The 56,752-nt window shown below is 67.8% G+C and carries 49 protein-coding genes, 1 tRNA gene and 1 pseudogene (1 of these 51 cut by a window edge); 28 read left to right on the top strand and 23 right to left on the bottom strand.

Translation table 11 applies throughout. The features are described from left to right. The 6 genes and pseudogenes from P2PM1_RS25620 to P2PM1_RS22735 all read left to right on the top strand — a co-directional run. Window positions 1-123: pseudogene (locus P2PM1_RS25620) on the top strand (IS110 family transposase); the annotation flags it as partial. A gap of 348 nt (window positions 124-471) precedes the next feature. Then, window positions 472-1,218 carry a TetR/AcrR family transcriptional regulator gene (locus P2PM1_RS22715; protein ID WP_244301605.1) on the top strand — a complete coding sequence of 249 codons (747 nt, stop codon included), beginning with the start codon at window positions 472-474 and terminating at the stop codon, window positions 1,216-1,218. Continuing rightward, the gene (locus tag P2PM1_RS22720) at window positions 1,215-2,036 is read left to right on the top strand and encodes an enoyl-CoA hydratase/isomerase family protein (protein WP_186400667.1); all 822 of its coding nucleotides are present in this window, start codon (window positions 1,215-1,217) and stop codon (window positions 2,034-2,036) included. Before P2PM1_RS22715 ends, P2PM1_RS22720 begins: the two co-directional genes overlap by 4 nt. Then, window positions 2,033-3,571, top strand: coding sequence for an AMP-binding protein (locus tag P2PM1_RS22725; protein ID WP_244301606.1), 1,539 nt, complete (start codon window positions 2,033-2,035; stop codon window positions 3,569-3,571). The genes P2PM1_RS22720 and P2PM1_RS22725 overlap by 4 nt, the downstream gene beginning before the upstream one ends. Further along, entirely contained in the window at window positions 3,568-3,951 is a 384-nt protein-coding gene (locus P2PM1_RS22730) for a MaoC/PaaZ C-terminal domain-containing protein (RefSeq protein ID WP_186400668.1), read from the top strand. Before P2PM1_RS22725 ends, P2PM1_RS22730 begins: the two co-directional genes overlap by 4 nt. Beyond that, window positions 3,948-4,316, top strand: coding sequence for a phosphate acetyltransferase (locus P2PM1_RS22735; protein ID WP_186400669.1), 369 nt, complete (start codon window positions 3,948-3,950; stop codon window positions 4,314-4,316). Before P2PM1_RS22730 ends, P2PM1_RS22735 begins: the two co-directional genes overlap by 4 nt. Before the next feature lie 80 nt (window positions 4,317-4,396). Here P2PM1_RS22735 and P2PM1_RS22740 read toward each other — a convergent pair whose 3' ends face one another. The 7 genes from P2PM1_RS22740 to P2PM1_RS22770 form a co-directional block, all read right to left on the bottom strand. Further along, entirely contained in the window at window positions 4,397-4,609 is a 213-nt protein-coding gene (locus tag P2PM1_RS22740) for a cold-shock protein (protein ID WP_067220344.1), read from the bottom strand. A 257-nt stretch (window positions 4,610-4,866) separates the two neighbouring features. Then, window positions 4,867-5,691: an alpha/beta fold hydrolase gene (locus P2PM1_RS22745; protein WP_186400670.1), complete on the bottom strand. Its 825-nt coding sequence runs from the start codon at window positions 5,689-5,691 to the stop codon at window positions 4,867-4,869. Further along, the gene (locus tag P2PM1_RS22750) at window positions 5,688-6,746 is read right to left on the bottom strand and encodes a branched-chain amino acid ABC transporter permease (protein WP_186387096.1); all 1,059 of its coding nucleotides are present in this window, start codon (window positions 6,744-6,746) and stop codon (window positions 5,688-5,690) included. Before P2PM1_RS22750 ends, P2PM1_RS22745 begins: the two co-directional genes overlap by 4 nt. A 7-nt stretch (window positions 6,747-6,753) precedes the next feature. Further along, entirely contained in the window at window positions 6,754-7,737 is a 984-nt protein-coding gene (locus P2PM1_RS22755) for a branched-chain amino acid ABC transporter permease (RefSeq protein ID WP_208984879.1), read from the bottom strand. 41 nt (window positions 7,738-7,778) lie between these two features. Then, window positions 7,779-8,504, bottom strand: coding sequence for an ABC transporter ATP-binding protein (locus P2PM1_RS22760; RefSeq protein ID WP_186400671.1), 726 nt, complete (start codon window positions 8,502-8,504; stop codon window positions 7,779-7,781). Continuing rightward, window positions 8,497-9,303, bottom strand: a complete 807-nt coding sequence (locus tag P2PM1_RS22765; RefSeq protein WP_186400672.1) for an ABC transporter ATP-binding protein — start codon at window positions 9,301-9,303, stop codon at window positions 8,497-8,499. The genes P2PM1_RS22760 and P2PM1_RS22765 overlap by 8 nt, the downstream gene beginning before the upstream one ends. A 155-nt stretch (window positions 9,304-9,458) precedes the next feature. Further along, window positions 9,459-10,655 carry a substrate-binding domain-containing protein gene (locus tag P2PM1_RS22770; RefSeq protein WP_186400673.1) on the bottom strand — a complete coding sequence of 399 codons (1,197 nt, stop codon included), beginning with the start codon at window positions 10,653-10,655 and terminating at the stop codon, window positions 9,459-9,461. Window positions 10,656-10,947: 292 nt separating this feature from the next. On the opposite strand from P2PM1_RS22770, the gene P2PM1_RS22775 reads away from it, so the two are divergent. After that, window positions 10,948-11,286 carry a BA14K family protein gene (locus P2PM1_RS22775; RefSeq protein WP_186387091.1) on the top strand — a complete coding sequence of 113 codons (339 nt, stop codon included), beginning with the start codon at window positions 10,948-10,950 and terminating at the stop codon, window positions 11,284-11,286. A gap of 82 nt (window positions 11,287-11,368) precedes the next feature. Here P2PM1_RS22775 and P2PM1_RS22780 read toward each other — a convergent pair whose 3' ends face one another. From P2PM1_RS22780 to P2PM1_RS22790, 3 genes are read right to left on the bottom strand one after another with little or no spacing between them, the layout of a single operon-like run. Then, complete coding sequence (locus P2PM1_RS22780; RefSeq protein ID WP_186400674.1) at window positions 11,369-12,613, bottom strand: TIGR03862 family flavoprotein; 1,245 nt, start codon at window positions 12,611-12,613, stop codon at window positions 11,369-11,371. 28 nt (window positions 12,614-12,641) lie between these two features. Continuing rightward, window positions 12,642-13,415, bottom strand: coding sequence for an FkbM family methyltransferase (locus tag P2PM1_RS22785; protein WP_186400675.1), 774 nt, complete (start codon window positions 13,413-13,415; stop codon window positions 12,642-12,644). Between the two features lie 59 nt (window positions 13,416-13,474). Beyond that, a complete protein-coding gene (locus P2PM1_RS22790) occupies window positions 13,475-14,287 on the bottom strand; it encodes a glycosyltransferase family 2 protein (RefSeq protein ID WP_186387088.1) in 813 nt (270 codons plus the stop codon). Window positions 14,288-14,735: 448 nt separating this feature from the next. Here P2PM1_RS22790 and P2PM1_RS22795 point away from each other — a divergent pair, with 448 nt between their 5' ends. The 3 genes from P2PM1_RS22795 (at window position 14,736) to P2PM1_RS22805 (ending at window position 18,846) form a co-directional block, all read left to right on the top strand. Further along, complete coding sequence (locus tag P2PM1_RS22795) at window positions 14,736-15,917, top strand: porin (RefSeq protein ID WP_186400676.1); 1,182 nt, start codon at window positions 14,736-14,738, stop codon at window positions 15,915-15,917. 286 nt (window positions 15,918-16,203) lie between these two features. Then, the gene (locus tag P2PM1_RS22800) at window positions 16,204-17,385 is read left to right on the top strand and encodes a porin (protein WP_186397027.1); all 1,182 of its coding nucleotides are present in this window, start codon (window positions 16,204-16,206) and stop codon (window positions 17,383-17,385) included. 294 nt (window positions 17,386-17,679) lie between these two features. Beyond that, a complete protein-coding gene (locus tag P2PM1_RS22805) occupies window positions 17,680-18,846 on the top strand; it encodes an acetyl-CoA acetyltransferase (RefSeq protein WP_186400677.1) in 1,167 nt (388 codons plus the stop codon). A 207-nt stretch (window positions 18,847-19,053) separates the two neighbouring features. Here P2PM1_RS22805 and P2PM1_RS22810 read toward each other — a convergent pair whose 3' ends face one another. Further along, entirely contained in the window at window positions 19,054-19,755 is a 702-nt protein-coding gene (locus tag P2PM1_RS22810) for an HAD-IA family hydrolase (RefSeq protein ID WP_256376490.1), read from the bottom strand. Window positions 19,756-20,284: 529 nt separating this feature from the next. Here P2PM1_RS22810 and cysG point away from each other — a divergent pair. From cysG to P2PM1_RS22855, 9 genes are all read left to right on the top strand, one after another. Continuing rightward, window positions 20,285-21,730 carry a siroheme synthase CysG gene (gene cysG, locus P2PM1_RS22815; RefSeq protein ID WP_186400679.1) on the top strand — a complete coding sequence of 482 codons (1,446 nt, stop codon included), beginning with the start codon at window positions 20,285-20,287 and terminating at the stop codon, window positions 21,728-21,730. A 20-nt stretch (window positions 21,731-21,750) separates the two neighbouring features. Then, a complete protein-coding gene (locus P2PM1_RS22820) occupies window positions 21,751-22,056 on the top strand; it encodes a DUF2849 domain-containing protein (protein WP_186400680.1) in 306 nt (101 codons plus the stop codon). Between the two features lie 78 nt (window positions 22,057-22,134). Further along, window positions 22,135-23,793: a nitrite/sulfite reductase gene (locus P2PM1_RS22825; RefSeq protein ID WP_186400681.1), complete on the top strand. Its 1,659-nt coding sequence runs from the start codon at window positions 22,135-22,137 to the stop codon at window positions 23,791-23,793. Further along, a complete protein-coding gene (locus P2PM1_RS22830; protein ID WP_186387080.1) occupies window positions 23,780-24,535 on the top strand; it encodes a phosphoadenylyl-sulfate reductase in 756 nt (251 codons plus the stop codon). Before P2PM1_RS22825 ends, P2PM1_RS22830 begins: the two co-directional genes overlap by 14 nt. Before the next feature lie 2 nt (window positions 24,536-24,537). Continuing rightward, window positions 24,538-25,062, top strand: a complete 525-nt coding sequence (locus tag P2PM1_RS22835; RefSeq protein ID WP_186400682.1) for a DUF934 domain-containing protein — start codon at window positions 24,538-24,540, stop codon at window positions 25,060-25,062. 99 nt (window positions 25,063-25,161) lie between these two features. Beyond that, complete coding sequence (locus tag P2PM1_RS22840; RefSeq protein WP_186400683.1) at window positions 25,162-25,974, top strand: ferredoxin--NADP reductase; 813 nt, start codon at window positions 25,162-25,164, stop codon at window positions 25,972-25,974. 76 nt (window positions 25,975-26,050) lie between these two features. Beyond that, the gene (locus tag P2PM1_RS22845) at window positions 26,051-26,680 is read left to right on the top strand and encodes an NUDIX domain-containing protein (protein ID WP_186400684.1); all 630 of its coding nucleotides are present in this window, start codon (window positions 26,051-26,053) and stop codon (window positions 26,678-26,680) included. Window positions 26,681-26,801: 121 nt separating this feature from the next. Continuing rightward, window positions 26,802-27,989: a lytic murein transglycosylase gene (locus tag P2PM1_RS22850; protein WP_186400685.1), complete on the top strand. Its 1,188-nt coding sequence runs from the start codon at window positions 26,802-26,804 to the stop codon at window positions 27,987-27,989. 655 nt (window positions 27,990-28,644) lie between these two features. After that, on the top strand, window positions 28,645-30,093 hold the full coding sequence (locus P2PM1_RS22855) for an aldehyde dehydrogenase family protein (protein WP_186400686.1): 1,449 nt from the start codon (window positions 28,645-28,647) through the stop codon (window positions 30,091-30,093). Window positions 30,094-30,108: 15 nt separating this feature from the next. Here the strand turns inward: P2PM1_RS22855 and P2PM1_RS22860 are convergent, their stop codons facing one another. The 3 genes from P2PM1_RS22860 to P2PM1_RS22870 form a co-directional block, all read right to left on the bottom strand. Beyond that, a complete protein-coding gene (locus tag P2PM1_RS22860) occupies window positions 30,109-31,362 on the bottom strand; it encodes a diguanylate cyclase (RefSeq protein ID WP_186387074.1) in 1,254 nt (417 codons plus the stop codon). A gap of 339 nt (window positions 31,363-31,701) precedes the next feature. Beyond that, window positions 31,702-32,337 (bottom strand): CoA transferase subunit B, encoded by a 636-nt coding sequence (locus P2PM1_RS22865; RefSeq protein WP_186387073.1) that lies wholly within the window; start codon window positions 32,335-32,337, stop codon window positions 31,702-31,704. 17 nt (window positions 32,338-32,354) lie between these two features. Then, window positions 32,355-33,050: a CoA transferase subunit A gene (locus P2PM1_RS22870; protein WP_186387072.1), complete on the bottom strand. Its 696-nt coding sequence runs from the start codon at window positions 33,048-33,050 to the stop codon at window positions 32,355-32,357. Window positions 33,051-33,351: 301 nt separating this feature from the next. Here P2PM1_RS22870 and P2PM1_RS22875 point away from each other — a divergent pair, with 301 nt between their 5' ends. Further along, complete coding sequence (locus P2PM1_RS22875) at window positions 33,352-35,151, top strand: AsmA-like C-terminal region-containing protein (RefSeq protein WP_186400687.1); 1,800 nt, start codon at window positions 33,352-33,354, stop codon at window positions 35,149-35,151. A 39-nt stretch (window positions 35,152-35,190) separates the two neighbouring features. Here P2PM1_RS22875 and P2PM1_RS22880 read toward each other — a convergent pair whose 3' ends face one another. From P2PM1_RS22880 to P2PM1_RS22900, 5 genes are all read right to left on the bottom strand, one after another. Continuing rightward, window positions 35,191-36,012 carry an ABC transporter permease gene (locus tag P2PM1_RS22880; protein ID WP_186387070.1) on the bottom strand — a complete coding sequence of 274 codons (822 nt, stop codon included), beginning with the start codon at window positions 36,010-36,012 and terminating at the stop codon, window positions 35,191-35,193. A 49-nt stretch (window positions 36,013-36,061) separates the two neighbouring features. Then, complete coding sequence (locus tag P2PM1_RS22885) at window positions 36,062-36,988, bottom strand: ABC transporter permease subunit (protein WP_186397014.1); 927 nt, start codon at window positions 36,986-36,988, stop codon at window positions 36,062-36,064. Window positions 36,989-37,034: 46 nt separating this feature from the next. Next, a complete protein-coding gene (locus tag P2PM1_RS22890; protein WP_186397013.1) occupies window positions 37,035-38,183 on the bottom strand; it encodes an ABC transporter ATP-binding protein in 1,149 nt (382 codons plus the stop codon). Between the two features lie 67 nt (window positions 38,184-38,250). After that, entirely contained in the window at window positions 38,251-39,342 is a 1,092-nt protein-coding gene (locus tag P2PM1_RS22895; protein WP_186400688.1) for a polyamine ABC transporter substrate-binding protein, read from the bottom strand. Window positions 39,343-39,565: 223 nt separating this feature from the next. Beyond that, a complete protein-coding gene (locus tag P2PM1_RS22900; RefSeq protein ID WP_186400689.1) occupies window positions 39,566-40,957 on the bottom strand; it encodes a glutamine synthetase family protein in 1,392 nt (463 codons plus the stop codon). Between the two features lie 109 nt (window positions 40,958-41,066). Between P2PM1_RS22900 and P2PM1_RS22905 the strand changes: the two genes are divergently transcribed. The 4 genes from P2PM1_RS22905 to P2PM1_RS22920 all read left to right on the top strand — a co-directional run bounded on the left by P2PM1_RS22905 (window position 41,067) and on the right by P2PM1_RS22920 (window position 46,100). Beyond that, entirely contained in the window at window positions 41,067-41,780 is a 714-nt protein-coding gene (locus P2PM1_RS22905; RefSeq protein WP_186387065.1) for a GntR family transcriptional regulator, read from the top strand. A 110-nt stretch (window positions 41,781-41,890) separates the two neighbouring features. Then, window positions 41,891-43,288 carry a glutamine synthetase family protein gene (locus P2PM1_RS22910; protein ID WP_186387064.1) on the top strand — a complete coding sequence of 466 codons (1,398 nt, stop codon included), beginning with the start codon at window positions 41,891-41,893 and terminating at the stop codon, window positions 43,286-43,288. A 67-nt stretch (window positions 43,289-43,355) separates the two neighbouring features. Continuing rightward, window positions 43,356-44,753: an aspartate aminotransferase family protein gene (locus P2PM1_RS22915; RefSeq protein WP_186400690.1), complete on the top strand. Its 1,398-nt coding sequence runs from the start codon at window positions 43,356-43,358 to the stop codon at window positions 44,751-44,753. Between the two features lie 54 nt (window positions 44,754-44,807). Next, window positions 44,808-46,100 (top strand): FAD-binding oxidoreductase, encoded by a 1,293-nt coding sequence (locus P2PM1_RS22920; protein WP_186400691.1) that lies wholly within the window; start codon window positions 44,808-44,810, stop codon window positions 46,098-46,100. A gap of 18 nt (window positions 46,101-46,118) precedes the next feature. Here the strand turns inward: P2PM1_RS22920 and P2PM1_RS22925 are convergent, their stop codons facing one another. From P2PM1_RS22925 to P2PM1_RS22940, 4 genes are all read right to left on the bottom strand, one after another. Next, on the bottom strand, window positions 46,119-47,834 hold the full coding sequence (locus P2PM1_RS22925) for an iron ABC transporter permease (RefSeq protein ID WP_186400692.1): 1,716 nt from the start codon (window positions 47,832-47,834) through the stop codon (window positions 46,119-46,121). Between the two features lie 100 nt (window positions 47,835-47,934). Next, complete coding sequence (locus P2PM1_RS22930; RefSeq protein ID WP_186387060.1) at window positions 47,935-48,987, bottom strand: Fe(3+) ABC transporter substrate-binding protein; 1,053 nt, start codon at window positions 48,985-48,987, stop codon at window positions 47,935-47,937. 214 nt (window positions 48,988-49,201) lie between these two features. Further along, entirely contained in the window at window positions 49,202-50,164 is a 963-nt protein-coding gene (locus P2PM1_RS22935; protein WP_186400693.1) for a threonine dehydratase, read from the bottom strand. A 118-nt stretch (window positions 50,165-50,282) separates the two neighbouring features. Further along, the gene (locus P2PM1_RS22940) at window positions 50,283-54,569 is read right to left on the bottom strand and encodes an ATP-binding protein (protein WP_208985393.1); all 4,287 of its coding nucleotides are present in this window, start codon (window positions 54,567-54,569) and stop codon (window positions 50,283-50,285) included. Window positions 54,570-54,983: 414 nt separating this feature from the next. On the opposite strand from P2PM1_RS22940, the gene P2PM1_RS22945 reads away from it, so the two are divergent. The 4 genes from P2PM1_RS22945 to P2PM1_RS22960 form a co-directional block, all read left to right on the top strand. Next, complete coding sequence (locus P2PM1_RS22945; protein ID WP_244293004.1) at window positions 54,984-55,370, top strand: phasin; 387 nt, start codon at window positions 54,984-54,986, stop codon at window positions 55,368-55,370. Between the two features lie 204 nt (window positions 55,371-55,574). After that, complete coding sequence (locus P2PM1_RS22950; RefSeq protein ID WP_186387058.1) at window positions 55,575-56,096, top strand: phasin; 522 nt, start codon at window positions 55,575-55,577, stop codon at window positions 56,094-56,096. Between the two features lie 179 nt (window positions 56,097-56,275). Further along, window positions 56,276-56,352 (top strand) — tRNA-His (locus P2PM1_RS22955). Between the two features lie 226 nt (window positions 56,353-56,578). Further along, a protein-coding gene (locus P2PM1_RS22960; protein ID WP_186387057.1) for a hypothetical protein crosses the window boundary here: on the top strand, window positions 56,579-56,752 show its 5' portion. 234 nt of this gene lie beyond the right edge of the window; only the first 174 of its 408 coding nucleotides appear in the window; it begins with the start codon at window positions 56,579-56,581; the stop codon falls past the right edge of the window.

Raw genomic sequence — 56,752 nt, forward strand, 5'->3', positions numbered from 1 at the left:
CTGTTCTATCAACGGCTTGTCCAGAACGGAAAGAAGCCAATCGTCGCCATCGCCGCTCTCATGAGAAAGATCGTCGTCATCCTCAATGCAAGGCTCAGAGATCAGATCCAACAACAGAGTTGATGACCTTCCGAGGGTGGGGCGACGGCGATCCCTCCCTCTCGGCCGTCACCCCGGCCGCGCGCAAGCGCAGAGCCGGGAACCAGAGGCAGCCTCAGCAAGGGCGGGGCGGAAGGCGCTTGCTGCAGCATCGGCAAGTGCAATGCCGCGCCAACCTCTCCCGGCGTCTTCCCGGACGAGGCCGGAGGCCGAAGATCCGGGACCGGCGAGCCACGGCGGTCGCCCCCTTGCCGGAGCGCCTCCGCCAGCGCTCTCGGCTGTGCGATCCCGCGCCTCCCCCTGCTTTGCGCTTGAAACTCCCGCGCAAAACATGAATAGTGATTCATAATTCATATTAAGGGTGGAAATGTCGTGAACGAGGTGAGGACGGGCAGAGGCGCGGGGCGGGCGAGGGACCGCGCACGCGCAACGGGCCGGCGCGTCGTCGAGACTGACGCGGCGACGGCCGATCCGGCAAGGGAAATCGTCGGCGATACCGAGGGCGAGGCCGCATCCGGCATGCCGAAGACCGCGCGCGGCGCGGCGACCCGGCGGGCGATCCTCGAGGCCGCCGAACGGGTGATCGGCCGCCAGGGCTTCAACGAGGCCTCCATCGGCTCCATCACCCGCGAGGCCGGCGTCGCGCAGGGAACCTTCTACATCTACTTCGCGAGCAAGGACGAGGTCTTCTCCGAGCTGGTCGCCGAAATGGGCCGCATGCTGCGCCATGCGATCAGCGAGGCGACCTCGGGCTATACCGACCGCCTGCAGGCCGAGCGCGAGGGCCTGCGCGCCTTCCTCGCCTTCGTCTCGGCCCATCCCGAGCTCTACCGCATCGTCCAGGAGGCGCAATTCGTCGATCGCGAGGCCTATCTCGCCTACTTCCGCACCTTCGCCGAAGGCTATCGCGAAGGGCTGGCGCGGGCGGCAAGCAGCGGCGCGATCCGCCCCGGCGACGCCGAGATCCGCGCCTGGACGCTGATGGGCATCGCCCGCTCGCTTGGCGAGTTCCAGGTGGTGTTCGGCGGCACGGCGCCGGTCGACACCATGGTCGAGGTCGCTCACGACCTCATCGAGAACGGCCTCAAGGTCGGCGGCAGCAAAGGGGCGGGCGAATGAGCGCCGCCGCCTGCGATCTCGGGCATCTCGACCTCGTCCATCTCGACTGGCGGGAGGGCGCCGCCTGGTTGACCCTCGACCGCCCCGGTCGCGGCAATGCCCTGGTGCCGGAGCTGCTCGCCGCCTTGCGCGCCCGGATCGCCGAGGCGCGGCAGGCCGGCGCCGGTGCGCTGGTGCTGACCGGCCGCGGCCGCGCCTTTTCCGCCGGCGGCGATGTCGCCCGCTTCGCCGCGCTTGCCGACGACCGCGACGCCCTCGTCGACTGGTCGCGCGAGATCGTCGGCGCGCTCAATGCGGCGATCCTTGACCTTCTCGCCTTTCCCATGCCGGTGATCGCCGCGCTCAACGGTCCCGTCACCGGCGGCTCGGCCGGGCTGATGCTCGCCGCCGACATGGTGGTGATGAGCGAGGAGGCGTTTCTCCAGCCCTATTATGCGCAGATGGGCTTTGCCCCCGACGGCGGCTGGACGGCGCTGCTGCCCTCGCGCATCGGCACCGCGCGGGCCTTGGAGGTGCAGTATCTCAACCAGCGCCTGACCGCCGCCGACTGCCTGCGCCTCGGTCTGGCGAGCGAGATCTGCCCGCGCGCCGAGCTGGAGGCGCGCGTCGCCGCGCTGACCGCCTCCCTTGCCGGGATGGACCCCGGCACCCTCGCCGTGACCCGCGCCAATGTCTGGAGCGAGGAGCGCCGCGCCGCCGTCGCGAAGGCGCTGCAGCGCGAGCTTGACGGCTTTCTGGCGCTGATCGCCCGGCCGCAAACCCGCGAGCGGATGCAGGCCTTTCTCGCCCCGCTGGCGGCCGGGGAGGGGCGGCGATGATGTCCTGGGTCACCGACATGGCGGCCAAGCGCGCCGAGCTGACGCCGGATCGCATCGCCTTCACCGACCACGAGACCGGCGCGCAACTGACCTTCGCCGAGGTTGAGGCGAAGGCGAGCCGCACCGCCCGCGCCCTGCTGGCACGCGGCATCGCGAGCGGCGAGCGTGTCGCCGTGCTGTGCCACAACCATCCGGACTTCTTCGTCCTGCTCTTTGCCGCCCAGAAGACCGACATCGTGCTGCTGCCGCTCAACTGGCGCCAGCCGCCGGCCGAGCTCGCCCCGGTCGTCGCCGCCTCCGGCGCGCGGCTGCTGCTGCATGACGGCGCAACGGCATCGACCGCACGCGCGCTCGCCGGCACCCTCGCGTTGGATCTTGTCGGCTTCGCCGATGCGCCCGCAGAGGGCGAGGCTCCCCATCTCGACACGCTCGCCGGCGACCTCTCGTCCGCCCCGCTCAGTGACACGCGGGTCGAGGCCGGCCGGCCCTGGTATCTGCTCGCCACCTCCGGCACCACCGGCACGCCGAAACTGGTGATCCAGACGGCGGAAATGGCCTGGGCCAATGCAGTCAACTACACCCAGGCGACGGGAATTTCCGGCAAGGACCGCACGGTCAACTTCCTGCCGCTGTTCCACACCGCCGGCATCAACCTGATGACCCTGCCGCTGTTCCTTGCCGGCGGCGAGAGCATCGTCCTTCGCAAGTTCGATGCCCCTGCGGTGCTGCACCTGATCGGCGCCGGCCGGCTCACCGCCTTCTTCGGCGTGCCGGCGATCTACCAGGCGATCGCGCTGGAGCCGGGCTTTTCGGCAACGGATTTCTCCGCCCTGCGCTCGCTCGGCTGCGGCGGCGCGCCGATGCCCGCGCCCCTGCTGCAGACCTATCTGTCGCGCGGCGTCACCGTGTGCAACGGCATGGGCATGACCGAGACCGGCCCGACCGTGTTCCTCGCCGACCCGCAGGATGCGGCGCGCAAGATCGGCTCGGTCGGCAAGGCGCAGATCCTTGCCGAGGTGCGCCTTGTCGCGGTGACGGGCGAGGTGGTCGAGGGCGAAGGCGAGGGCGAGTTGCAGATCCGCGGCCCCGGCGTCACGCCCGGCTATTTCGGCAATCCGCAGGCGAGCGAAGCCGCCTTCGCGCCGGGCGGCTGGCTGATGTCGGGTGATGTCGCCCGCCGCGATGCCGACGGCTGCTACTACATCGTCGACCGCATCAAGGACATGTACATCTCCGGCGGCGAGAACGTCTATCCGGCCGAGGTCGAGCGGGTGCTCATCGCACATGAGGACGTGCTCGACGCGGTGGTGATCGGCGTTGCGGACGAGAAATGGGGCGAGGTCGGCGCCGCCTGGCTGATCGCCCGCCCCGGTGCGGCCATCGATGTCGCGGCGCTGACCCGTTGGTGCCGCGAGCGGCTCGCCGGCTACAAGGTGCCGCGTGCCTTCCATATCGTCGACGACCTGCCGCGCACCGCCGCCGGCAAGGTGCAGAAACACATTCTCAAATCCAGGCACGGGGAGAGCGGCCGGTGACGACGGCAACGGACGAATGGACGGCGCGCTGGGTGCCGACACAGGCGGATTTCGACGCCTTTGCGGAACTGTCGGGCGATGACAATCCGATCCATGTCGATGCGGAGTTTTCGGCGCGCACCCGTTTCGGGCGCACCGTCTCGCACGGCATGCTGCTCTATTCGCGCCTCTGGGCCCTGCTGCGCCAGCGCTATCCGGGCCGCCGCCACGCGATGCAGGCGCTGATGTTCCCCAATCCCGCCTATGCGGAGGAGGAACTGGAGCTTGCCTTCTCGCAAGGCGATGCAGACGACGCCGGGCTGCTGGCGATCACCATTTCGCGGGTCGCCGACGGCGCGCCCGTGCTTGTCGGGCAGTGCCGGCTGGAGGCGGGACGATGAAGCTGGACGTGGGACAGAGCGCCGAGGTGAGCCGCCGCTTCCCGGCCTCGGATGCGGCGGTCTTCGCCGGGCTCGCTGGGCTGGACCACCTGCCCGAGGCGGTGCCGCAGCCGCTGATCGGCGGGCTGTTCTCCTATCTCCTCGGCGTCCGGCTGCCGGGCTTCGGCACCAACTACCTGAAGCAGGAAATGTCCTTCCTGTCCGAGGCGCGCTTCGGCGAGACGTTGACGGCGCGGGTGACGATCACCCGCCTGCGCCCGGAAAAGCACCTCGTCGACCTTGAGACCGTGTGTCTGGGCGAGGACGGCCGGCGCATCTGCGAAGGCCGGGCGCTGGTCTATGTCGAGGATGTCGCCGCAGCCTGAACGGTTTCCGCAACGAAAAACGCCGCCGGCGGGGCCGGCGGCGTCGGAAATTCGGTTCCTTGCGGAACGGCCCGATCTGCTCAGGCGAGCTCGAGCTGGGCGGCCTGCAGGCCACGACCGCGACGGTCTTCCTCGGTCACGAAGGTCAGCGTGGTGCCCTCGGCCGGAACGGCGAGGCCCGAACGCTCGAAAGCCGTGATGTGGACGAACACGTCCTTGCCGCCCTCGGCCGGGGTCACGAAGCCGAAGCCACGATCATGGTTGAAGAACTTCAGGGTGCCGGTCTGGCGCATGGGAAAACTCCTGTCCCGTGTCGATAGTTAAGCGCAAGTAAGCGCGCTTGCTTGCGCGAGCGTGGCATTCAGAAACGGGAAAGGCAGTTCTGTTCGACAGAACCGGTCACGGGGACCAGGAAGCGCCGCATACCGAAACTTTCTTAACCGGGTTCGAATTTTCAAGCCCGCTGGGGCCGGTCCGAAAACCGACGCGGCGAATTGTATGCGAAAACCCTGAGACCGGCAAGCGCCGCCGCAGCCTCCGCCCTGCGGTGTCATGGTCTCGGGAGCCCGCCCGGCGCGCTGCCCGCCCGCACGAGGCCGGCCAGCATCTCATTGAAGGCGCTCGCTTCCTCCAGATGCGGCGAGTGGCCCGACCGCGCGAAGACCTCGATGCGGGCCTCGGCGAGGCGGGCCGCCTGCCACGCGGCCGCGGCCGGGCTGTAGAGCTGGCTGAGGCCGCCGCGCGCCAGCACCACGGGCACCGTGATACGCGGGATCAGCGCTCGGAAATCCTGCAAGGTGAGCGAGCGCCACATCGCCGCGAGCAGCTTCGGGCTTGCCCCGCGCATCTCCCGTTCGGCGAAGTCCACCAGCTCCTTGCGCGCGCTGGCGGCAAAGCTCCGCCGTGCGGTGGCCGGCGCCAGCAGCGGCCACTGGCTCTCGATCGCCTTCAGGAACACCGCGTTGCGCGGCCCGTCGAGGCCGTTCAGCGTGCCGAGCCGCCAATCCGGGTCGTTGAGGACGCGCGGCGCCATGTCCTCGACCACCAGCGCGGCGATCCGGTCGCTGCCGTGGCGCGCGATCAGCGACCAGGCGACAAGCGCGCCCATCGACCAGCCGACCAGCACCGCGGCGGCGATCTCCTCCTCCCGCATCAGCTCGGCGAGCGCGTCGGCGCCGGCCTCGATGCTGGGCGTCACCGCGTCGCCGGTCATCCCGTGGCCCGGCAGGTCCGGGGCGATCACCTCGGTAAGGTCCGCCAGCGCGTCCATCTGCGGGGCGAAGAAGCCGCCATGGCAGGACCAGCCGTGCAGCAGGATCAGGACGGGCGTTCCGGGCCGGCGGTGGCCGGCCCGGCGCAGATGCAGCCTGCTCATCCACGGTTCCTCAGCCGGCCGACGATGCCGTCCGGGAAGAAATAGACCGACAGGATGAACAGCGTGCCGAGCCACAGCAGCCAGCGTTCCGGCGCCACCAGGTCGGGCAGCAGCGGCAGGCCGCGCGTCGCTGTCTCGGCACTTGCCATCAGGCTCTGCAGATAGGTCTGGGCGAGGATGAAGAGGCTGGCGCCGATCACCGCCCCGTACATCGTCCCCATGCCGCCGATCACCACCATCAGGAGGATGTCGATCATGATCTCCATGGACAGCGTCGTCGCCGGTCCCGTGTAGCGGATCCAGATGGCGAGCAGCGCGCCGGCAAGGCTTGCCATGGCGGCGGACAGCACCGTCGCTGTGGTGCGGTAGCGCACCACCCGGTAGCCGATCGCCTCGGCGCGGAAGGCATTGTCGCGCACCGCCTTCAGCGTCGTGCCGAAGGGCGAGTTGACGATGCGCAGCATCACGAGGAACAGCACCAGGGCGCTGAAGAAGATGAGGTAATAGGCAAGCAGACGCCCGTCGATCCGCACGTCGAAGATGCGCAGGTCGGTGAGGCGGAAGGCCGGCGTCAGCTCGCGCGGGATGCGGTAGGTCAGCCCGTCCTCGCCGCCGGTGATCGAGGAGAGCTGCGAGACCAGCACGGCGAAGGCGCTCGCCACCGCCAGCGTCACCATGGCGAAGAAGATCGCCTTCACCCGCAAGGAGAACAGGCCGATGGCGAGCGCCAGCGCGCAGGACAGCGCCGTTCCGGCCAGCACGCCGACAAGGATCGCCAGGAACGAGGCGCCGAGACTGCCGAGCGCCAGCGCCACGCCATAGGCGCCGATGCCGAAGAACATCGTATGGGCGAAGGAGACGATGCCGGTATAGCCGAGCAGCAGGTCGTAGCTCGCCACCAGCACGATGAAGATGCAGATGCGCGCGGCCGTGTCGAGCGGCTTGGTGCCGGGAAACAGGAACGGCGCGAAGGCAAGGCAGAGGCCGATCGCGATCAGCAGCAGCGCAAGCATGCGGCTGTTCGGACGATCGCCGGAAAGCAGGGTGTTGATCATCTTGCGCCTATTTCGCCTTGACCACGGGATAGAGGCCCTGCGGCCGCCACATCAGGATGGCGACCATCAGCGCGATGGTGGAGACCAGCGCCACCTTGGGCGCCAGGAACGCCATGTAATTGGCGAGCAGCCCCACCAGCAGCGCGCCGATGAAGCAGCCCTCGATGGAGCCGAGCCCGCCGATGATCACCACGACGAAGACCAGCACCATGATCTCCGAGCCCATATGCGCGGTGATCGTCTCCTGGTAGAGGCCCCACATGATGCCGCCGAGACCGGCGAGCGCCGAGCCGGCCATGAACACCAGCAGGAACAGCCGGTTGATCCGGTAGCCGAGCGCCTCGACCATCTCGCCGTTCTCCACCCCGGCGCGCACCAGCAGGCCGAGCTTGGTCGCCCGCAGCACGTGGCGCATGGCGAGGAACAGGACGAGGCCGATCGCCACCGCCAGCATGCGGTATTTCTCGATCGCCGCCTCGCCGACGATGAACGAGCCCTGCAGCGAGGGCGGGCGGGCGACATGGATCGCGTCCGGCCCCCAGATCACATGGATCAACTGCTGGGCGACGATCAGCCCGCCCATGGTGACGAGGATCTGCTTCAGGTGGTGGCCGTAGACCGGCTTGACGATCACCCGCTCGAAGGCGAGCCCGAGCGCCCCCGTCACCGCCATTGAGGCGAGGATCGCCAGGAACACGGCGGCAAGGTTGAGCACCACGGCCGGGTTCTGCGTCCAGCCGGACAGCCAGGCGAGCACGGTGAAGCCGACAAAGGCGCCGACCGAGACGAAGGCGCCATGGCCGAAATTGATCACGTCCATCAGGCCGAAGATGACCGTGAGCCCCGAGGCCATGATGAAGATCATCAGCCCCATGGCGAGCCCGGCGACGGTCAGCGTCAGCCAGACGGACGGGTTGCCGATGGCGGCAAGTCCGGCGAGGGCCAGCACCGGCGCCAGCAGCAGCGGCGCCGCCTTGCCGAGCCGTTCCATCGCTGTCGGCCCCACCAGGCGGGGACGGATTGCGGTCTCGCTCACTGGTGTACCTCCAGGCTGAGGCCCATCAGCTTCTCCTGCAGCGACGCGTCGGCGGCAAGCTCCGCCATCGCGCCCGCATGGACGATGCGCCCGTCATCCATCACCGCCACCGTGTCGCCGAGCGCCGAGGCCATGGCGAAATTCTGCTCCACCAGGAGGATGGTGGTGTCGGTGTCCTTCAACTGTTTCAGCGCCGCCGTCATCGCGGCGATGATTGCCGGCGCCAGCCCCTTGCTCGGCTCGTCGATCAGGATCAGCCGGCGCGGCTCGATGATCGCCCGGGCGACGGAGAGCATCTGCTTCTGCCCGCCCGACAGCGTGCCGGCGGCCTTGTCCCAGAACGTGCCGATCGGCGGGAACAGCTCTTTGATCCAGGCGAGGCGCTTCGCGTCGAACGGGCCGGCGGTGGCGGCAAGGCGCATGTTCTCCGCCACCGTCAGGTCGGCGAAGATGCCCATGTTCTCCGGCACATAGGCGATGCCCGCGCGGGCGATGTCCGGCGTTGCCAGCGCCTGGATCGGCCGCCCGTCGAAGGTGATCGTGCCGCGGCTTGCCCTCCACAGGCCCATGATGGTGCGCAGCGTCGTCGACTTGCCGGCGCCGTTGCGCCCCAGCAGCATGGTCACCCCGCCGCGCGGCACGGCAAAGCTCACCTCATGCAGGATGTGATAGGGGCCGATATGGGTGTGGACGCCCTCCAGCGTCAGCAGCGCGTCAGCCATGAGCTGTCTCCGTTGCGGCAGCGGTGTCCGGTGTCGCGGTGTCTGGCGCCTTGCCGAGATAGGCTTCCTGGACGATGGCCGAGCGCATCACCTCGCCCGGCTCGCCGTCGGCGACCAGCGCGCCGTTGTGCAGCACGACGATGCGGTCGGCCAGCGTGCGGATCACGTCCATCTTGTGCTCGACCAGGAGGATCGTGCGGTCCTTGTCGGCCTTCAGCTCGCGGATCAGGTCGAGGATCACCGGCACCTCGTCGACGCTCATGCCGGCGGTCGGTTCGTCGAACATCATCACCTGCGCGCCGAGCGCGATCATCAGGGCGACTTCCAGCTTGCGCTGGTCGCCATGCGGCAGGGCGGAGACGGTGACGTTGCGCTTGTCGGCGAGCCGCACCTCGGCGAGCACATGCTCGGCCCGCTCGATCAGCTCCACATGCGAGGCGGCGCGCGAGAACAGGTCGAACCCGCGATGGGCGCGCGACTGCACCACCAGGCGGACATTCTCGCGCACGCTCAGGCTCGGAAACAGGTTGGTGAGCTGGAACGCCCGGCCGATGCCGCGGTCGCAGCGGTCGGCGACGCCAAGGCGGGTGATGTCCTCGCCGTTGAGGCGGACCGTGCCGGCGCTGGCCTTGAGCTGGCCCGAGACGAGGTTGAAATAGGTGGTCTTGCCGGCGCCGTTCGGGCCGACGATGGCGGTCAGCGTGCCGCGGTCGAAGGCGCAACTGACGGCGTCGACGGCGACATGACCGCCGAAGCGGATCGTCAGGTCCTCGGTTTCGAGAACGGGCGGTTCGCGCATGGGGCTCGGCTCCGGGAAAGGGGGCTCCGGGTCAGGAGAAGTTCGGGCGGCCCGGCCGCGGCGAGGGACCGGGCCGCCTCGCGTGGCGGACTTTGAAACACGCTTTGGGAGTGCCGCCGAGACGACGCGTCTTCCAATGTCGCCACACGACAGCGTCAGCGCGTGTTGCGGATCGGGATGTTCATGTCCTCGATCTTCAATTCGCGCACCAGTTCCGGAATGCCCCACTCGACATCCGGGTCGACCCGGATCTTGAAGTGGTACATGGACTGCAGCGCCTGGTGATCCTCCGCGCGGAAGACCATCGTGCCCTTCGGCGTTTCGAAGGACATGCCCTCCATCGCCGCGATCAGCTCTTCCGTGTCGGTCGAGCCGGCCTTGCGGATGCCCTCGACCACGGCGATGGCGGCCGACATGCCGCCGGCAGTGAAGAAGTCCGGCGGCGAGCCGTGGCGCTTCTCGTGCTCGGAGACCAGCCAGTCGTTCGCCGGGTTCTTCGGGATGTCGTGGTAGTAATAGGTGGCGCCTTCCATCCCCGGCAGCGCCTTGTAGGCCTGCATCGCGGCGAGGATGTTGCCGCCGGTGGCGATCTCGATGCCGAAGCGCTCCGGCTCCATCGCCTTGATCTTGCCGATCGGGTTGTTGGCGCCGGCCCAGATCACGAACAGGAACTTGCGACCCTCGATATCCTTCATCGCGTCGAAGATGCGCTGGGCGCTGGCGGTGAAGTCCTGGGTGTCGGTCGGGGCGTATTCCTCGAAGGCGAGGGTGGCGCCGGTGTCGGCCAGCGCCTCGCGGAAGGCGGCGACGCCGTCGCGGCCGAAGGCGTAGTCCTGCGCCAGCGTGGCGATGGTGACGCCTTCCTTGCCGAGCGCGACCGCATTGGCGATGGCGTCCTGCGAGGAGTTGCGGCCCGTGCGGAAGATGTAGCGGTTCCAGTTCTCGCCGGTGATGGAATCGGCCACCGCCGGCTCGACCAGGAGCAGCTTGCCGTATTCCTCGGCGACCGGCAGCATCGCCAGCGCGACGCCCGAGGACACCGGCCCGACGGCCAGATGCACGTCGTCGTCGCCATAGGCCTCGGCCAGCGCCGCGCGGCCGATGTCCGGCTTGAGCTGGGTGTCCTTCTCGATGACGACGATCTTGCGGCCGTCGATCTCCATCGTGCCGTCGGTGGCGTATTCCAGCCCCATCATGAAGCCGATATGGGACTGCTTGCCATAGGCCTCCAGCGCGCCGGTCTTGCCATAGACATGGGCGATGCGGATGTCCTCGGCCTGCGCCCCGGCGCCCAAGGGCGCGGCGGCAAGCGCTGCGGCAAGCAGCGCGGCCGCGGTGGCATGTCTGATCATGGTGTCCTCCCTGTGGCGCAAGGCGCGGGCCGCTCCTCCGGCCCGTCGCTCCATGGCGCCGCATCTATATGACGCATGATTCATGTTTCATGTCAATCGGCGCCCGCGCCGGACGCGGTTTCGCCGCTCCCGTCCGTCTTTGGAGCTGCCGCAGCGGTTCTGCGGGGATGCGCAATCTCGTGATCGCGGTCACAGTCGTTTGTGGAAAAGCCGCCTATCTTCAGTTCATGGACGCAGGGAAAAGCGCCCCGACAAAGATCAGAGATCAGCATCTAGCAGAGGGAATGAAGTCATGTTCAAGAAGTTCGCAGTCACAAGTCTTGCAGTCGCCCTGACCGCCGGTGCGGTCCTGGCATCCGGCACCACCGACGCCGAGGCCAAGAAGGGCTGGCATCATCAGAACGGCTGGGCCGCCGCCGGCGGGTTCGTCGCCGGTGCCGTGATCGGCTCCGCCCTGTCGCAGCCGCGCTACTACGAGCCCGCTCCGTACTACGCGCCGGCTCCGGTCTACTACCGTCCCGCTCCGTGGAGCCCGGAATGGTACCGCTACTGCTCCTCGAAGTACCGCTCGTTCAATCCGGACACCGGCTACTTCCGCACCCGTTCGGGCAACTACCGGTTCTGCAACTGACCGCAAGACCCGGTTCCGCTTGAGAGACAAAGGCCGGCCCTCGCCGGCCTTTGTCTCGTTCGGGCGCTGGTAAGGCGCGCCCTTAGCGACCAGTGAGCGCCGCCGCGATGCCGTCGGCAGCCTTGACGCCGCTGGCGAAGGAGGCCTGCAGCAGGTAGCCGCCGGTCGGCGCTTCCCAGTCGATCATCTCGCCGGCGACATGCACGCCCGGCAGCTTGCTGAGGCCGAAATCCGCGCCGATCTCGCCCCAGGCGATGCCGCCGGCCGAGGAGATCGCCCGCTCCAGGCCGGAAAAGCCCGTTGCCGTCAGCGCCAGCCCCTTGATGCGGCGGGCAAGCTCCGGCGGCTCGCTGCTGCGCGGTCCCGCTTCCGACAGCAGCGCGATGGCGGCGGGCGACAGGCCGGCCGCCTTGCGCAGGTGATTGGACAGCGACTGCTTGCCGCGCGGCCGTGCCAGCCGCTCTGCGAGCTCCGCCTCGTCGAGATCCGGGCGCAGGTCGAGCAGCAGCTCCGCCGTCCCGCTCGCCGCGAAGGCCGCGCGCAGTTCTGCCGAGAGCGCATAGACCGCGCCGCCCTCCAGCCCGCGCGTGGTGATCACCGCCTCGCCGGCAACGCGCCGGCCGCCGGCGCTCACCGCGATCCGCTTCAGCGGTGTGCCGGCAAAGCGCTGCTTCAGCAGCTCCGACCAGTTGATGAGAACGCCGGCATTGGCCGGCGTCAGCGGCGTGACCTTGACGCCGTGCCGTTCGAGCATCGGCACCCAGCCGCCGTCGCTGCCGAGCCGCGGCCAGCTTCCCCCGCCGAGCGCCAGCAGCACCGCGTCCGCCTCGATCTCCCGCGCCCCGTCCGGCGTCTCGAAACACACGCGCCAGCGCGCCGGCGCCGCCGCGCTCCGCTCCAGTCCGCTCAAGCTCCAGCGGGTGTGGAGCCGCACGCCGCGCGTCGCAAGCCGGCCCAGCAGCGCCCGCACCAGCGGCGAGGCCTTCATCGCGGTCGGAAACACCCGCCCGCTGGAGCCGATGAAGGTCTCGATGCCGAGCTCCGCGCACCAGGCCCTCAAGGCCGCAGGGTCGAAGGCGGCAATCGCCGGCGCCAGATGCGCCTCCGCCTCGCGGTAGCGGGCAAGGAATGCCGGCATCGCCTCGCCATGGGTGAGGTTGAGCCCGCCGCGCCCGGCCATCAGCAGCTTGCGCGCCGGCGAGGGCATGCGCTCGGTGAGGGTCACGGCAAGGCCCGCTGCCGACAGCCTGTCGGCGGCGATCAGCCCGGCCGGCCCGGCGCCGACCACGACCACCTGCGGGACCGCCCGCGTGCCGTTCTCGCTCATCCTTGCATGTCCCGTTGTGCCCGCGCGCTCAGCGCAGCGGCGCCCGGCCCCTGGAGAACAGGAAGCCGCGCTTGGCCTCGAACAGCCACAGGCCGAGCTTTGCCAGCAAGGCGACGTCGCCGGCCGGCAGCAGCGACTTGCGCCCGACGCGGGTGAGATTGAAGCCGCGGAAGGTCTTGAACACCCGCCGGGTCATGCCGAAGGTCTTGTGGAAGCGCGGATGCCCGCCGGCGGCAAAGCGAGGATGAAAGGAGATGTAGCAGTCGACCCGCTCGCGCTGCAGCAGCGGCGCCAGCATCGGCGCCACGTCGTATTCCGCGCCCTCGATGTCCATCTTGATGAACAGCTTGTCGCTCGGGTCGATCATCGCCGCGATCTCCTCGACGCTGATGCAGTCGACGTCGAAGGTGACGCTGGCGTCCTTGTGCACGAAGGAGGACATCGAATCGCCCGGCGCGGTCTTGGCGGCCATTTTGCGGCTGCCGCTTTGCGTCCACACCGCCTTGCGGATCACCGTGACCTTGTCCTTGAAGGCCGGGTTGAGCGCGAGATTGGCCTCCAGCTCGTCGGCCGCCGCCGGATCCGGTTCGAAGGCGATGACCTTGCGCCCGCGCTGTGCCTCGTAGAGCACGGTCGGGCCGACCCAGGCGCCGAAGTCGAGGCAGACCGTCTCCGCGTCGATACAGGCATCGAGAATGTCATAGGTCGGCTTTTCCCAGGTGCCGTTCTCCGCCTGCCGCCAGAAGCCGGGGCGCGCGTCGTTCACCTCGAAGGATATGTCGCGGATGGTCACTGTCTGCATGGACTGTCGGCTTTCGTGGGTCGGGCCTGGATCGGGCGTGTTGCGGCAAACGGGCCGGCTCAGCGCCGGTCGGGTGTCGCCGCCGCCTCGCAGAGCTCGCGCTCATAGGCCTTGGAGACGCGCAGGAACCTCGTATAGGCGAAATTCACGGAGATCACGATCCCCCACCAGCCATAGAGCGCATAGCGCCGGATCACATAGGCCTTGAGAAAGGCGAGGGGAAACTCGGTGACCAGCCGCCAGCGGGCGAAGCGCCGCCCGCGCGCCGCCATGTCCCCCACCTGCGCCGTGGAATAGCGGTTCATCTTCTCCACCTGGAAGGCGATGGAGCGGATAGAGCGGTGTTCCATCGGCTGGCGCAGGCGCGCCGGCCGCGCTCCCTTCGGCGGGCGCACCGTGTCGTGGACGGTCGAATCGGAAAAGCGGCCCACGCGCCGGTCGTAGAGGCGGATCTGGATATAGCCATAGGCCCAGGGGGCGGGGGCGGTCTCATGGGCGAAGACGTCGCGGATCGCCACCTCCCAGAACGGCGAGCGGGCGAGGGCGCCGGAGCGGGCCAGCCCCGCGATTTCCGCGGCCAGCGCCGGGGTCGCCGCCTCGTCGGCGTCGAGGTTGAAGATCCAGTCGTTGCGGCACTGGTCCTCGCCGAAGCGCTTCTGCGGCCCGTAGCCCGGCCAGGCATTCTCCACGACGCGCGCGCCATGTGCGCGCGCGATCTCCTGCGTGCCGTCGGTGGAGCCGCTGTCGATGACGACGACCTCGTCGGCGAACCCCGCCACGCTGTCGATGGCGCGGCCGATTCGGTCGGCCTCGTCATGGGCGATGATGAAGACCGATACGGCGATGGCCGCTTCGCCGGCTGTCGTCTGCATCTTCTGGCTCCTGTCTATATGGACAAGTGTGTCGGTCAGGTGGGCCCGGCGGCCGGATGACGGGAATCGCCCGTCCGCGCCGCCCGCGAATCCCGGTGACGGGACGGCCCCCGAACGGTGCGCGGGGGCCCCGTCGGGCTTTCTTTACGGTGCGCGGCAGGCCGCTTCAAGCGGCGCGCGCGCCGCAGGGCGGCGGTGGGGGCAAAACCGGCCTTCGGGACGGAAATCGCGGAAATCGCAGGAAACCTTGGGCATTTGCTAACAGAGGTTTAACGGGGTGTCACCGCAAAGACACAGTGTGTCCTCGCTGTGCCGAATAGGGGTATTTGCCGGTTGCGGGCGGCCGCCGGCCTCGCTTAGAACAAGGTCGAGCTCGCGGGGAAGCTTGCTCAACTCTCATCTCCCGTTGGCCGCATGGTCACATAGGGAATAACGACGAGGTCAGGAAATGAACATCAAGAGCATCCTGCTCGGCGCTTCCGCTGCCGCCATGGCGGCCACGGGCGCTCAGGCCGCCGATCTCCCGGTGGCTCCGGAGCCGGTCGACTACGTTCGCGTTTGCGACGCTTTCGGCCGTGGCTTCTTCTACATCCCGGGCACCGAGACCTGCCTGAAGATCGGCGGCGGTGTCCGCGTCGAGTTCCGCGTCAACGACGTGCTCGACAAGGGCGGCAGCAACTGGGATGCCCGGACCGACGAGTCCGTCCGTATCCGTGCTCGTGGCTACATGAACTTCGACAGCCGCACCAACACCGAGTACGGCCTGCTGCGCACCTACGTCGCCGCTTGGTCGACCGCCGACAACGCCGGCGCCTCGGACTTCTACCTGGATGAAGCCTTCATCCAGCTCGGTGGCTTCGTTGCTGGTCGTACGTCTTCGTACTTCGACTTCTACACCGGCAGCAACTACGGCGCGATCCTCGACCAGGGCTTCTCGGACAACGGCGAGACCAACCTGTTCGCGTACACCGCCCAGTTCGGCAACGGTCTGTCGGCCTCGCTCTCGGTCGAAGCTCCGAACAAGCGCGGCATCATCACCGGCCCGGTCCTCGCCGACTACTACGGCGGCATCAAGGTTCCGGACTTCGTCGCCAACGTCCGCGTCGACCAGGGTTGGGGTTCCGCTCAGCTCATGGGTGCCCTGCACCATGCTTACGGCATCAACGTGCCGGGCGTGACCTCGGGCAAGGGCAAGATCGGCTGGGCCATCGGCGCCGGCGCCACGATCAACCTGCCGATGATCGCTCCGGGCGACAACTTCAACATCCAGGCCTCCTACTCGCAGGGCGCCATCGGTTATGTCAGCTCGGCCTGGAAGGGCGCGTTCGCTGACGCCGGTTACAACGCTGCTGGCGCTCTGAAGATGTCGTCGGCTTGGGGCATCGGTGCGGGCTTCACGCACTTCTGGACCCCGGCTGTCTCGACCGCTCTGACCGTGTCGTACAACAGCCTCGACCAGGCTGCTGGTGGCACCAACATCCGCGACCTCAACGTTCAGGGTAACCTGGTGTGGCGTCCGGTGTCCGGCCTCAGCACCGGTATCGAGCTCGAGTACCGCAACCGGAACCGCAAGGGCCTGGCCAACGACGACGCTCTGGTTGGCATCTTCCGCGTCCAGCGCACGTTCTAATCTGATCCTTTAGGATCGGATTGAGGGCCCGGCGGGAAACCGCCGGGCCTTTTTCTTTGGATCGTGACCTCGATCCCTGGCTGGCGACCACAGGTTGTCGACGCTTCGCGCGCTTCGCGTGTGTCACTGGAAAGACACACTCGGATCGAAGCGTGCAAGGCGAGATGATTTGCCGGTTGCGGGTCTGCGATGGCCTCGCTTACAAAAATATGAGCTAGGGGGGAATGTTTGTTCACCCGGTCCGTTGGTGGCAAAGCCGCGCACGGATAAAGGACGAGGTCAGGAAATGAACATCAGGAGCATTCTGCTCGGCGCTTCCGCCGCCGCGATGGCGGCCACGGGCGCCCAGGCCGCCGATCTTCCGGTGGCTCCGGAGCCGGTCGATTATGTTCGTGTTTGCGATGCCTTCGGTTCCGGTTTCTTCTATATCCCCGGCACCGAGACCTGCCTGAAGATCGGCGGCGGTGTCCGCGTCGAGTTCCGCGTCAACGACGTGCTCAACAAGGGCGGCAGCAACTGGGATGCCCGGACCGACGAATCCGTCCGGATCCGTGCTCGTGGCTATCTGAACTTCGACAGCCGCACCAACACCGAATACGGCCTGCTGCGCACCTATGTCGCCGCCTGGTCGACCGCGGACAACGCTGGCGGCTCCGACTTCTACCTGGATGAAGCCTTCATCCAGCTCGGCGGCTTCGTTGCCGGTCGTACGGCGTCGTATTTCGACTTCTACACCGGCGACAACTGGGGTGCGATCCTCGACCAGGGCTTCTCCGATTACGGCGAGACCAACCTGTTCGCGTACACCGCCCAGTTCGGCAACGGCCTGTCGGCCTCGCTCTCGGTCGAGGCTCCGAACAAGCGCGGCGTCATCACCGGGCCGGGCATTCTCGACTACTACGGCGGCGTGAAGGTTCCGGACTTCGTCGCCAATGTCCGCATCGACCAGGGCTGGGGCTCCGCTCAGCTCATGGGCGCCCTGCACCATGCCTATGGCATCAACGTGCCGGGCCTGACCTCGGGCAAGGGCAAGCTCGGCTGGGCCATCGGCGCCGGCGCCACGTTCAACCTGCCGATGATCGCTCCGGGAGACAGCGTGTCGATCCAGGCGTCCTACGCCCAGGGCGCGATCGGCTATGTCAGCTCGGCTTGGGCGGACACCTTCTCCGATGCGGCCTACACGGCGGCCGGCGGCCTGCGCCTGTCGACGGCCTGGGGCATCGGCGGTGGCTTCACCCACTTCTGGACCCCGGCTGTGTCGACCTCCATCACCGCGTCGTACAACAGCCTCGACCAGGCTGCCGGCCTTCCGAATATCCGCGACGTCAACGTGCAGGGCAACCTGGTGTGGCGTCCGGTCTCCGGCCTCAGCACCGGTGTCGAGCTCGAGTACCGCAACCGCAACGTCAAGGGTGCGCCGAACGACGATGTCCTGGTTGGCGTCTTCCGCGTCCAGCGCACGTTCTGATCTGATCCTTTAGGATCGGATTGAGGGCCTGGCGGGAAACCGCCGGGCCTTTTCGTTTGCAGAGCGTCCTTCGATGGATCGGCCAGGTTCGAAAGAATGTTCCTATCATACTGAAGTTATTCACTTAAATCATCGTGATTGACGTTCCCGTAAACAAGGCGCTTGCAAGGCCGCCTGCGAAATGGAATCTTCGCCGGCATTGGAGGAACGGTCCCGCCGAACCGGCGCGGGCGGCCGCGCGGGCGGCACCCGATCCACGTCCGGTCGACTATGGGCGTTATCGCGGAGGTAGTCATGACTGCAGCAATCGTCGGCTGGGCGCATACCCCCTTTGGCCGGCATTCCGACGAGACGGTGGAAAGCCTGATCGTCCGCGTCGCGCGCGATGCCATCGCCGATGCCGGCTTCGAGCCGGCGGATATCGACGAGATCGTTCTCGGCCATTTCAACGCCGGCTTCTCGGCGCAGGACTTCACCGCCTCGCTGGTGCTGCAGGCCGATCCGGCTCTGCGCTTCAAACGCGCGACCCGCGTCGAGAATGCCTGCGCCACCGGTTCGGCGGCGGTGCATCAGGGCGTGCGCGCCATCGCCGCGCGCGAGGCGCGGGTGGTGCTGGTCGTCGGCGTCGAGCAGATGACGACGACGCCGGGGCCGGAGATCGGCCGCAACCTGCTCAAGGCCTCCTATCTGCCTGAGGACGGCGACACGCCGGCCGGCTTTGCCGGTGTCTTCGGCAAGATCGCGCAGGCCTATTTCCAGAAATACGGCGACCGCTCCGACGCGCTCGCCGCCATCGCCGCCAAGAATCACAAGAACGGCGTCGGCAACCCTTACGCCCAGATGCGCAAGGACCTCGGCTTCGACTTCTGCCGCGCCGAGAGCGAGAAGAACCCCTTCGTCGCCGGCCCGCTCAAGCGCACCGACTGCTCGCTCGTCTCCGACGGCGCGGCGGCCCTCGTGCTGACCGACATCGAGACGGCGCTCGGCCGCAAGAAGGCGGTCGCCTTCCGCGGCCTTGCCCATGCGCAGGATTTCCTGCCGATGTCGAAGCGCGACATCCTCGCCTTCGAGGGCTGCGGCGAGGCCTGGCGCCGGGCGCTCGCGGTCGCCGGCCTCACCCTTGACGACCTCTCCTTCGTCGAGACCCATGACTGCTTCACCATCGCCGAACTGATCGAATACGAGGCGATGGGCCTGACCGCGCCGGGCGAGGGGCATCGCGCCATCCTCGAGGGCTGGACCCAGATGGACGGCCGCCTGCCGGTCAACCCGTCGGGCGGGCTCAAGGCCAAGGGCCACCCGATCGGCGCCACCGGCGTCTCCATGCATGTGCTGACGGCGATGCAGCTCACCGGCACCGCCGGCGACATCCAGGTCAAGAGCGCCGAACTCGGCGGCATCTTCAACATGGGCGGGGCGGCGGTCGCCAATTACGTGTCGCTGCTGCAGCCGCTGCGCTGAGGCCGCCGGGACCTGGCAGGCCGCGACCAGACCATATGCCCAGACCATATGCAAAGAGGGCGCGGGGGTGACCCGCGCCTTTGTTTCGGCCCGCCGCCCTGGGAGACGCCGCCAGATGACGGCCGACTCACGCTGTCAGATGACGGCCGACTCACGCCGTCAGATGATGGCCGACTCACGCCGTCGGATGACGGCCGACTCACGCCGTCAGAAGACGGCCGACTCCATGTAGCGGGCAAGGTCCAGCATGTCGAAGGCGACGATGTCCCAATTGTCGGTCGGGGCGAGGTCGCTGCGCTGGTCGGCGCCGAATTCCTTCGGCCGGGCGAAGAAGGCGGTCTTGAGGCCGGCGGCGCGGGCGGCCGCGAGATCGCCATTGTGGGCCGAGGCATACATCACCTCGCCGGGGCCGAGGCCCAGCGTCGCGGCGGCCTTGTGAAACAGGCTGCCATCCGCGATCCGGCCCTCCAGCAGGTCCGCCCCGAACACCAGGTCCCAGGGCAGCGCGGCGTGTTTGGCGAGCCAGGTCATGGTCGCCGTCGGCGCCTCGGTACAGGACACGATGACATATTCGCGCCGCAGCGCGCGCAGGCCCGGCACGCTGTCCGGCCAGGCGGGAAAGCGCTGCCAGCAGGCGAGCAGGGCCTCCCTGTCCTTGCCGCCGACCTGCCCGTGAAGCTTCGCCTCCTCCAGCACATCGGAGAGGCTTTCGGCAAGCACCGTCACGGCCGTGCTGCCGCCGGCCACCGCCGGCAGGCGTGCCCGATAGGTCTGGTACCAGGCGCTGGCCAGCGCCTCCGGCGAAAGATCTTGGCCGGCTTTTGCCAGAGCGCGCTCGAATCCGCTGGAGAGACCTCTGTGCCAATCGACAACCGTGCCCAATACATCAAAAAAAATAGCTTTTACCACGGGTTTACACTCGGTACTGATCTCACTGAAACGCGTGCGGTATGTCCAGTATTGGTTGCTTGCAACGAGGAATCAACCAAGAGTCTGCTTTCGCGCGCGACAGTAACATCCTTGATCGTGATTTGTGAAAGAAACCTCAGTTATGGATAAGATGTAAAGTTAAGAAAGGCGGCTTGATAATTCGGACGATATCCGAACAAAATCGTGCGACATTTTGAAATGAATGTGATGCGGTTGTAAAGAGCCAACACGGCACGCGGAAGGCTGCAACCCGGCACCACACACCGCGCCCCGTCGCAGGCTGCCGGGCGCGCGCCTTGCGTTTCGTGGGGCATGCCGCGCCGCAAAACCGTCGAAACGCCGATCTGTAGCATGATTTTTCCCTGCCGCTTCCCTCCATTGAAATCCCATGCCCGGCGGAACCGCGCCTGACGCTTTATCTCTAGGGGGTGTTTCAGGCTGCCCAGAGATCACGCGGAGATCACGCAGAGATCGCGCCGGGCAGATCGCGTCAGGGAGATCGCGTCGGATGTCTCGCCAAGCAAAGGCTACGGATCGCAAGCTTGCCGTGTTCCCGGCCTTTCACAAGGTCGAGGGGCAGCGCGTCGTCGTGGTGGGTGGCGGCGAGGAGGCTGCCGCCAAGGTCCGGCTGCTCGCCGAGACGCTGGCCGAGATCGTCGTCGTCGCGCCGCGGGCCGAGGAGGTCCTGCTGGACGCGGTCGCCCGCGCCGGCGGCGCCATCGTCGCGGATCCCTTCGCTCCGGCGCATCTTGCGGGCGCCGTGCTGGTCTTTGCCGCCAGCGGCGAGGAAGCGCAGGACACCGCCGTGGTGCGCGCGGCGAAGCGCCTCGGCATCCCGGCCAACGCGGTCGACCGGCCGGAGATCTGCGACTTCTATGTCGGCGCCCTGGTCAACCGCGCGCCGGTCGCCGTCGCCATCACCTCCACCGGCGTCGGCCCGGTGCTCGCCCGCCATATCCGCGCGCGCATCGAGGCGATGCTGCCGCGCGAGACCGGCGATCTCGCCCGCCTTGCCGAGAGCTTCCGCGACACGGTCGCCCGCGTCATCGCCGGCGGTGTCGAGCGCCGCCGCTTCTGGGCGCGCTTCTTCTCCGGTCCGATTGCCGGCCAACTGCAGGCCGGCCGCCCCGATGCGGCGCGCAGTGAGGCACAGCGCCTGCTCAACACCCGCAGCGGCGAGGGCGGCTTCGTCTGGCTCGTCGGCGCCGGTCCCGGTGCGGAGGATCTTCTCACCCTGCGGGCGCAGCGCCTGCTGCAGGAAGCCGACGTCATCGTCCATGACGCGCTGGTTCCCGAGGCGGTCGTCGCCATGGGCCGGCGCGATGCCGAGCGGATTTCCGTCGGCAAGCGCAAGGGCCACCATTCGGTCTCGCAAGGAGAGATCAACGCGATCCTGGTGCGCGAGGCCTCGCTCGGCCGCCGCGTCGTCCGGCTGAAGGCGGGCGACCCGCTGGTCTTCGGCCGCGCCGGCGAGGAGATTGCCGCCCTGCGTGCCGCCGGTATCGCCCATGACGTGGTGCCGGGCGTCACCGCCGCGCTCGCCGCCGCCGCCAGCACCCGCATCCCGCTCACCCTGCGCGGCGTCGCCTCCGACCTCGTCTTCGCCACCGGCCACGACCGCGACGGCGAGACGCTTCCCGGATGGGGGGCGATGGCGCTGCGGGGCGCCACCGTCGCCGTCTATATGGGCCGCACGGTCGCCGCCCGCGTCGCCGACCGGCTGCTGGGCGCCGGCCTGTCGCCGGCCACCCCGGTCGCGGTGGTGGAGAACGCGGCGCAGCGCGACGAGCGGTTCTTTGCGGGCATCCTCGCCGATCTGCCGCATCTTCAGGACCGCCACGAGATCGCCGGCCCGACCCTGATCATCATCGGCGAGGCCGTCGGCCATGCCGATCTCGCCAACAGCCAGCCCTTGCGCCCGGTCGCGGCCGAACGGGCCGGCGTTGCCGCATAGCCCCCTGAAGGAGCGATTGCATGAAGGCTTTGACAGCCAACCGACTGATCGATGGCGAAGTGGTGTGGCTCGGCCGCTCCGGCACCTGGGTCGAGACCCTGGCCGGCGCCCGGCTGCTGGAAACGCCGGAGGCGGTGGCCGAGGCGGAAGCCGCCGGTGCCGAGGCCGAGGCCGCCCGGCTGGTCGTCGAGCCCTATCTGATCGACCTCATCCGCGAGGAGGGCGAGATCGTGCCCGTCCGCTTCCGCGAGAAGATCCGCGCCAAGGGGCCGACCGTGCGCCGGGATCTCGGCAAGCAGGCTAGGCGCGAGGTGTCGGCGGCCTGAGCGCCGCCGCGATGAACCGAAGACCCAGAACCCGGAGACGCGCGCGGCGCGGGGTCCGTCGTTCCAGGAGTTGTCAGCATGTACCGCTATGACGAGTTCGATGCCCATTTCGTCTCCGCCCGCGTGGACCAGTTCCGCGACCAGGTGCGGCGGCGTCTGGCCGGAGACCTGACGGAAGACCAGTTCAAGCCGCTGAGGCTGATGAACGGCGTCTATCTGCAGCTCCATGCCTACATGCTGCGCGTCGCCATTCCCTATGGCACGCTGAATGCCCGGCAGATGCGGCGCCTCGCCCATATCGCGCGGACCTATGACCGCGGCTACGGCCATTTCACCACGCGGCAGAACATCCAGTTCAACTGGCCGCGGCTGAAGGACGTTCCCGACATCCTGGCGCAGCTCGCCGAGGTCGAGATGCACGCCATCCAGACCTCGGGCAACTGCATCCGCAATGTCACCGCCGACCATTTCTCGGGTGCGGCCGCCGACGAGATCCTCGATCCCCGGCCCTATGCCGAGATCTTGCGCCAGTGGTCCTCGCTGCATCCGGAGTTCTCGTATCTGCCGCGCAAGTTCAAGATCGCGGTCACCGGCGCCCCGCATGACCGGGCGGCGGTGCAGGTGCATGACATCGGCCTGCAGGCGGTGCGCGACGCCGAAGGCAATGTCGGCTTCCGCGTCTTTGTCGGCGGCGGTCTCGGCCGCACGCCGATGGTCGGCCGGCTGGTGCGCGAGTTCCTGCCCGAGGCGGACCTGCTCGCCTATAGCGAGGCGATCCTGCGCGTCTACAACCGCTATGGCCGGCGCGACAACAAGTACAAGGCCCGCATCAAGATCCTCGTCCACGAGACCGGGCTGGAGGAGCTGAAGGCCGATATCGAGGCCGAGTTCGCCGAGATCCGCGACGGCGTCCTGAGGCTGCCGTCCTCGGAGATCGACCGCATCGCCGCCTATTTCGCCCCGCCCGCCTTCGCGGCGGCCGACGGCGACGAGGCGGTGCTGGAGGCGGCGATTGCCGCCGATCCGGCGCTTGCCGCCTTCGCCGCGCGCAATGTCCATCCGCACCGCGCCCCCGGCTATGCCAGCCTCACCATCTCGCTGAAGCCGATCGGCAAGGCGCCGGGCGATGCCACGGCCGAGCAGATGGAGGTGGTCGCCGACCTTGCCGAGCGCTACGGCCATGACGAGATCCGCGTCAGCCACGAGCAGAACCTGGTGCTGCCGCATGTGCGCCGCCGCGACATTCCGGCGATCCATGCCGCGCTCGCCGAGGCGGAGCTTGCCGAGGCCAATGCCGGGCTGGTGACGGATATCATCGCCTGCCCGGGGCTCGACTATTGCGCCCTCGCCACCGCCCGCTCGATCCCGGTTGCGCAGCGCATTTCCGAGCGCTTCGCCGCGCCCGAGCGCCAGCGCGAGATCGGCGATCTGAAGATCAAGATCTCGGGCTGCATCAATGCCTGCGGTCACCACCATGTCGGCCATATCGGCATTCTCGGCGTCGAGAAGAAGGGCGAGGAATACTACCAGATCACCCTTGGCGGCTCGGCCGACGAGAACACCTCGATCGGCGAGATCATCGGTCGCGGCTTCTCCTATGACGAGGTCGTCGATGCGATCGAAAAGGTCGTCGACACCTATGTCGGTCTGCGCGAAACCCCGCAGGAGGACTTCCTCGCTGCCTATCGCCGGGTCGGCGACCAGCCGTTCAAGGAGGCCCTCTATGGCACTGCGTGAGGCCTATGCGGTCCGCGACGACCTGCCGCCTCCGGCCCTTGATGCGGCCTGGCTCGCGGAGCGGTTCGTCTCGGCCTCGGCGGAAGCGGTGATCGCGGCCGCGCGCGGGCGCTTCGGCGACCGGCTGGCGATGGTCTCGTCCTTCGGCGCGGAAGCCGCGGTGCTGCTGCACCTCGTCTCGCGGGTCGATCGGACGATCCCGGTCCTGTTCATCGACACCGGCAAGCTGTTCCCGGACACGCTGCGCTATCGCGACCTCCTGGTCGAGCGGTTCGGCCTGACCGACGTGCGCACCCTTGCCCCCGATCCGGCGGACCTTGAGGCGAACGATCCGGCCGGCATGCTGTGGATGAGCGACACCGACGCCTGCTGCGCCATCCGCAAGGTGCGCCCGCTGGCCCGCGCGCTGAAGGGCTTCGATGCCTGGATTTCCGGGCGCAAGCGCTTCCAGGCGAGCAGCCGCTCGAACATTCCGGTGTTCGAGGTCGACGGCGAGCGCATCAAGGTCAACCCGCTGGCCGACTGGGACCCGTCGGACCTGCGCGCGTATGCTGAGGCGCAGGACCTGCCGGACCACCCGCTGGTGGCCAGGGGCTATCCCTCCATCGGCTGCATGCCCTGCACCAGCCCGGTGGCCGAGGGCGAGGACCCGCGTGCCGGCCGCTGGCGCGGACGCGACAAGACCGAATGCGGCATTCATCTGGCCCTGCCGATGGAGAACGAACAGGGAGCCGGGATCTGACCATGGCGGCAAGACTTTACCGTGCCGGCGGCTTCGTCGCCGACGAGTGGACCCATCTGGACGACGAGGCGGCGCTGCCCGCGGAAGGAGCGGTGATCGTGTCGCTCGCCCGCTTCCTCGCGGCCGCGTCGGATGTGCCGCAGGGCGTCAGGCTTGCGCCTTTGGTCAAGGCAGGCGATGATCCGGCGCAACTCGCCGGCCATCTTTCCGCTCTGGATCTGGTGGTGGTGGACTTCGCCAAGTTCTCCGACGGGCGGGGCTATTCGACCGCGCGCCTGTTGCGCCAGCGCTACGGCTTTGCCGGCGAGATCCGGGCGAGCGGCGATGTGCTGCTCGACCAGATCCCGTTGATGCGGCGGGTCGGGTTCGATGCCTTCGCGATTCTCAACGAGCCGACGCTGCGGGCGCTGGAGGCGGGGCACGATGTCGACGTGCCGCTCTACCTGCAGCCGGCCGAGCGCGCGGGCGAGGTGCCGGCGGGCGCAAGGTCCTGGGCCCGGCGTCCGGCGGATGCGCAGCTTTCCTGATGCCGGCGGCGCGCCGCTTGGCTATGCTCGCGGCGGATCCTTCAGCTATACGCGGTGGTCAGGCACACGCATTGTTCAAGACGGATTGGGGATAGACGGATGAATGTGGTCAATCTTGCCGGCGATCTCGCCGATGCGATACCGGCCGGCGCCACCGCCGAGACGGTGACCGAGGTTCAGCACTACACGGACGATCTGTTCCGCTTCCGGATGACCCGGCCGGCGAGCTTCCGCTTCCGCTCCGGCGAATTCGTCATGATCGGCCTGATGGTCGGCGAGAAGCCGGTGTTCCGCGCCTATTCCATCGCCTCGCCGTCCTGGGACGAGGAGCTGGAATTCTTCTCGATCAAGGTTCCCGACGGCCCGCTGACCCAGCATCTGCAGAAGATCCAGGTCGGCGACAAGGTGTTGATGAAGAAGAAGCCGACCGGCACGCTCGTCAACGACGCGCTGATCCCCGGCAAGCGGCTCTACATGTTCTCCACCGGCACCGGCTTTGCGCCCTTTGCCAGCCTGATCCGCGATCCGGAGACCTACGAGAAGTTCGAGGAGGTGATCGTCACCCACTCGTGCCGCTTCGTCGCCGAGCTCGCCTATTCGCAGCAGACGGTCGCCGCCACCCGCGAGGACCCGCTGATCGGCGAGCTCGCCGCCGGCCAGTTGCGCCTGTTCACCTCGACGACGCGCGAGCCGCACGAGCATGTCGGCCGCATCACCACCCTGATCGAGACCGGCGATCTGTTCCGCGCGCTCGGCGTGCCGCCGCTCGACCCGGCGACCGACCGGGCGATGATCTGCGGCTCGATGGCGATGCTGAAGGACACCAAGGCGCTGCTGGAGGCTGCCGGCCTCACCGAGGGCGCCAACAACCGTCCGGCCGAGTTCGTCATCGAGCGGGCCTTCGTCGGCTGACGACTTTCGCCCCTCTTGCGCCCATCGCTCGCGGCTGACATGAGTGTGGTGCCGTGTTGGGGCATCGGGGGTGTTGATGGATCGGCGGAAATTGCAGGACCCGGCGGGCCGGGGAGAGGAAGAGGCTGTGCGCGTCGTCTCCGAGCGCAGCCTCTATGAAGGCTTCGGCAGCTATCGCGAGATGGTTGTCGACCAGCCGCTGGCGTCCGGCGGCACGGTCGAGATTTCAAGAGAATTCCAGGCCCGGCGCGATGTCGTCGCCGTCCTTCCGTATGATCCGGTGCGCCGGGTCGCGCTGCTCGCCCGCCAGCTTCGCGTGCCGCTGTTCGCCCGCGGCGATCACGACGGCTATCTGGAGGAAGTGCCGGCCGGCTATATCGACGAGGGCGAGATCGCCGTCGAGGCCGCCCGCCGCGAGGCGGCGGAAGAGGTCGGCGTCAAGGTCGGCGAACTGGTGCATGTCGCCGACGTCTTTCCCTCGCCCGGTTCCCTCACCGAGCGCCTCAGCCTCTATCTCGCCCGCTACGGCGCCGGCGATGTCGTCTCCGGCGGCGGCGGCCTTGCCGAGGAGGGCGAGGAGATCGAGGTGCTGGAATGGCCGCTGGCCCGGCTCGGCGAAGCGGTGCAGGAGGGCGGCCTCGCCGACGCCAAGACCCTGATTCTCGTCCAGGCCCTGATGCTGCGCGCCCCCGATCTCTTCTCCTGACGCGCGCTTGTCCCCCGCCAGCCCTCCGCCATTGTGCTGACACGATGTCGCGGCCTGATGGACCGTGATGGCGGATTGGCGGGAGCAGCGCATGCGGCAGGCTGGGGCTGGGCGGTTTTGCATGAGGGAACGGTTTTTTGCGGGGCTTGCGGCCGCGCTGGCGCTGGTCGCCGTTGGCACGGCGCCGGCCGCCGCCTCGCTGGAGGCCTGCCTGCCGCAACTGCGCGCGGCGGCGCTGAAGGCCGGCGTCAGCCAGCGCACCGTCGATGCCGCGCTCGCCAATGTCGCCTATGACGAGAAGGCGGTGCGCTTTTCCACCAGCCAGCCGGAATACCAGACGCCGATCTGGGACTATCTCGCCTTCCTCGTCGACAAGGAGCGCATCGCCGACGGGCGCAAGATGCTCGAGCGCCACGCCCGCGTGCTGGAGCGGGTGGAGAAGACCTATGGCATCGACCGGCATATCGTCGTCGCGGTCTGGGGCGTCGAAAGCGACTACGGCCAGTTCCGCGGCGATTTCCATGTGCCGCATGCGCTCGCCAATGTCGCCTGCACCGGCCGGCGGGCCAACTACTTCCGCTCCGAGCTGATCGAGATCCTGAAGATCGTCGATCGCGGCGACGTCCGTCTTGCCGACCTGCACGGCTCCTGGGCCGGCGCCTTCGGCCAGACCCAGTTCATGCCCTCGACCTATCGCCGCCTTGCCGTCGACTTCGACGGCGACGGCCGCAAGGACCTGGTCAACTCGGTGCCGGACGCGCTCGCCTCCACCGCCAATTACCTGAAGAATGCCGGCTGGGTCACCGGCATGCCCTGGGGTTATGAGGTCAAGCTGCCGGCCGGCTATCGCGGCCCCTCCGGCCGCAAGGCCAAGGTCGCGGTCAGCGAATGGGGCAAGCGCGGCATCCGCCATCTCGACGGCGGCGAGCTTGCCGGCACGGCGCAGGCGGGCCTGCTGCTGCCCGCCGGAGCGGAAGGTCCGGCCTTCCTGGTCTTCAGCAATTTCGATGCGATCTACACCTACAATGTCGCCGAGAGCTATGCGCTGGCGATCTCCCATCTCGCCGACCGGCTGATGGGGGGAGGGCCGTTCCATGTGGCCTGGCCGACCAGCGATCCCGGCCTGTCGCGCAAGGAGCGGCTGGAGCTGCAGAAGCTGCTGCTGCGCGCCGGCTACGACATCGGCGAGGCGGACGGGCGGGTGGGCGCGGCGACCCGCGCCGGCATCAGCCAGGCCGAGGCGCGGCTCGGCCTGCCGGTCACCGGGCGTCCGGGGCAGCGCATCTACCGGGCGCTTGGCGGGCGCTAGCTGTGGCGGCTGCTCTTCACCAGGCTGCTGCCTTTTATTGAGAGATCGTTAGTTGCAGCTTCGAGCCCAGCGGCAAGTTGTTCTGCCGGGCTCGTGGCAGACGCGCTCGGAGCGGGAACAATACCGCTGCAATGTAGCGTTCCATCCGCCGCAGGGGCCGGTACCATATTGGCAATAGGGTTCGTTGAGGACGAATTCCATGTAGTCCCGCACGCTTAATGTGGTCACTGATCCGTCTTGGGTGTCTGTCGAATTGTCGATGTCAGTCAGTGGAACAGAATAAAAAGTTGGTGCGGTTTCATCGGTTTGCTGAGCGGCTGCGCCGAAACTAAATGAGAGAGCTACGAGTGAGGCCAGAAGATAAACAGAAAATCTCATTTTATCCTCCCGAAACAGACATATATGATCAATGCATTGCAACTTATCATATAAGTAAAATTTGGTAAACAACCAAAATAAACAATCTTGAGTTGCGGTGGATGTGCCGTCTCTGTCTGTGTGTTGCCGCCGCGGTGAGACCCTTGCTAGCATAGCCCCTGGCGCCCCCTCCCGCCCGGTGCGGGGCGGCATCGCGACGCAAGCCGGACGATTGTCGGCTCGCGTGTCATCCGCTAGGGTCAGGACCCATTGATATGACAAATCAAAGGGGCACGGCATGGACCTGCGTCACTTCGAGGCGGTGATCGACGGCAGGCTGACGGCGGCGGTCGCCGGCGGGCGCATCGAGATGCTCTGTCCCAGCGACGGCAAGGCCTTCGCGACGATCCCGCGCTGCGATGCCGCCGATGTCGGGCGCGCGGTGGTCGCCCCCCGCCGTGCCTTCGCGGAAGGCGGCTGGGCGGTGCGTCCGGCGGTGGAGCGCGGCCGCATCCTGTCGCGCATCGCCGAGCTGATCCGCGCGCATGAGGACGAACTGGCCGCGCTGGAATCGCGCGACACCGGCAAGCCGCTGCGCCAGGGGCGCGCCGACATCGTCGCGGCCGCCCGCTATTTCGAATTCTATGGCGGGGCCGCCGACAAGATCACCGGCGAGACCCTGCCGGTGCAGACCGGCTTTGCCGCCATGACCTTCCGCGAGCCGCACGGGGTCGTCGGCTCGATCGTGCCGTGGAACTACCCGGCGCAGATCATGGCGCGGGTGGCCGGCGCGGCGCTCGCCATGGGCAACACGGTGGTGATGAAACCGGCGGAGGATGCCTGCCTGTCGGTGCTCAGGATCGCCGAACTGGCGCTGGAGGCCGGCCTGCCGGCCGGTGCCTGGAATGTCGTCACCGGCCATGGCGAGGAGGCGGGCGCGGCGCTGGCCAACCATCCCGGCCTCGATTTCCTGACCTTCACCGGCTCTCCCGAGGTCGGCACGCTGATCCAGATGGCGGCGGCGCGCAACCATATCGGCTGTACGCTGGAGCTTGGCGGCAAGTCGCCGCAGATCCTGTTCGCCGACGCGGATCTCGACGCGGCGCTGCCGGTCATCGTCAACGCGATCATCCAGAATTGCGGCCAGACCTGCTCCGCCGGCAGCCGGCTGCTCGTCGAGGCGAGCCATCTCGACAAGGTCACCGAGCGGCTGAGGCACGGGTTCCGGGCGCTGGTCAGCGGCCCGCACGATCAGGACCTCGACCTCGGCCCGCTGATCAATGCCGGCCAGGCCCGTCGCGTCGCCGGCTTTGCCGAGGAGGCGGAGCGGGCCGGCGTGCCGCTGATCGCGCAAGGCACCATCGCCCCGGCCAGCGCCCCCGGCGGATATTACGTTCCCGCCCGGGTGTTCGGGCCGGTGCCGCTGGAGGCGCGCCTTGCCCGCGAGGAGGTGTTCGGGCCGGTGCTGGCGGTGATCCCGTTCCGGGACGAAGCCGAGGCGGTGAGGATCGCCAATGCCACCGACTACGGGCTGGTCGCCGGCGTGTGGACGCGCGACGGCGCGCGGGCGATGCGGGTGGCGCGGGCGGTGCGCTCGGGTCAGGTCTTCGTCAATGGCTACGGGGCCGGTGGCGGTGTCGAACTGCCGTTCGGCGGGTTCAAGAAATCGGGCCACGGACGGGAAAAGGGCTTCGAGGCCTTACGGGAATTCTCGGCACTGAAAACGATTGTCATCAACCACGGCTGAGCGCGGGTGATCCGGTCAGGAAGCGACCGTGCGGTTGCGGCCGCCATGCTTGGCTTCGTAGAGGCGCATATCGGCCAGCCGCAGGGCCGCGCGCAGGTTGGCTTCCGTTCCGCCCGACAGGCCGACGCTGATCGTCACGGGGCCGAGGGACTGCAACGGGCCGGCTTCTCCGGTCAGCTCCGCCAGCTCTTCGCGGACCTTGTCGATGAAGTCGAGGCAGGCGGGCGCCGCAAGCCCTGGCAGCAGCACGCAGAACTCGTCGCCGCCGAGCCGCGCCGGGAAGGCGCGGGGCGGGCGGTGTTCCTCCACGATCTGGCCGAACAGGCGGATCAGCTCGTCGCCCTGTTCGTGGCCGAAGCGGTCGTTGACGGATTTGAACGTGTCGATGTCGATGGCCGCCACCGCCACTTCCTCGCCGCTGCGGCGGGCGCGATCGAACAGCGCAGTGCCTTCGGAGAACAGATGATGGCGGTTGGACAGGCCGCTCAGCGCATCGCGATGCGCCATGCTCGACAGGGTCTGGATCCGGTCGAGCATGTCGAGATTCTGCGAGATGCGCAGCATGAACTCTTCCGGCGTGCAGGACTTCGACAGGAAGTCGTTGGCGCCCGACTTCAGGAACCGGGCGATCACTTCCGGGCCGGCCTTGCCGGACAGGCCGATCACCGCCAGCTCGTTCATGCTGAAGCGGCCGCGCACCGCGCGCAGCACCTCGAACCCGTCGACCCGCGGCATCACATAGTCGAGCACCACCAGCCGCAGGTTCTCGAACGTGCCGAGCATCTCGATGGCGGCCTCGTGACTTGAGGCGGTGTGGACGCGCAATTGATAGAGCGACAGGCGGCGGGAGATCACTTCGGTGTCGACCCGGCTGTCGTCGACGACCAGCGCGTCGATCTCGCGGTTGGCGCAGACCCGCTGCACCAGCGCCGTCAGATAGGTCAGGCTCGCCGGACTGTCCTTCAGGATGTAGTCGACCACGCCCTTGTTGAGCAGCGTATGGCGCAGGGCCTCGTCGAAGCGGCCGGAAAAGACGATGGTGGGCAGCTTGGCGTTCAGCGTCACGTCGACGATTTCGCCGTCCGGCGCGTCCGGCAGGGTCAGGTCGACCAGCGCCACCAGCGGTCTGAAACCGGGTTGGGCCAGCAGCGCCTCGGCCTCGGCGCGGTTGGTCGCGGAGACGACCTTCAGCCCGTGGATGGAGCTCAGTTGACGACGAATGACGCGTTCGAAGAACGAGGCGTCCTCTACAAGCAGAACTTGTCCCATATCGACTGATCCAAATCACTTCCAGGTGGCGGATCATTGATTGGCGGGGGTAAACGAAGCGTTTACCGAATCGATGTTTGGGCGCGCCTGCCCATGGTGCGTCCAAATGTCAGGTGTCGCGACGCGCGTCGAGGCGGCAGGACCGGAAAACCGGACTTGCTGCGACGAACGCAAATTTTCGCCGATTTGGAGCGATTTTTTGCAAAATTCCGCGCAATTTTCGAGAGCGGCGCGCGATCTTCCGCAGCGTCGATATCCCCGCGCGCCGGCCTGGGTGCCGGAGGGGAAAGGCGAACGGGTCGCCCCGTTCGCCGTCAGGTTGTATGTTTAGCCGGGCCGTCAGGCCGGAACGGTCAGCTTGGCCGTCGTGCTCGCCTTGACCTCGTCCACGGTCACGTCCTTGGCCAGCTCAACCAGAACGAGCCCATCCCCGGTCACGTCGAAGACGCCGAGATTGGTGATGATCCGGTGCACGCAGTGGACGCCGGTCAGCGGCAGGGTGCATTCGGGCAGCAGCTTCGGTTCGCCGGCCTTGGACGTGTGGTCCATGATCACCACGACGCGCTTGACGCCGGCGACCAGGTCCATGGCGCCGCCCATGCCCTTGACCATCTTGCCCGGGATCATCCAGTTGGCGAGGTCGCCCTTCTCGGAAACCTCCATCGCGCCAAGGATCGACAGGTCGATATGGCCGCCGCGGATCATGCCGAAACTGTCGGCGGACGAGAAATAGCTCGTCTGCGGCAGTTCGGTGATGGTCTGCTTGCCGGCGTTGATCAGGTCGGGATCGACCTCGTTCTCGGTCGGGAACGGGCCCATGCCGAGCATGCCGTTTTCCGACTGCAGCGTCACGTGGACGCCCTCGGGGATGTAGTTGGAGACCAGCGTCGGGATGCCGATCCCGAGATTGACGTAGAAACCATCCTCCAGTTCCTGCGCCGCCCGCTGGGCCATTTCGTCGCGAGTCCAGGCCATCTTGTTCTCCCTTGTCCTCAGGCGGCGCGGGTGGTGCGCTTCTCGATCCGCTTCTCGTGCTGGCCGAGAATGATGCGGTCGACGAAGATGCCCGGCGTGTGGATAGCGTCCGGATCGAGATCGCCGATCTCGACGATTTCCTCCACCTCGACCAGGGTGACCTTGCCGGCGGTCGCCATCATCGGATTGAAGTTCCGCGCGGTCTTCCGGTAGATCAGGTTGCCTTCCTTATCCGCCTTCCAGGCCTTCACCAGCGACACGTCGGCGACCAGTCCGGTCTCCAGGATATACGTCTCGCCGTTGAACTCCTTGTGCTCCTTGCCCTCCGCGATCAGCGTGCCGACGCCGGTCTTGGTGTAGAAGCCGGGAATGCCGGCGCCGCCGGCGCGGATGCGCTCGGCGAGAGTCCCTTGCGGGTTGAATTCCAGCGCAAGTTCGCCGTTCAGGTACTGGCGTTCGAACGTGGCGTTCTCGCCCACATAGGAGGAGATCATCTTGCTGATCTGGCGGGTCTGCAGCAGCAGGCCGAGCCCGAAATCGTCGACGCCGGCATTGTTGGAGATCGCCGTGATGTTCTTCGCGCCGCTGTCGCGCAGCGCGGTGATCAGGTTCTCGGGGATGCCGCAGAGGCCGAACCCGCCGGCCATCACGGTCATGCCGTCAAACGTCAGTCCCGCAAGCGCGGCGTCCGCGCTGGGGTATACCTTATTCATGGGCGTCTCCTCGCATCCGCGTCTCCTCGCAACAGGCCATGCGGGACGGCCCGGTAACCGTGGGCCGGCAGCCAACATGAACCGTTCGTCAGGCGACCTGTGATACCGTCCTTGCCCTGTTATCTCAAGCATCATCCATCTTGTCCGGGATTTGTGCCGGTTTCGTCTTGAACCGCTCGCGCCGACCCCCTATCCCGGTTGTCGGGGCGGCGCGATGCAGCGCCGCAGGAAGGCAACGCGGCGCGATGCAGCGCCGCGACAAGGCAACACGGCGCAGTCGGGGCGCCGGTCGGATCTGGTCATGAAGCGCCTGCTGGCGATCCTCACTGCGGCATTTGTCCTCGTCTCGGCGGCCGGCTTGTCCGCCTATCTGCTGATCGCCCGCGAGGTGTCGCGCGAGCGCGTCGAGGCGATGTTGTCCTCGCATTTCGGCGGAACGGTCCATCTGGCCGCCGCGCCGAGGATTTCCCTGCTCCAGGGCCCCTCTCTGGTGATCGAGGACCTGCGCCTGGAAGGCCGGGACGGCCGGTGGACCGTGGAGGCGGATCGGCTGGTGTCAAACATCGAGCCGGCACGCCTGTTCTTCGGCGAAGTCCTTCTGTCGTCTCATCTTTTGGAAGGGGCGCGGCTTCATTTCGATGGCTTCGACCTTGCGCCGGCAAGCCTTTCCGGGCTTGGCGAGGACCTGACGCGGCTGATCGAGGCGCAGGTCGCGATCGCCGGGGGAGAGGTCAGTTGGGGCGACACGCGGCAGCCCCGGCTGGTCGACCTCTCCCTGCGCCTTAATCCCACTGTCGACGGCGGCTCTATCCGCGGGTCGCTGATGGCCGGCGACCAGAAGGTCGAGTTCAGCGCCAGCCTTGGAAACCGCGGGACCCTGACCGGCCGCGCCAGCGGGCCGGTGGCGGTGTCGATCGCCTCGCCCCTTGCCGCGTTCCGGATGAACGGCGCCCTGCGCAATCCGGACGCGGCGCGCCTGGAGGGGACCTTCGAATTCAGCACCAGCGATTTCAGGGGGTTGTCGATCCGTTTCGGCCGGGCACTGGTCGGCGAGGCGAGTTTCGGCGCGTTGCGGATCGGCGGCCAGGGGGCGGTCGATCTGTCGCGCCTCGTGCTCGATACGGCGAGGCTCGAACTCGACGGCAATGTCGGCGAAGGGCGCCTCGGCTTCGAACTCGGCGAGAAGCGGCCGCGCCTTGAGGGAACTCTTGCCTTCGAGAGCTTCGATTTATCCGCCTATCTCGGCGAGCTGCAGGGCATTGCCGGTCTCGCCGTCGCGTCCGGGGACAAGGGGGCCAACAGCCTGCGGCAGCGGCCGCTCGCCGGGTTTCTGCGCGCCGGCGATATCGATCTTCGACTGTCGACGGCGAAATTCGTCACGGCGGGCCTGTCCGGCGGGCCGAGCGCGATCTCGCTGTTGCTGCGCGACGGGGATTTGACGGTCGACCTCAGCGAAACCATGGTTGCCGGCGGTGTGCTCGACGGCGCGGCCCGGCTGAAACCGGTCGGCGGCGGCGGCGAGGATTTCGACTTCTCGGCAAATGTCGTCGTGGAGGCGGTCGATACCCGCCAACTGACTGGCTTTGCAAGGGTTTCCCTGCCTGATACGGGCCGGTTGAGCCTGCGTATCGATCGCTCGGGTCGGGGAGAAACCCTGGCCGCGATCCTCGCCTCCGCCGGGGGCGAGGTCGAGCTGGCACTGGAGAAGGCGAGCTTCCCCGCCGGGGGAGAGGTGCTGGGCCGGCTGCTTTCGGACGGTCAGGCGGCGAGCGGCTCCAGCTCCGGGTCGGGCCCTGGTTCCGGCGCCACGCCGCTGGTGGTCGAGCGGCTGTCGGCGAAGGCCAGGGTCGAGGAGGGAGACCTGCGGCTGGCGGAGGTCGAGGTGCTGACCGGGCAGCAGGTGCTCCAGGCCGGCGGCCGCATGTCCTTGACGGATCTGGCACTTTCGCTGCGCGGCAGGCTGGCGCCGCGCCTGGCCGGCACGCAGCCGGATGCGGCGGCGATTGCCGAGGCTGGCATGCCCGTGCTGGTGCGCGGCACGCTGGCGCAGCCGAGCCTGCTGCCCGATCTCACCGGCGTCGGCACGCCGTCGCAGCGCTGAAGTCGTTGCGCTACTTGCATTTTTAGAGGCCGGCCGCGCTCAGCCCTGGGCTTCGGCCCGGCGCATGTCCTGCTGGCGCTGCATCTCCCGCCGCTTGGTGATCAGCGAGGTGAAGATCACCACCACCGTCACCACGCCGACCAGGATCGTGCAGACCGCGTTGATCTCCGGCGTCACCCCGAGACGCACCTGCGAATAGATCTTCATCGGCAGGGTGGTGGCCTCCGGACCCGTGGTGAAGCTGGCGATGACGAGGTCGTCCAGCGACAGGGTGAAGGCCAGCATCCAGCCGGCGACAACGCCCGGCAGGATGATCGGCAGGGTGATCGAGAAGAAGGTGCGCACCGGCGGGCAGCCGAGATCCTGCGCGGCTTCCTCGAGCGAGGTGTCGAAGCCGGCGAGCCGCGACTGCACGACGACGGCGACGTAGCACATCGCGAAAGTGGTATGGGCGATGATGATCGTCCAGAAGCCGCGAGCCTGGTCGATGGCGACGAAGAGCAGCAGCAAGGAGAGGCCCAGGATCACCTCCGGCATCACCAGCGGCGCATAGACCATGCCGGAGAACAGGCTCCTGCCGGCGAAGCGTCCCGAGCGCACCAGCACCAGCGCGGCGAGGGTCCCCAGCACGGTCGCGATGCTCGCCGAGGCGAAGGCGACCCGCACGGTCACCCAGGCGGCGTCGAGGAGCTGCTGGTTGTTGAACAGCGACACATACCACTGCGTCGAGAATCCGCCCCAGACGGTGACCAGCCGCGAGGCGTTGAAGGAGTAGATCACCAGCAGCACGATCGGCAGGTACAGGAACGAGAATCCCAGCACCAGCGATGTGATGTTGAACCAGCTCGGTCCCTGTCTCATCGTGCTCCCCCGCGCTTTCCGGCCCCGTCCGGTCCTGTCGGTCGGGCGCTCACAGGCCCTTCTCCGCGGCTTTCTGCTGCTGGTTCTGGAAGAGCACGATCGGCACCACCAGGATCAGCAGCAGAATGACGGCAACGGCCGAGGAGACCGGCCAGTCGCGATTGGTGAAGAACTCCGTCCACAGGGTCTTGCCGATCATCAGGGTCTCCGATCCGCCGAGCAGGTCGGGGATGACGAACTCGCCGACAGCCGGAATGAAGACCAGGAAGCAGCCGGCGATGACGCCGGGGATCGCCAGCGGCACGGTGATCGTCCAGAAGCTGCGCCAGGGCGGGCAGCCGAGGTCGGCCGCCGCCTCCAGCAGGCTGGCATCCATCTTCTCCAGGTTGGCATAGAGCGGCAGCACCAGGAAGGGCAGGTACGAGTAGACGATGCCGATATAGACGGCGATGTTGGTGTTGAGGATCGTCATCGGCTGGTCGATCAGCCCGAGCCACATGAGAAACTGGTTGAGCAGGCCCTCGTTCTTCAGGATGCCGATCCAGGCATAGACGCGGATCAGGAAGCTGGTCCAGAACGGCAGGATGACGAGCATCAGCAAGGTGGTGCGCCACTCGGTCGGCGCGCGGGCCATGCCATAGGCGATCGGAAAGCCGACCACCAGGGTGATCAGGGTCGACACCGCGGCGATCGACACGCTCGACAGATAGGACTTCCAGTAGAGGGAGTCGCGGGTCAGCCAGACATAGTTCTCGAAGGACAGGTCCCCGAGCATCTTCACCAACCCGCTCCAGCCGGTGGCCGGGTCGAAGGTCGGCGTATAGGGCGGTATCGCCACGGCGATCTCCGACAGGGAGATCTTGAAGACGATGAAGAAGGGCGCGAGGAAGAAGAACAGCAGCCAGGAATAGGGCAGGGCGATCAGCAGCCATCCGCCGATGCTGCGCCTGGGTTTCGCGCTTACCTGATCTGGCATCGCCTTGCCTCCCCGTTGGTCGCGGACATGCGGCCCGCCTCGCTCGTTACCTGGTCAGGATGACGCCCGCATCCCGGTCCCAGGACAGCCACACCTTGTCGTCCCAGCCGACCGGCCGCTCGACCACGCGCGAGCGGTTGGCGACGGTCGCGCGCACGGTCTGCTCGTTGGCGATATGGGTGTGATAGATCGACACGTCGCCGAGATAGGCGATGTCCCAGACTTCGCCCGTCACCGCGTTGACGCGGCTTTCCGGCTCGTCGAAGGAGATGCGCACCTTTTCCGGGCGGATCGCGAACCACACCGTGTCGCCGACCGCCGCGTCCACCGCCTGGGCGGTGTCGATCTCGCAGCCGAACTCGACCGACTGCAGCCGGCAGGTGTCGCCGTTCCTGGCGGTCACCTTGCATTCCATCAGGTTGATGTCGCCGATGAAATCCGCGACGAACCGCGAGTTTGGAACCTCGTAGATCTCGGCCGGCGAGGCGATCTGGATGATCCGCCCCCGGTCCATCACCGCGATACGGTCGGCCATGGTCATCGCCTCTTCCTGGTCGTGGGTGACGATCAGGAAGGTCATGCCGAGTTCGTATTGCAGGTCGGTCAGCTCGAACTGGGTTTCCTCGCGCAGCTTGCGGTCGAGCGCGCCGAGCGGCTCGTCGAGCAGCAGCACCTTCGGCTTCTTGGCGAGCGAACGGGCAAGCGCGACGCGCTGCCTTTGGCCGCCGGAAAGCTGATGCGGCTTGCGCTTGGCGAAGTCCTGCAGCTTCACCAGCTTCAGCATTTCCGCCACACGCTCGGCGATCTCGTCCTTCGGCATGCCTTCCTGCTTGAGGCCGAAGGCGATGTTCGCCTCCACGCTCATATGCGGAAACAGCGCGTAGGACTGGAACATCATGTTGACCGGGCGCTTGTAGGGCGGAACGCCGGCCAGGTTCTGCCCGTCGAGATAGATCTCGCCCGCGTTCGGCGTCTCGAAACCGGCGAGCATGCGCATCATCGTCGTCTTGCCGCAGCCGGAGCCGCCAAGCAGGGCGAAGAACTCGCGCTCGTAGATTTTCAGGGACAGGTCGTCGACGGCGGTGAAATCGCCGAACTTCTTGGTAACGTTGCGAAACTCGATATATGGCCGGGCTTGTGGGTCATCCCAGGGTGCAAAGTCGCGGCGCACCGGTCCGATTGGTTTCTTTGCCAAGGCAGCCCCCTCATCGACGCGGGAAAGGGCCCGGCCGCCGCCAGCGGCGGCCGGGGGGCGAACCGGGTTACCGGCCGGTCTTGACCTTGGTCCACTCGCGCGTCATGGCGCGCAGCGCCGCCGGCGGCTTGGTCGTGGTGGTGAAGAGCTTGGCCACCGTCTCCTCGCTGGGATAGATCGCCGTGTCGTCGAGGATTTCCTGATCGACGAATTCCTTGCTGGCGATGTTGCCGTTTGCATAGAAGACGTAATTGGTCGCCTTGGCGATCACCTCCGGCCGCATGATGTAGTCGATGAAGGCATGCGCTTCCTCCACATGCGGGGCGTCGGCCGGGATCGCCATGTTGTCGAACCACATCATCGCCCCCTCCTTGGGGATCGAATATTCGACGGTGACGTCCTTGCCGGCTTCCGCGGCGCGGTCGCGCGCCTGCAGCACGTCGCCCGACCAGCCGACCGCCATGCAGATGTCGCCATTGGCGAGCGCGTTGATATATTCCGAGGAGTGGAATTTCTGGATATAGGGGCGGATCGACATCAGCAATTCGCCCGCCTTGGCGAAGTCGTCCGGATTGCTGCTGTCCGGCTCGAGACCCAGATAGTTCAGCGCCGCCGGGAAAAGCTCCTCGGCCGTGTCGAGCAGATGCACGCCGCAATCGGCGAATTTCGAGATGATCTCCGGCTTGAACACCATGTCCCAACTGTCGACCGGAGCGTCGGGCATGCGCTCCTTGATCTTCTCGACATTGTAGCCAATGCCGGTGGTGCCCCACATGTAGTTGACGGCATACTCGTTGCCCGGATCGTATTTCTCGATGCGGGCCGCGATGTCCGGCCACACGTTGGACAGGTTCGGCAGCTTCGACTTGTCGAGCTTCTGGAACACGCCGGCCTGGATCTGGCGACCGAGGAACGTGCCCGTCGGCACCACGACGTCATAGCCGGTGCCGCCGGCCAGCAGCTTGGTCTCCAGCATCTCGTTGCTGTCGAACACGTCATAGACGACGCGGATCCCGGTCTCCTTGGTGAAGTCCGCCAGGATCGATTCGTCGATATAGTCCGACCAGTTATAGACGCGGACCTGCCGCTCCTGGGCGGACAGCGTGCTCGCGGCGAGCACGCCTAGCATCGCGACGCTGGTGAAAAGCAGCTTGTTCATCAGTCCCTCCGTCTGCCCTGGCCGGTGCGGCTTGCGATCCGGCGCCCTGTCGTTCCGGTTGCGGATGCTCTCCGCTCCGGGGTGTGTTGTTGTCCGGCCGGTGACCGGCCGCATCTGTTCCAGCCTAGAAGCGATGGCCTCCGGCCTCAAGTGACCTCGACCGGCAATCGCAACGATCTGCTTCTGCCGACAGGCATTTCCCCAAGCCTGGCGCGATCGCCGCTCACAGATAGGTCTGCCGTTCCAGCGACGAAATTTCGCGTCCGAATGCGAAGAGTTCGTGACGCTTGATGTCGACCAGCACCTTGTGCATTTCCGCGCCGACCGCCTCCTTCATCCGCTGCGAGGCGGCGAAGGCGTCGATCGCCTCGTCCATCCACGGCGTCAGGCGCGGGGCGGTCTTCTCATAGGCGTTGCCGTCGACGGCCGGCGGCGGCGGCAATTCGCCGAGCACGCCCTGCATCATCCCTGCCAGCACGCCGGTCAGCACCAGATAGGGATTGGCGTCGGCGCCGGCGATGCGGTGCTCGATGCGCGCCGAGGCCGGCGTTCCGGCCGGCACGCGCAAGGCGACCGAGCGGTTGTCGTAGCCCCAGCAGATCGAGGTCGGCGCATAGGAGCCAGGCTGCATGCGGCGGAAGCCGTTGAAGGTGGAGACGAACAGCAGATGCGCCTCCGGCATCGTGTCGAGCAGTCCGCGGATCGCGTAGCCGAGCCGCGTCTCGCCGGTTTCGGGGTCGGCGAAGATATTGCCGGTGCCGTCCTCCATCGAGACATGCACATGCATGCCGTTGCCCGGCCATTCGACGAAGGGCTTGGCCATGAACGAGGCCTTGAGATTGTGCTTGCGGGCGACACCCGCGACCAGCCGGCGCAGCAGCACCGCATCGTCGGCGGCGCGCAGGGGATCGCGCTGGTAGTGCAGGTTGAGCTCGAACTGCCCGGGCGCGGCCTCGGAGACGGCGGCATCGGCGGGAATGTCCTGCGCGTCGGCCGAGCGGCGGATCTCGTCGACCAGCGGCATCAACGCCTCCAGGTCCGAGAGCGCATACATGTTCTGCCGTGCCGGGCCGAGATGGGTGGAGAAGACCGGCGTCGGCGGGCTGCTCCAGTCGCCGTCGTCCTTGTCCTCGAACAGGTAGAATTCCAGCTCGAAGGCGGCCGTCGCCGTCAGTCCGTGCTCGCCCAGCCGGTCGGCCTTGCGCGCCAGCACGTGGCGCGGGTCGCACATGAAGGCGCTGCCGTCCCGGTCATGCATCGACAGCAGCACTTGCGCGGTCGGGCGCTCGGCCCAGGGCACGGCGCGCAGCGAGCCGGGCACCGGCCAGCACACGCCGTCCTTGTCGCCGGTCTCGATATGCATGCCGGTTTCCTCGACCTCGCGGCCCCAGACATCGAGGCCGAACAGCGAGAAGGGCAGGGCGACGCCGTTTTCGAACACCTTGCGCAATGCGCTGCCGGGCAGCCACTTGCCGCGCAGGACCCCGTTGCTGTCGGGCAGGATCACCTCCAGCGTGTCGAGATCGGGATAGTCCGCCTCGAACCGCGCCACTTCCTCCTGCCAGTCGACGCCGCCGGCCGGGCGCTGCCAGGCCGTGCGATGGGTCTGCAACATAGGTCCTCCAGGGCGCGAACCCGTCGTTCGCGCGAATTGCCGTTAACGCAAAAATGTGATCACGTAGCGGCAAGGCTGTCAAGCAAGCCGGACAAGGGGAGGCAAGGACATGGCTGACCGGAGCCGCCCGCGACAGGCGGGGGACGCGCAGGCGCCGTCCGCCGCCGTCCGCCATTCGCTGCGCGACCGGGTGGAGGCGAGCGTGCGCGAGGCGCTGCTGACCGGCCGCTTCGTGCCCGGCCGCGCCGTCACGCTGCGCGGTCTTGCGGAGGAGCTCAAGGTCAGCCCGATGCCGGTGCGCGAGGCGGTGCGGGCGCTGTCGGCGGGGCATGCGCTGGAAATCCGCGCCAACGGCCGGATCCAGGTACCGACCATGACGCCGTCGCGCCTGGCCGAACTCGTCCGGGCGCGCGTGCTGCTGGAGCCGGAACTGGCGGAGGCCGCGGCGGCGCATCTCGGCCCGCGCGAGGCTGCCGCGCTCGCGGCGATCGACGACCGGATCGATGCCAGCCTCGATGGCGGGGATGCCGAGACCTACATGCGTCTCAACCATTCCTTTCACTTCACCATCTATCGTGCGGCCGGATCCGAGGTGCTGCTGCCGCTCGTCGAAAGTCTCTGGTTGCAGTTCGCCCCGTTCATGCGCACCGTCTACGGGCGGGTGGGAACCTCCGCCCTGATCGATCACCACAAGGAGGCGATCGAGGCGGTGCGGGCCCGCGATGCCGCGGCCCTGCGCAAGGCGGTGGCGGCGGACATCCGCTGCGGCATGGACCTGCTCGACATCGGCCTTCCCGATGCGGTGCCGTCCGGCCCTGGATGATTGTCGGTGATTGACTTGATGAAAATGTGATCACAAAATGTGGGCCGTGTGCAGGGAAGGCGGATCGTGACCGGCCGTCCCGCGCGCCCCGCGCCCGAAAGGCGAGACCCGTGAGCAAGAAGAAGAAATCCGCACCCAAGATCGTCAGCCGCCGCGGCGTCGCCTCCTTCGAGGAGGCGCAACTGTGGCTGGCCGAGCGCGGAATCGAGGACATCGAGTGCATCGTCCCGGATCTTGCCGGCGTGGCGCGCGGCAAGATGATGCCGGCGGAGAAGTTCTTCTCCGGCCCGGTGATGACCATGCCCGCCTCGATCTTCGCCCAGACCATCTCCGGTGACTATCCGCCGGACGACGACCGCTTCCAGCACAATTCGACCGACAGCGACCTGTTCTTCCGGGCCGACTACTCGACCTTGACGACGGTGCCCTGGGAGAGCGACCCGACCGCGCAGCTCATCCACGACGCCTATACCCGCGAGGGCATTCCGGTGGAGACGGCGCCGCGCAATGTCCTGAAGCGCGTGCTGCAGCTTTACGAGGACGAGGGCTGGGCGCCGCTGGTCGCCCCGGAAATGGAGTTCTACCTGGTCCGCCCGAACACCGACCCGGACTATCCGCTGGAGCCGCCGACCGGGCGTTCCGGCCGGCCGGAGGTGGGCCGCCAGTCCTATTCGATCTCCGCGCTCAACGAGTTCGACGACCTGATCGACGACATCTATGACCTGTCGGAGGCGCAGGGCCTGGCGATCGACACCCTGATCCACGAGGAAGGCGCCGCGCAGATGGAGATCAACCTCCGGCACGGCCATCCGCTGGAGCTCGCCGACCAGGTGTTCCTGTTCAAGCGGACCATCCGCGAGGCGGCGCTGCGCCACGACATGTACGCCACCTTCATGGCCAAGCCGATGTCCAACCAACCCGGCTCGTCCATGCATATCCACCAGTCGGTGATGGATGTGGAGACCGGCACCAACATCTTCTCGCGCGACGACGGCGAGCCGAGCGGCGCGTTCCTGTCCTTCATCGCCGGCCACCAGGCCTATCTGCCGGCGGTCACCTGCATCCTGGCGCCTTACGTGAACTCCTATCGCCGCTTCACCCGCGGCACCACCGCGCCTGTCAACGTGCATTGGGGCTACGACAACCGGACGGTCGGCCTGCGCGTGCCGAATTCCAAGCCGGCGGCCCGCCGGCTGGAGAACCGCGTGCCCTCGTCGGACGCCAATCCGTATCTCGCCATCGCCGCCTCGCTCGCCTGCGGCTATCTCGGCATCAAGCAGCGCCTGACGCCGGACGAGCCGCGCAGCGTCAACTCCAGCGAGGACATGCATGCCCTGCCGCGCGGACTGCTGGAGGCCGTTGCCCTGTTCGACGAATGCGAGGAGCTGATCGACGTCTTCGGCGAGAAGTTCGTCGCCACCTACCGCGCCATCAAGCAGGAAGAGTTCGAGACCTTCATGAAGGTCATCAGCCCCTGGGAGCGGGAATACCTGCTGCTCAACGTCTGACCCGCGTCAGGCGCGGCTCAGGCGGGGCGAAGAGATCGACAACCAGAAAAGACCGGGAGACGCCACCATGGCCGGTGCCTCGAACCTTTACCCGACCGCCGACCTGCGCGCCCGCGACGCCGCGCACCATTTCCACCCCTTCACCGACACCGGGGCGCTGAACCGCGAGGGCGTGCGCGTCATCACCTCGGCCGACGGCGTGTGGCTGACCGACAGCGACGGCAACCGCTATCTCGACGGCATGGCCGGCCTGTGGTGCAGCCAGGTCGGCCATGGCCGCGGCGAGATCGTCGACGCGGTCGAGAAGCAGATGCGCGAGCTCGACTATTACAACACCTTCTTCAAGACCAGCCATCCGCCGGTCATCGCCCTGTCGGAGCGGCTGGCGCAGCTCAGCCCACCGCAGTTCAACCGGGTCTTCTTCACCTCCTCCGGCTCGGAGGCGAACGACACGGTGTTCCGCATGGTCCGCACCTATTGGGACCTGATGGGCAAGCCGGAGAAGAAGACGATCATCGGCCGCTGGAACGGCTATCACGGCTCGACGCTCGCCGGCACCAGCCTCGGCGGCATGGCGGGAATGCATGCGCAGGGCGACCTGCCGGTGCCCGGCGTCCACCACATCGCCCAGCCCTACTGGTTCGGCGAGGGCGGCGAGATGTCGCCGGACGAGTTCGGCATCTGGGCGGCGCGCGAGCTGGAGCGCGCCATCGAGGCGATTGGCGAGGACAAGGTCGCCGCCTTCATCGCCGAGCCGATCCAGGGCGCCGGCGGCGTCGTCATTCCGCCGGGCACCTATTGGCCGGAAGTCTCCCGCATCTGCCGGGAGCGCGAGATCCTGCTGGTCGTCGACGAGGTGATCTGCGGCTTCGGACGCCTCGGCACCTGGTTCGGCTCGCAGCATTACGGCATCGAGCCGGACCTGATGCCGATCGCCAAGGGCCTGTCCTCCGGCTACCTGCCGATCGGCGGCGTGATGATCGCCGACCGGGTCGCCGACGCCTTCATCGAAAAGGGCGGCGAGTTCTTCCACGGCTACACCTATTCCGGCCATCCGGCCTGCTGCGCGGCGGCGCTCGCCAATCTCGACATCATGCAGCGCGAGCGGCTGGTCGAGCGGGTGGCGGACGACATCGGCCCCTATCTGCAGCAGCGCTGGAAGGCTCTTGGCGATCATCCGCTGGTTGGCGAGGCGCGCATGGTCGGGCTCGTCGGCGCGCTGGAGCTGGTGCCGGCCAAGGGCGATCGCTCGCGCAAGTTTGCGCCGACCGGCGAGGTCGGCACGCTCTGCCGCGACATCTCCTTCGGCAACGGCCTCGTCATGCGCGCGGTGCGCGACAGCATGATCATCTCGCCGCCGCTGGTGCTGACCCATGAGGAGGCCGACGAACTCGTCGCGCGTGCCGCCCGCACGCTCGACGACACCTATGCGGCGCTGAAGAAGGACGGCCGCCTGGCCGCCTGAAACCAGCCTGAAACGAGTGGGAAACGAGCCCGACACCAGCCCAAGGGAGGGGATGTGACCGAAATCGCCAGCGCCCATGCCCCGTCCTACTATGCGGCGAGCGTCGAGGACCGTCCCGTGCGGCCGGCGCTGGCGGGCGCGGCGCGGGCGGATGTCGCTATTGTCGGCGGCGGCTTCACCGGGCTCAACGCGGCGATCACCCTGGCCGAGGCGGGCCGCTCCGTCGTCCTGATCGAGCAGAACCGCATCGGCTGGGGCGCCAGCGGGCGCAATGGCGGACAGCTCCACAGCGGCCAGCGGCGCGACCAGGATTACCTGGAACGGCAGTATGGCCGCGACACCGCCCGCCGGCTGTGGAGCTTCGCCGAGGAGGCGAAGGCCCTGCTGCACGAGCGGGTGCGGCGCTTCGGCATCGACTGCGACTGGACGCAAGGCCTGATCCACGCCGCCCACAAGGAGCGGTTCGCCGCCGAGGATTGGGCCTATGCCGAGAAGCTCGCCCGCGACTATGGCTATGACGCGGTCACTCCGCTCGACCGCCAGCAGCTCGCCGCCGCCATCGGCACGGATCGTTATTTCGGCGGCAGCCGGGACGGCGGGGCGGGGCACCTGCATCCGCTGAAGCTGGCGCAGGGGCTGGCCGATGCGGCTGAGGCGGCCGGGGCGACCCTGCACGAGGCGACCCATGCCCTCGCCCTGCGGCATGTCGACGGGCGCGTGCGGGTCGAGACCGGCCAGGGCGAGATCGACGCGGGCGCCGTGCTGCTGGCCGGCAACGGCTATCTCGCCGGGCTCGATCCCGACAGCGAGGCCCGCGTCATGCCGATCAACAATTACATCCTGACCACCGAACCGCTGTCGCGCGAGGCGGCGGATCATCTCATTCCCGGCCGCGAGGCCGTCTCCGACAGCCGCTTCGTCGTCTATTACTGGCGCCTGACCCAGGACCTGCGTCTGCTGTTCGGCGGCGGCGAGTCCTATCGGCGCGGCTTTCCGCCGAACCTGCGCAGCTTCGTGCGCGCGCATCTGAACAATGTCTATCCGCAGCTTGCGACAGCCCCCGTCTCCCATGTCTGGGGCGGCACGCTCGGCGTCACGGCCTCGCGCATGCCCTGCCTGCGGCGCACCGCGCCGGGGGTCTATGTGGCGGCGGGGTTCTCGGGCCACGGCGTCGCGATGGCCGGCTTCTGCGGCCATGCGGCCGCCTGCGCCATGCTGGGCGATGCGGACCGTTTCGATGTGTTCGAGAAGCTCGCACCGCCGAAATTCCCCGGCGGGCGGGCCTTCCGCTGGCCGATCCTGGTGCTGGCGATGAGCTGGTTCGCCCTGCGCGACCGGCTCTGGTAGCCGCGGCCGCCGGCCGGTTCAACGGCGGCGGGTGCTGGCCTTGTCGCGGAAGCTGACGGCGGAGGTGCGCGCCAGCAGGATCGACGGCACCAGCCCCACCAGTACGATCAGCAGCGCCGGCAGGGCGCCTTCGCCGAAGGCCTCGCGCGAGGCGGCGTTGTAGACCGTCGTCGCCAGCGTCTCGAAATTGAACGGGCGCAGCAGGATCGTCGCGGGGAGTTCCTTCATGCAGTCGACGAAGGCGAGCAGCAGCGCCGTCAGCAGCACCGGCCGCAGGATCGGCAGATGCACCTCGAACAGGATGCGCCCGGAACTGCGCCCCAGCGTGCGCGCCGCCATATCGAGATGCGGCGTCACCTTGCCGAAGCCGCTTTCGATCTGGCCATAGGAGACGGCGAGGAAGCGGATCATATAGGCATAGACCAAAGCGGTGCCGGAGCCGATCAGCAGCAACCCCGTCGAGATGCCGAAGGTGGAGCGGGCGACGCCGTCGACGAAATTGTCGAAATTGGCGACGGGAATGAGGATCCCCACCGCCAGGACCGTGCCGGGGATCGCATAGCCGATTGAGGCGATCCGGCCGGAGAGCTGCGTCAGGCGGCTGGCCTGGACCCGGTGCGCGTAAGTGAGCACCACGCCGATCACCACGGTCAGCAGCGCCGCCGAGACGGACAGGGTCAGCGTGTTCTTGATCGCTGAGATCAGCCGGGGATCGGACAGGGCGTCGAGGCGCCGGCTGGCATAGTCGGTCAGCAGCGCGGCCGGGAAGACGAAGCCGATCAGGATCGGCAGGGCGCAGGCGGCGGTCGCCAGCCACGCCCGCCCGCCGGTCAGCCGGTAGCTCGGCAGGGTCCGGTAATGGGTTGAGGGCGTGTGGAAATTCTGCCCCTTGCGGGCGCGCCGTTCCATCCACAGCAGGGCGAAGACCAGCGCCAGCATGGCACAGGCGATCTGCGCCGCCCCGGCCAGGCTCGAGCGATGCACCCAGGTGTCGTAGACCGAGAAGCTGAGCGTGTGGACGCCGAAGAAGGTGACCGCGCCGATGTCGTTGAGGCACTCCATCAGGGCGAGCGAGATGCCGACGACGATCGCCGGACGGGCGAGCGGCAGCGCCACGCGGAAGAACAGGCGCATGGGACCTGCGCCGAGCGTGCGCGAGACGTCGAGCGTCGAGGCCGATTGCAGCAGCAGGGCGGCGCGGGTCGTCAGGTAGACATATGGATAGAGCACGAAGCCCATCACGAAGATCGCCCCGCCCAGCGAGCGGATTTCCGGAAACCAGTATTCGCGCGAGGTGCGGAAGCCGAAGAGATCGCGGACGAGGCTCTGCACCGGCCCGGTGAAGGTGAGGATCTCCACATAGGTATAGGCGATGATGTAGGTCGGTACCGCCAGCGGCAGCAAGAGCGCCCAGTCGAACAGGCGCCGGCCTGGGAAGCGGCACATGGTGACGAGCCAGGCCGTGCCGGTGCCGATCACGAAGGTGATCAGGCCGACGCCCAGCAGCAGCAGGAAGGTGGTGCGGAGCGACCGGGGCAGGACGGTCGTCATCAGATGGTTCCAGACATCGCCTGTCGGTTGCGCCGCCAGCACCACCAGCGCGCCGACCGGCAGCAGCGTCAGGGCGGCGACCAGGAGGCCGGCGACGAGCCAGGCCCTGTCGGCAAGACTGCGCGAGGCGCGCGGCGCGACCGGGGTGGCGGCAAGATCGTCGAGGCGGGCGGTCTGGTTCATGGGCGCGTGCGGCGATGCGGATCTTCTGGAAACGGAGAACGGCGCCCGGTCACCAGGACCGGACGCCGTGCGGTTTTACACCTGTTTGCGAGGACGGGCCTCAGCTCTGCGGGCCGTCGTTGAAGCCGACCTTGTCGACCAACTCGCTGGCGGCCTTGCGGTTCTTGGCGATGTCGTCGAGCGACAGGGTGTCGGCCGTGAACTCGCCCCAGGAGGCGACCATCTCGGAGAGCGCGACACCCGCCTTCACCGGATACTCGTTATTGGCCTCGGCATAGATCCGCTGGGCCTCGTCCGAGGACAGGAACTCGATGAGCTTGACGGCAGCTTCCGGGTTCGGCGCGTTCTTGGCCATCACCACACCGGAGATGTTGACGTGGGTGCCACGGTCGTCGCTGTTCGGGAACAGGATCTTGGCGGAGTTGGCCCAGTCCTTCTGCTCCGGCTCCTTCTCGTTCGTCAGCATCGCACCCATGTAATAGGTGTTGCCGAGCGAGAGGTCGCACTCGCCAGCGAAGATCGACTGGACCTGGCTGCGGTCGTTGCCGGTGGGCTTGGTGGCGAGGTTGTCGCGCAGGCCGGTGAGCCAGGCCTCGGCTTCCTCGGCGCCCTTGTGGGCGATGATCGAGGCGAACAGGGCGACGTTGTAGACGTGCTGGCCGGAACGGGTGCAGATCTTGCCCTTCCACTTCGGGTCGGCCAGTTCCTCATAGGTGATGCTGTCCTGCTCCACGCGCTCCTTGGAGGCGTAGATGATGCGGGCGCGGGTGGTCAGGCCGATCCAGTGACCTTCCGGGTCGCGATACATGGCCGGAACATTCTCGTTGACGACCTCGGACGACACCGGCTGGGTGATGCCGAGTTCCTTGGCGCCGTCGAGACGGCCGATGTCCACGGTCAGCAGCACGTCGGCGGGCGAGTTCGCGCCTTCCGCCTGAATGCGCTCGGCCAGGCCGTCCGCCGCGAAGATCACGTTCGCCTTGATCCCGGTCTCCTTGGTGAAGGCCTCGAGCAGCGGCTCGATCAGGAACGGCTGGCGATAGGAATAGATGTTGACCTCACCCTCGGCGAAGGCCGGCGTTGCGATCGCGGCGGATGCGAGCAGCGCGGCGGACAGGACGCCGGTGCGCAGAAGGGGAACCTTGTGGAACATGAATCTCTCCCAGCGATCAGGGGACAAGGCCCTGATGTCGGTTGCGTTGGCCACGCGACCCTGCCGCAACGGCAGTTTCTTGCGAGGCGTCTGCATCATAAAAACAGGAGTTTGTGTGTCAAGAATAATCGCCTGAAAAATCAATAGTTTAGAATTGTTCTAAGTTAACATGAGCGTTTTTGGTAACTTTTCCCGAAAGCCGCGGCAGACCCGGTCACGGCGCCGGCGTGTGGCCGGCCAGGATCGTGGCCATCCAGTCGGTGTCGATGTTCTGCCCGCTCAAGACGATGCCGGCGGTCTTGCCGCGATTGCGGTCCTGCAGCAGCGCCGCCAGGGCGGCGGCACCGGCGCCTTCGGCCAGATTGTGCGTGGCGCGGTAGAGCTGCCGCACCGCATCGGCGATGGCCTCGTCGCTGACGCGCAGGATGTCGTCCACCCCGGCGCGGATCACTGCCAGCGCGGTCTCGTCCGGCCCGCGCACCGCCATGCCGTCGGCGAAGGTCGCGGCGCTCGCCGTCTCCACCCGCTGCCCGCTTTCGAGCGACCGCGCATAGGCATCGGCCTTGTCGGAGACGACGCCGACGATCTTCGTCCGCCGCCCGAGCAGGTCGCGGGCGGAAATCATGCCGCAGATGCCGGAACCGAGACCGATCGGCACATAGACGACGTCAAGATCGGCAACGGCCCGGAAGAACTCCATCGCATAGGTGGCGACGCCGCGCACCAGGTCGGAGTGGAAGCTCGGCACCATCACCAGCCCGCGCTCGTCCGCCAGCGCCATCGCGTGCTGCTTGGCCTCGTCGAAATCGCTGCCGGCCTCCACCAGTTCGGCGCCGAAGGCCCGCATCGCGGCGTTCTTCTCGCGGGAATTGCCGCGCGGCACGACGATGGTGCAGGCGAGCCCGTTGCGGGCCGCCGCAAAGGCGAGGCTCTGGCCGTGGTTGCCGCGGGTGGCGGAGATGATGCCGGTGCCGCTCGGATGGTGGCGGGCGATGCCGCTGGCCATCACCAGCCCGCCACGCACCTTGAAGGCGCCGGTCGGCGTGTGGTTCTCGTGCTTGACCCAGACCGGCCGGCCGACGGCCTCGGCCAGCAGCGGCCAGGCATATTGCGGGGTCGGTGCCATCGACCGGTAGACGGTCTCGGCGGCATCCTCGATGGCGGCAAGGGTCAGCATGGCGGATCCGGAAAATGATGGCGGACCCGCGCGGCAGGCCCGCCCGATGGCGAGGCCGGTACAGTGACGTTTGCGGCAGGGCGGGTCAATCCCCGCCCGCGCCTGCCGTACCTGTCCGTTATTCCGCCAGCACGCGCTGCGGCGGGAAGGTGACTTCCACCAGCGTGCCGTGATTGACCTCCGAATCGATCCGGAAGCTCGCCCGGTTCGCCTCTACCAGCGCCTTGGTCAGCGGCAGGCCGAGCCCGGTGCCGCCGCCATGGCGGGCGGTGTGGAGCTGGCGGAACGGCTCCATCGCCGCGGCCAGGTCCTGGTGGCTCATCCCCATCCCCGTGTCGCGCACCCGCAGGATCACCTCGCCGGTGTCCTCCAGCGCCGTCGAGACGATCACCTGGCCGCCCGGCTGGTTGAACTTGATGGCGTTCGACAGCAGGTTGAGCACGATTTGGCGCACCGAGCGGCCGTCGGCGACGATCTTCGGCACCGAGGTCGGCAGGCTGGCGCGGATGATCACCCGCTCCCGGTTGGCCTGCGGCTGCATCAGGGCGACGCATTCGCGGATGATGTCGTTGGCCGACACCGCCTCGAAGGTCAGGTCGAGCTTCCCCGCCTCGATCTTCGACAGGTCGAGCAGGTCGTTGATCAGGCTCATGATATGCGAGCCGGAATTGTGGATGTCGCGCAGGTAGCCCTTGTAGCGGTCGTTGCCGACCGGGCCGAAGCGCTCCTCCATCATCACTTCCGAAAAGCCGATGATGGCGTTGAGCGGCGTGCGGATCTCGTGGCTGATCTTGGCGAGGAAGTCCGACTTCTGCGAACTGGCGTTCTCCGCCTGCCGCTTGGCGTCGGTCAGTTCCTCCTCGGCGGTCTTCCACTGGGTGATGTCGCGCAGCACCGTGCAGAAGCGGGGCCCTTCCGAGCCGTGGCCGACCCGGCCGATGGTCATGAACAGCGGGATCAGCCCGCCCGAGCGCAATTGGCCGATCACCTCGCGCCCGTCGTTCAGCACGCTGGCGACGCCGTTGCGGGCGAGCCCGTCGAGATAGTCGTTGGCGTCGCGGTGGCTTTCGGGGGCGAGGAATTCGGTCAGCAGCGCGCCGACCATGTCCTCGCGGGCGGCATCGAACAGTGCCTCCGCCGAGCGGTTGACCTTCACGATGCGGCCGGTCTCGTCGAGGATCAGCACCCCGTCCGTCGCCGTTTCCAGCACCGCGTCCATCTCGGCCAGATGTTCCTCCGCCAGCGCCAGCGACGACTGCGCCTCGTGCAGGCGGTCGAGCGCGGCCTCCTGCGCCGGGTCGTGCCGGTCGAGCAGCGACATCATCAGCGCCGTGCCCTCCTTCCAGGGCACGGTGTGCAGCCGCGCCTTCACCGGCTTGGTGCCGCCGTCGGCGAGCCGGATGCGCATGGTCCGCTCGGTCATCGCGCCGGGCAGGGTGCTCGGCCAGTCCTCCGGCTCGGCGAACACCGCGTCGAGCCCGCCGACGGATTTCAGCGTCGCAAGGTCGGCGTAGCCGAGCAGGTCGAGCAGCGTCGCATTGGCATAGTCGACATCGTCCTCGGCGATGATCGCAACGCCCACCGGCAGCTTGTCGAGCAGGGTGGTGCGGGCGGCGCGCGGGGCCGGCGCCTGCAGGCGCGGCACGATGCCGAGGCTGGAGACGTTGGAGGGTTCCGGGGCGCTTGCCGCCGCGCTCGCGGGGCTCTCGGCCGCCTGCTCTTGCGGGGTGGCCTCTCCGCCGGCCTCTCCAGCGCCGTCCGGTGCCTCGGCCGTCTGATCCGGCGCGGGCAGTTCCTCGCGCGTGGCCTGTTCGGCGGCCGGTCCTGCAGCCTGTTCGGCGGACTTTTCGGTGGGCTGTGTCTCCTCGTCCAGCGCGCTGCGCGCGCCGAGCGCCTCGGCGATCTTGCGGAAGGCCTCGCGCTCGGGCTTCGACAGGCGCGAGGTGTCGATATCGGCATCGCGCGCCGTCAGGCGGGCCTCCCGGTCGGGGAACAGGGTCGGCGCCGGCTCTTCCGGCGGCAGCAGGCCAGAGAGCGGGATGTCGGCGGGAGGCGTCTTGGCAAGGGTCGCCGGACCTGCCGTGTCCTCCTCGCCCGTGTCCTCCTCGGCCGTCTCGTCCTCGGCCGTGTCATCCTCGTCGGCAAACAGCCCGTCATCGTCGGCGAAGAGGCCGTCGGTGTCTTCTGCGGCCAGGGGCTCGTCGGCCAGGAACTCGCTGGGCAGGGTCTCGCTGGGCAGGGTCTCGGCGGGCGGGGCGATGATGTCGTCGATCTCCCGCGCGCCCGGCAGGTCGATCAGGTCGGCAAGATCCATCGCCTCGTCCGGGGCGACCGCCGTGGCGGGCGCCAGGTCCGCAGGCTCGTGCGAGGGCGTTTCCGCGAACTCTTCGGCCTTCTCTTCGGCCGCCTCGGTTCTGGCTTCTGTGCCGGCGTGAGTGACAGGCTCGTCGGCCGGCGCTTCCGGCAAGGGCTGGTCCGTGACCGTCTCGGCCTCCTCCTCCGCAGCGCTGTCGGCAGGGGACGGCCGCAGAGGTGTCCGCAAGGCGAGCCCGAGCCCGGTCGCCTCCGGATCCGCGAGCGCCTCGCCGATCCGGCACACGCCGAAGCCACGGAAGCCCTCGAACACCCGCTGGCGGTCGAAGGCCGGCAGCGCCGCCATGTCGACCGGCACGCGCAGGGCCGCACCGCTGACCGGCCAGTCGACCGTGCGTCCGCTCCAGGTGTCGCGCCGGCGCAGCGCCGCCGCCACCCGCCCGTCGGGATCGAGGCCGAAGCGCTCCGCCACCTCTTCCCAGGTCAGGCCCACCACGTCGGCGGCCTGCGGGCCGAGCGCTTCCGCGAACTCGGGCGAGATGAAGGTGAAGCGCCGGTCGATATCCATCTTCCAGGCGAAGCGCACGGGGCGCTCGCGCGCCTCGAAGGCAAAGCCCGCCGCACCCGCGACGGGCAGGTCCCCATTTTCGTTTTCGGTTGCGGTTTCGGTTTCGTCCTCTGCCTCTGCCTCTGCCTCTGCCTCAGTCTCCGATGCTTCCGCCTCGGGCACCTCTACCTCGGCCGCCGCTGCCTCGTCCGGCTCCGCCGGGCTGGCCGGCTCGCCAGTCTCCAGATCGTCGCCAGTCTTCAGGTCGTCGTCGGCCTCCGCCGCGTCTGTCGTCTCGGCGTGCTCCCGCGCCTCGGCAAGCGGCTGGTCCACCGTCTCAGGTTCAGGGCTCTCCGGCTCAGGGCTCTCCGGCTCGGTGATCTGCTGCTCGGCGCTCTCGGGGTCCGCGCCCTGTGGCGCGGCAGGCGCCTCCGCCACGTCCCGGTTCACCGGCTCGTCATGCGTCTCGTCCACCGGGACGGCCGTCTCGAGCGGCGGAACCAAGACCTCGGCAACAGCCTCGTCCTGTCGCGGCGCGCTGTCCTCGGCGTCTGGTGCTTCCGTATCAAGATCAGCGCCGGCGCTCGCAGCCACTGGCGCGGCCGCCGCCGGCGTTTCGGGCAGGAAGCGGGTGCCGCTGGCGAAGGCGAAGAGACCGCCCCGGCTCGCGCGCAGGACAAGCGGCGCGGCGGGCGCCGCCGGCAGTTCGAGGGCCTCAGCCTCGACCGGCGTTTCGGCCTCAGCCTCGCTCTCGCTCCAGCTCCAGCTCTCGCTTTCGGGGGCAATGCCGGTGCCGCCCGCCGCCGCCGTATCGGCGGTGGCCGGCGCCTCGGCCGCGTCCTCTGCCGGCGCGGGAAGGCTCTCGGCCTCGACCGCAGCGGCGGGGCTGTCGGCGAGCGGCCGGCCCTCGCTCGCGGCGACCATCAGGATCGCGCCGCTGTCCAGGGTCAGCGCGGCAGCCTCGTGCAGGTGGTCGCCGAAGACGAAGGCGCGGCGCAGCGGCGCGTGCTTGGCCTCGCGCAGGGCCGCGCGCACGGTGGCATCGTCGGGCGGCGAGGCCAGATCGCCGCTGCTTTGCAGGCGGCCGTCGCGCCGGTAGAGCAGGGCGACATGCCCCTCGCCCTGGAGGAAGTCGACAAGGGCGCCCTCGTCGCCGTCGCCCGCATTGGCCGGGGCATCGAGCGCGACGATCAGCGCGCCGCTGGAGCCGTCGGGCAGGTCGAGCCGGCGGCAGGCGCAGGTCAGCAGCATCACCCTGAGGCCGCGATAGAAGCGCAGCCGGTCGGTGGTGTCCCGGTCGGTCGGGCCGCTGATCGCCACCCGCGCGATATGCGGGCGGGCCGGCGCCCGGCCGAGGCCGGACAGTTCGGACAGTTCGGCAAGGCTGCGGACGCCGAAGAAGGCCGCGCCCGCCGGGTTCGCCCATAGCAGCGTCTTGCCGTCCTCGGCCCAGATCCAGGCCGGACGCGCATCCGTCAGATGGCTGCTGGCGGCCGCAAGACCGCTCAACGCCATGAAGGTGCTCAACTGGCTGTTCATGGGCATGCTCACTCCGCCATTTCAGCCTTGTCGGCGTCTTCGAGGCCGCCACCGGGCCACCGGTGGCAGTGGGTGTCGGCAACGGCCTGTTTCGTCAAGGCTTTGCCGCAGGCACCCGGGAAGACGCCGGGCGTGCGATGTCCGACGCGGTAAACAAACAGTAAATATCGTTTCGCATTCGAGTCGTCCACGCCAGGGGCCGTGAATGACCGGTTTCTCTTGCACTGTGGTTAATCGAGGTCTGGGGCGACGATGTGACGGCGGCCGGTTGGTTTCGCGCATGGGGCTCCCATCGGGCGGGTTTTCCGCTAAGGTCGGCGGAGGTTGCGGCGGCCAGGGCCTGACCGCCAGGGCCATCCCGCGGGTCATCTCGCCGGGTCATCTCGCAGGGGACATTCACTTGGGTCAAGGAGAGCCATCGTGACGAAAAGCGGCAAGACAGGTTTCGAAATTCCCGAACAGATGCGCGACTTCGCCGACCAGAGCGTCGATCAGGCCCGCAAGGCCTTCGACGAGTACATGTCGGCGACCCGCAAGGCGGTGGGCAGCGCCGAGCAGACCGCGCAGACGGTCAAGGCCGGGGCCGGCGACATGGGCCGTGCGGCGCTCGAATTCACCGAGGAGCATGTCTCTGCGGCCTTCGATCTCGCCCAGAAGATGGTCCGGGCCAAGGACCCGCAGGAGATGATGCAGTTGCAGAGCGAGTATCTGAAGAAGCAGATGGAAGCGCTCGGCGAGCAGGTGCGCGAACTCGGCGACAAGGCCGCGAAGACGGCGCAGGACGTGGCGCGCAAGGTCAAGGACTGAGCGGGAGCCGCCGCGGCCTGTTCCGGCCGGAACAGGCCTTTTCGGATCCGGGCATTGTGCGATGCAATATTAATGTTGCAATGCACAATGCCCTTTGCTATATAGAGACCTGTAGAGGGCGACCAGCGCATCCGGCGTTCAGGTCGCAGGCATTCCCGCAAGGCAGACCGCTCCAGGGCGATGTCTCTGCCAAAGGAGCATACCATGACCGAGACCGAGACCAAGACCGTTGCCGCCGCGCCGAAGACGACGCGCGCCAAGACCGCCAAGGCCGCTGATGCGACCGTGACCGCTTTCCCGACATTCGAGGCTTTCACCATGCCCAAGATGGAAATCCCCGCCGTGACCCGCGAGCTGGCCGAGAAGAGCATCGAGCAGGCCCGTGAGGCCTATGCCAAGCTCAAGACCGCTGCCGAGGACGCGACCGACCTCCTCGAGGACGGCTTCGAGACCACCCGCCGCAGCGTGCTGGACTTCAACCACAAGGCCGTCGACGCGGCTCGCGCCAACACCGACGCCACGTTCCAGTTCGTCAAGGACCTGTTCGAGGTGAAGACGCTGGCCGAGGCGATCGAGCTGCAGACCTCCTTCGCCCGCGCCCAGTTCGACGCTCTCGGCGCCCAGGCCAAGGACATGCAGGAGCTGACCACCAAGCTGGCCGGCGAGATGAACGAGACGTTCAAGGGTGCCGTCGAGAAGGCGTCCAAGGACTTCAAGGCGGCCTGATCCGCCTCCGGTCGACGACCGGACCGACATCGAGCCCGGGCCGCAAGGTCCGGGCTCTTTGCGTCGCGGCCAGGCATCGTCCGGCGCGGCGCCAGCTTGTGGACGAACGGGCCGAAAGGCGGTTTGCGCCTCTTGCAATCACCGCCGTTTCAAACTAGGTTCCGCCACCGAATTGACGTGCAGACGTAGCTCAGTTGGTTAGAGCGTCGGATTGTGGCTCCGAAGGTCGTTGGTTCAACTCCAACCGTCTGTACCATTCGCTCTCCCTGACAGTTTCTCCCCCCTGTCGTTTCCCCTCTCGTTTCCCCCTGTCGGTTCCTTCCATGTTCCGATGACCGTGTCCCGTTGGGCTCCGGCACCCGCTTGCCGTCTGCGACGCTTTGCCGGCGGCCTGTGATCCGGTTCGCCTTGCCTCGCGCCCGTGTCTTGGGGCAGGCTGGAGAGGGACCGCCGCACACAACAACAACGGGCGGGTGGGGGACATGACGCAGGACAACGGATCCGCCGGCGATGCCGGCGGCGCGACCGGCTACCGGACGCGTCGGCTGCTCGAAACCTATTATGACCTGACGCTGCAGATCGGCGAGCGCCTCGACGCGCGCGATATCTCCGATGTGCTGTTGCTCGTCCTCATCGCCATTGCCGACCTGCGCGGC

The sequence above is a fragment of the Stappia sp. P2PMeth1 genome (assembly GCF_900185735.1).
Lineage (GTDB): Bacteria > Pseudomonadota > Alphaproteobacteria > Rhizobiales > Stappiaceae > Stappia.

Bases quoted from the DNA above. Each gene is read 5' to 3' on its own strand.
- P2PM1_RS22720 (WP_186400667.1), top strand. From the start codon at position 1,215: ATGAGCGCCGCCGCCTGCGATCTCGGGCATCTCGACCTCGTCCATCTC.
- P2PM1_RS22725 (WP_244301606.1), top strand. From the start codon at position 2,033: ATGATGTCCTGGGTCACCGACATGGCGGCCAAGCGCGCCGAGCTGACG.
- P2PM1_RS22735 (WP_186400669.1), top strand. From the start codon at position 3,948: ATGAAGCTGGACGTGGGACAGAGCGCCGAGGTGAGCCGCCGCTTCCCG.
- P2PM1_RS22740 (WP_067220344.1), bottom strand. From the start codon at position 4,609: ATGCGCCAGACCGGCACCCTGAAGTTCTTCAACCATGATCGTGGCTTC.
- P2PM1_RS22745 (WP_186400670.1), bottom strand. From the start codon at position 5,691: ATGAGCAGGCTGCATCTGCGCCGGGCCGGCCACCGCCGGCCCGGAACG.
- P2PM1_RS22750 (WP_186387096.1), bottom strand. From the start codon at position 6,746: ATGATCAACACCCTGCTTTCCGGCGATCGTCCGAACAGCCGCATGCTT.
- P2PM1_RS22755 (WP_208984879.1), bottom strand. From the start codon at position 7,737: ATGGAACGGCTCGGCAAGGCGGCGCCGCTGCTGCTGGCGCCGGTGCTG.
- P2PM1_RS22760 (WP_186400671.1), bottom strand. From the start codon at position 8,504: ATGGCTGACGCGCTGCTGACGCTGGAGGGCGTCCACACCCATATCGGC.
- P2PM1_RS22765 (WP_186400672.1), bottom strand. From the start codon at position 9,303: ATGCGCGAACCGCCCGTTCTCGAAACCGAGGACCTGACGATCCGCTTC.
- P2PM1_RS22770 (WP_186400673.1), bottom strand. From the start codon at position 10,655: ATGATCAGACATGCCACCGCGGCCGCGCTGCTTGCCGCAGCGCTTGCC.
- P2PM1_RS22775 (WP_186387091.1), top strand. From the start codon at position 10,948: ATGTTCAAGAAGTTCGCAGTCACAAGTCTTGCAGTCGCCCTGACCGCC.
- P2PM1_RS22780 (WP_186400674.1), bottom strand. From the start codon at position 12,613: ATGAGCGAGAACGGCACGCGGGCGGTCCCGCAGGTGGTCGTGGTCGGC.
- P2PM1_RS22785 (WP_186400675.1), bottom strand. From the start codon at position 13,415: ATGCAGACAGTGACCATCCGCGACATATCCTTCGAGGTGAACGACGCG.
- P2PM1_RS22790 (WP_186387088.1), bottom strand. From the start codon at position 14,287: ATGCAGACGACAGCCGGCGAAGCGGCCATCGCCGTATCGGTCTTCATC.
- P2PM1_RS22795 (WP_186400676.1), top strand. From the start codon at position 14,736: ATGAACATCAAGAGCATCCTGCTCGGCGCTTCCGCTGCCGCCATGGCG.
- P2PM1_RS22800 (WP_186397027.1), top strand. From the start codon at position 16,204: ATGAACATCAGGAGCATTCTGCTCGGCGCTTCCGCCGCCGCGATGGCG.
- P2PM1_RS22805 (WP_186400677.1), top strand. From the start codon at position 17,680: ATGACTGCAGCAATCGTCGGCTGGGCGCATACCCCCTTTGGCCGGCAT.
- cysG (WP_186400679.1), top strand. From the start codon at position 20,285: ATGTCTCGCCAAGCAAAGGCTACGGATCGCAAGCTTGCCGTGTTCCCG.
- P2PM1_RS22820 (WP_186400680.1), top strand. From the start codon at position 21,751: ATGAAGGCTTTGACAGCCAACCGACTGATCGATGGCGAAGTGGTGTGG.
- P2PM1_RS22825 (WP_186400681.1), top strand. From the start codon at position 22,135: ATGTACCGCTATGACGAGTTCGATGCCCATTTCGTCTCCGCCCGCGTG.
- P2PM1_RS22830 (WP_186387080.1), top strand. From the start codon at position 23,780: ATGGCACTGCGTGAGGCCTATGCGGTCCGCGACGACCTGCCGCCTCCG.
- P2PM1_RS22835 (WP_186400682.1), top strand. From the start codon at position 24,538: ATGGCGGCAAGACTTTACCGTGCCGGCGGCTTCGTCGCCGACGAGTGG.
- P2PM1_RS22840 (WP_186400683.1), top strand. From the start codon at position 25,162: ATGAATGTGGTCAATCTTGCCGGCGATCTCGCCGATGCGATACCGGCC.
- P2PM1_RS22845 (WP_186400684.1), top strand. From the start codon at position 26,051: ATGGATCGGCGGAAATTGCAGGACCCGGCGGGCCGGGGAGAGGAAGAG.
- P2PM1_RS22850 (WP_186400685.1), top strand. From the start codon at position 26,802: ATGAGGGAACGGTTTTTTGCGGGGCTTGCGGCCGCGCTGGCGCTGGTC.
- P2PM1_RS22855 (WP_186400686.1), top strand. From the start codon at position 28,645: ATGGACCTGCGTCACTTCGAGGCGGTGATCGACGGCAGGCTGACGGCG.
- P2PM1_RS22860 (WP_186387074.1), bottom strand. From the start codon at position 31,362: ATGGGACAAGTTCTGCTTGTAGAGGACGCCTCGTTCTTCGAACGCGTC.
- P2PM1_RS22865 (WP_186387073.1), bottom strand. From the start codon at position 32,337: ATGGCCTGGACTCGCGACGAAATGGCCCAGCGGGCGGCGCAGGAACTG.
- P2PM1_RS22870 (WP_186387072.1), bottom strand. From the start codon at position 33,050: ATGAATAAGGTATACCCCAGCGCGGACGCCGCGCTTGCGGGACTGACG.
- P2PM1_RS22875 (WP_186400687.1), top strand. From the start codon at position 33,352: ATGAAGCGCCTGCTGGCGATCCTCACTGCGGCATTTGTCCTCGTCTCG.
- P2PM1_RS22880 (WP_186387070.1), bottom strand. From the start codon at position 36,012: ATGAGACAGGGACCGAGCTGGTTCAACATCACATCGCTGGTGCTGGGA.
- P2PM1_RS22885 (WP_186397014.1), bottom strand. From the start codon at position 36,988: ATGCCAGATCAGGTAAGCGCGAAACCCAGGCGCAGCATCGGCGGATGG.
- P2PM1_RS22895 (WP_186400688.1), bottom strand. From the start codon at position 39,342: ATGAACAAGCTGCTTTTCACCAGCGTCGCGATGCTAGGCGTGCTCGCC.
- P2PM1_RS22900 (WP_186400689.1), bottom strand. From the start codon at position 40,957: ATGTTGCAGACCCATCGCACGGCCTGGCAGCGCCCGGCCGGCGGCGTC.
- P2PM1_RS22905 (WP_186387065.1), top strand. From the start codon at position 41,067: ATGGCTGACCGGAGCCGCCCGCGACAGGCGGGGGACGCGCAGGCGCCG.
- P2PM1_RS22915 (WP_186400690.1), top strand. From the start codon at position 43,356: ATGGCCGGTGCCTCGAACCTTTACCCGACCGCCGACCTGCGCGCCCGC.
- P2PM1_RS22925 (WP_186400692.1), bottom strand. From the start codon at position 47,834: ATGAACCAGACCGCCCGCCTCGACGATCTTGCCGCCACCCCGGTCGCG.
- P2PM1_RS22930 (WP_186387060.1), bottom strand. From the start codon at position 48,987: ATGTTCCACAAGGTTCCCCTTCTGCGCACCGGCGTCCTGTCCGCCGCG.
- P2PM1_RS22935 (WP_186400693.1), bottom strand. From the start codon at position 50,164: ATGCTGACCCTTGCCGCCATCGAGGATGCCGCCGAGACCGTCTACCGG.
- P2PM1_RS22940 (WP_208985393.1), bottom strand. From the start codon at position 54,569: ATGCCCATGAACAGCCAGTTGAGCACCTTCATGGCGTTGAGCGGTCTT.
- P2PM1_RS22950 (WP_186387058.1), top strand. From the start codon at position 55,575: ATGACCGAGACCGAGACCAAGACCGTTGCCGCCGCGCCGAAGACGACG.